The 56,137-nt window shown below is 62.4% G+C and carries 60 protein-coding genes (2 of these 60 running past the window's edge); 49 read left to right on the forward strand and 11 right to left on the reverse strand.

Annotation, left to right across the window (positions count from 1 at the left end; genetic code table 11):
• The 3 genes in view from FXN63_RS02615 to FXN63_RS02625 are tightly spaced (each overlapping or abutting the next) and all read right to left on the reverse strand, a layout consistent with a single transcriptional unit that may run on beyond the window.
• A protein-coding gene (locus tag FXN63_RS02615) for an ABC transporter ATP-binding protein (RefSeq protein WP_148812576.1) crosses the window boundary here: on the reverse strand, positions 1–447 show its 5' portion. 351 nt of this gene lie to the left of the window's left edge; only the first 447 of its 798 coding nucleotides appear in the window; it begins with the start codon at positions 445–447; its stop codon lies off the left edge, out of view.
• Entirely contained in the window at positions 441–1,463 is a 1,023-nt protein-coding gene (locus tag FXN63_RS02620; protein ID WP_148812578.1) for an ABC transporter permease, read from the reverse strand. Before FXN63_RS02620 ends, FXN63_RS02615 begins: the two co-directional genes overlap by 7 nt.
• A complete protein-coding gene (locus tag FXN63_RS02625; RefSeq protein WP_148812580.1) occupies positions 1,450–2,499 on the reverse strand; it encodes an ABC transporter substrate-binding protein in 1,050 nt (349 codons plus the stop codon). Before FXN63_RS02625 ends, FXN63_RS02620 begins: the two co-directional genes overlap by 14 nt.
• A gap of 299 nt (positions 2,500–2,798) precedes the next feature.
• On the opposite strand from FXN63_RS02625, the gene argB reads away from it, so the two are divergent.
• From argB to slmA, 3 genes are all read left to right on the forward strand, one after another.
• The gene (gene argB, locus FXN63_RS02630) at positions 2,799–3,725 is read left to right on the forward strand and encodes an acetylglutamate kinase (RefSeq protein WP_148812582.1); all 927 of its coding nucleotides are present in this window, start codon (positions 2,799–2,801) and stop codon (positions 3,723–3,725) included.
• A 2-nt stretch (positions 3,726–3,727) separates the two neighbouring features.
• Positions 3,728–4,606 (forward strand): pyrimidine 5'-nucleotidase, encoded by an 879-nt coding sequence (locus FXN63_RS02635; RefSeq protein ID WP_246165009.1) that lies wholly within the window; start codon positions 3,728–3,730, stop codon positions 4,604–4,606.
• Between the two features lie 61 nt (positions 4,607–4,667).
• Complete coding sequence (slmA, locus tag FXN63_RS02640) at positions 4,668–5,249, forward strand: nucleoid occlusion factor SlmA (RefSeq protein ID WP_148812585.1); 582 nt, start codon at positions 4,668–4,670, stop codon at positions 5,247–5,249.
• 53 nt (positions 5,250–5,302) lie between these two features.
• Here the strand turns inward: slmA and FXN63_RS02645 are convergent, their stop codons facing one another.
• The 4 genes from FXN63_RS02645 to gpmA all read right to left on the reverse strand — a co-directional run bounded on the left by FXN63_RS02645 (position 5,303) and on the right by gpmA (position 10,123).
• Entirely contained in the window at positions 5,303–6,088 is a 786-nt protein-coding gene (locus FXN63_RS02645; protein ID WP_148812587.1) for a HesA/MoeB/ThiF family protein, read from the reverse strand.
• 46 nt (positions 6,089–6,134) lie between these two features.
• Entirely contained in the window at positions 6,135–7,625 is a 1,491-nt protein-coding gene (locus tag FXN63_RS02650; RefSeq protein ID WP_148812589.1) for a S41 family peptidase, read from the reverse strand.
• Positions 7,626–7,724: 99 nt separating this feature from the next.
• The gene (locus tag FXN63_RS02655; protein WP_148812591.1) at positions 7,725–9,374 is read right to left on the reverse strand and encodes a murein hydrolase activator EnvC family protein; all 1,650 of its coding nucleotides are present in this window, start codon (positions 9,372–9,374) and stop codon (positions 7,725–7,727) included.
• Entirely contained in the window at positions 9,371–10,123 is a 753-nt protein-coding gene (gene gpmA / locus FXN63_RS02660) for a 2,3-diphosphoglycerate-dependent phosphoglycerate mutase (protein ID WP_148812593.1), read from the reverse strand. Before gpmA ends, FXN63_RS02655 begins: the two co-directional genes overlap by 4 nt.
• Positions 10,124–10,445: 322 nt before the next feature.
• Between gpmA and FXN63_RS02665 the strand changes: the two genes are divergently transcribed.
• The 5 genes from FXN63_RS02665 (at position 10,446) to FXN63_RS02685 (ending at position 13,502) form a co-directional block, all read left to right on the forward strand.
• Positions 10,446–10,847, forward strand: a complete 402-nt coding sequence (locus FXN63_RS02665; RefSeq protein ID WP_246165010.1) for a rhodanese-like domain-containing protein — start codon at positions 10,446–10,448, stop codon at positions 10,845–10,847.
• A 132-nt stretch (positions 10,848–10,979) separates the two neighbouring features.
• Positions 10,980–11,240, forward strand: a complete 261-nt coding sequence (gene grxC / locus FXN63_RS02670) for a glutaredoxin 3 (RefSeq protein WP_148812597.1) — start codon at positions 10,980–10,982, stop codon at positions 11,238–11,240.
• 76 nt (positions 11,241–11,316) lie between these two features.
• Positions 11,317–11,841, forward strand: coding sequence for a protein-export chaperone SecB (gene secB, locus FXN63_RS02675; RefSeq protein ID WP_148812599.1), 525 nt, complete (start codon positions 11,317–11,319; stop codon positions 11,839–11,841).
• Positions 11,842–11,854: 13 nt separating this feature from the next.
• Positions 11,855–12,886: an NAD(P)H-dependent glycerol-3-phosphate dehydrogenase gene (locus FXN63_RS02680; protein ID WP_148812601.1), complete on the forward strand. Its 1,032-nt coding sequence runs from the start codon at positions 11,855–11,857 to the stop codon at positions 12,884–12,886.
• Positions 12,887–12,899: 13 nt separating this feature from the next.
• Entirely contained in the window at positions 12,900–13,502 is a 603-nt protein-coding gene (locus FXN63_RS02685) for an LOG family protein (protein WP_148818854.1), read from the forward strand.
• A gap of 121 nt (positions 13,503–13,623) precedes the next feature.
• Here FXN63_RS02685 and FXN63_RS02690 read toward each other — a convergent pair whose 3' ends face one another.
• Positions 13,624–14,094: a tRNA (cytidine(34)-2'-O)-methyltransferase gene (locus tag FXN63_RS02690; RefSeq protein ID WP_148812603.1), complete on the reverse strand. Its 471-nt coding sequence runs from the start codon at positions 14,092–14,094 to the stop codon at positions 13,624–13,626.
• A gap of 49 nt (positions 14,095–14,143) precedes the next feature.
• Complete coding sequence (locus FXN63_RS02695) at positions 14,144–14,665, reverse strand: ComF family protein (protein WP_246165011.1); 522 nt, start codon at positions 14,663–14,665, stop codon at positions 14,144–14,146.
• A 348-nt stretch (positions 14,666–15,013) separates the two neighbouring features.
• On the opposite strand from FXN63_RS02695, the gene FXN63_RS02700 reads away from it, so the two are divergent.
• From FXN63_RS02700 to FXN63_RS02725, 7 genes are all read left to right on the forward strand, one after another.
• The gene (locus tag FXN63_RS02700; RefSeq protein WP_148812605.1) at positions 15,014–15,949 is read left to right on the forward strand and encodes a methyltransferase domain-containing protein; all 936 of its coding nucleotides are present in this window, start codon (positions 15,014–15,016) and stop codon (positions 15,947–15,949) included.
• A gap of 472 nt (positions 15,950–16,421) precedes the next feature.
• Entirely contained in the window at positions 16,422–17,579 is a 1,158-nt protein-coding gene (gene coxB, locus FXN63_RS02705; RefSeq protein ID WP_148812607.1) for a cytochrome c oxidase subunit II, read from the forward strand.
• A gap of 123 nt (positions 17,580–17,702) precedes the next feature.
• Entirely contained in the window at positions 17,703–19,304 is a 1,602-nt protein-coding gene (gene ctaD, locus FXN63_RS02710) for a cytochrome c oxidase subunit I (RefSeq protein WP_148812609.1), read from the forward strand.
• A gap of 12 nt (positions 19,305–19,316) precedes the next feature.
• Positions 19,317–19,424: a cytochrome oxidase small assembly protein gene (locus tag FXN63_RS26875; protein WP_222863992.1), complete on the forward strand. Its 108-nt coding sequence runs from the start codon at positions 19,317–19,319 to the stop codon at positions 19,422–19,424.
• Positions 19,425–19,445: 21 nt separating this feature from the next.
• Positions 19,446–20,057 (forward strand): cytochrome c oxidase assembly protein, encoded by a 612-nt coding sequence (locus FXN63_RS02715; protein WP_246165012.1) that lies wholly within the window; start codon positions 19,446–19,448, stop codon positions 20,055–20,057.
• Positions 20,054–20,281, forward strand: coding sequence for a DUF2970 domain-containing protein (locus tag FXN63_RS02720; protein ID WP_148812611.1), 228 nt, complete (start codon positions 20,054–20,056; stop codon positions 20,279–20,281). The genes FXN63_RS02715 and FXN63_RS02720 overlap by 4 nt, the downstream gene beginning before the upstream one ends.
• Positions 20,282–20,386: 105 nt before the next feature.
• A complete protein-coding gene (locus FXN63_RS02725; RefSeq protein WP_148812613.1) occupies positions 20,387–21,262 on the forward strand; it encodes a cytochrome c oxidase subunit 3 in 876 nt (291 codons plus the stop codon).
• A 162-nt stretch (positions 21,263–21,424) separates the two neighbouring features.
• On the opposite strand, the gene FXN63_RS02730 is transcribed toward FXN63_RS02725, so the two are convergent.
• Positions 21,425–21,625 (reverse strand): twin transmembrane helix small protein, encoded by a 201-nt coding sequence (locus tag FXN63_RS02730; protein ID WP_148812615.1) that lies wholly within the window; start codon positions 21,623–21,625, stop codon positions 21,425–21,427.
• Between FXN63_RS02730 and FXN63_RS26670 the strand changes: the two genes are divergently transcribed.
• The 6 genes from FXN63_RS26670 (at position 21,624) to FXN63_RS02755 (ending at position 28,177) form a co-directional block, all read left to right on the forward strand.
• Positions 21,624–21,773, forward strand: coding sequence for a hypothetical protein (locus FXN63_RS26670; protein WP_187395080.1), 150 nt, complete (start codon positions 21,624–21,626; stop codon positions 21,771–21,773). The two genes, FXN63_RS02730 and FXN63_RS26670, sit on opposite strands and share 2 nt — an antisense overlap.
• The gene (locus tag FXN63_RS02735) at positions 21,770–22,588 is read left to right on the forward strand and encodes an SURF1 family protein (protein WP_187395081.1); all 819 of its coding nucleotides are present in this window, start codon (positions 21,770–21,772) and stop codon (positions 22,586–22,588) included. Before FXN63_RS26670 ends, FXN63_RS02735 begins: the two co-directional genes overlap by 4 nt.
• Positions 22,589–22,610: 22 nt before the next feature.
• On the forward strand, positions 22,611–23,258 hold the full coding sequence (locus FXN63_RS02740; RefSeq protein ID WP_246165013.1) for an SCO family protein: 648 nt from the start codon (positions 22,611–22,613) through the stop codon (positions 23,256–23,258).
• Between the two features lie 4 nt (positions 23,259–23,262).
• Positions 23,263–24,402 (forward strand): COX15/CtaA family protein, encoded by a 1,140-nt coding sequence (locus FXN63_RS02745; RefSeq protein ID WP_148812617.1) that lies wholly within the window; start codon positions 23,263–23,265, stop codon positions 24,400–24,402.
• Between the two features lie 78 nt (positions 24,403–24,480).
• On the forward strand, positions 24,481–25,359 hold the full coding sequence (gene cyoE / locus FXN63_RS02750) for a heme o synthase (protein WP_246165014.1): 879 nt from the start codon (positions 24,481–24,483) through the stop codon (positions 25,357–25,359).
• A 649-nt stretch (positions 25,360–26,008) separates the two neighbouring features.
• Positions 26,009–28,177, forward strand: a complete 2,169-nt coding sequence (locus FXN63_RS02755; protein WP_148812621.1) for a TonB-dependent receptor — start codon at positions 26,009–26,011, stop codon at positions 28,175–28,177.
• A gap of 198 nt (positions 28,178–28,375) precedes the next feature.
• On the opposite strand, the gene rpoH is transcribed toward FXN63_RS02755, so the two are convergent.
• On the reverse strand, positions 28,376–29,278 hold the full coding sequence (gene rpoH / locus FXN63_RS02760; protein ID WP_148812623.1) for an RNA polymerase sigma factor RpoH: 903 nt from the start codon (positions 29,276–29,278) through the stop codon (positions 28,376–28,378).
• A gap of 244 nt (positions 29,279–29,522) precedes the next feature.
• On the opposite strand from rpoH, the gene FXN63_RS02765 reads away from it, so the two are divergent.
• From FXN63_RS02765 to FXN63_RS02895, 28 genes are all read left to right on the forward strand, one after another.
• Positions 29,523–30,197, forward strand: a complete 675-nt coding sequence (locus FXN63_RS02765) for a hypothetical protein (RefSeq protein ID WP_148812624.1) — start codon at positions 29,523–29,525, stop codon at positions 30,195–30,197.
• Between the two features lie 236 nt (positions 30,198–30,433).
• Positions 30,434–35,206: a glutamate synthase-related protein gene (locus FXN63_RS02770; protein ID WP_148812627.1), complete on the forward strand. Its 4,773-nt coding sequence runs from the start codon at positions 30,434–30,436 to the stop codon at positions 35,204–35,206.
• Positions 35,207–35,327: 121 nt separating this feature from the next.
• Positions 35,328–36,800 (forward strand): glutamate synthase subunit beta, encoded by a 1,473-nt coding sequence (locus FXN63_RS02775; RefSeq protein ID WP_148812629.1) that lies wholly within the window; start codon positions 35,328–35,330, stop codon positions 36,798–36,800.
• A gap of 117 nt (positions 36,801–36,917) precedes the next feature.
• Positions 36,918–37,754 (forward strand): ABC transporter ATP-binding protein, encoded by an 837-nt coding sequence (locus FXN63_RS02780; RefSeq protein WP_148812631.1) that lies wholly within the window; start codon positions 36,918–36,920, stop codon positions 37,752–37,754.
• Positions 37,751–38,539 carry a lipid asymmetry maintenance ABC transporter permease subunit MlaE gene (gene mlaE / locus FXN63_RS02785; RefSeq protein ID WP_148812633.1) on the forward strand — a complete coding sequence of 263 codons (789 nt, stop codon included), beginning with the start codon at positions 37,751–37,753 and terminating at the stop codon, positions 38,537–38,539. Before FXN63_RS02780 ends, mlaE begins: the two co-directional genes overlap by 4 nt.
• A 36-nt stretch (positions 38,540–38,575) precedes the next feature.
• A complete protein-coding gene (mlaD, locus tag FXN63_RS02790) occupies positions 38,576–39,100 on the forward strand; it encodes an outer membrane lipid asymmetry maintenance protein MlaD (RefSeq protein ID WP_148812635.1) in 525 nt (174 codons plus the stop codon).
• A gap of 39 nt (positions 39,101–39,139) precedes the next feature.
• The gene (locus FXN63_RS02795) at positions 39,140–39,937 is read left to right on the forward strand and encodes an MlaA family lipoprotein (protein ID WP_148812637.1); all 798 of its coding nucleotides are present in this window, start codon (positions 39,140–39,142) and stop codon (positions 39,935–39,937) included.
• A gap of 85 nt (positions 39,938–40,022) precedes the next feature.
• Complete coding sequence (locus FXN63_RS02800; protein WP_246165015.1) at positions 40,023–40,700, forward strand: MlaC/ttg2D family ABC transporter substrate-binding protein; 678 nt, start codon at positions 40,023–40,025, stop codon at positions 40,698–40,700.
• Positions 40,701–40,929: 229 nt separating this feature from the next.
• The gene (locus FXN63_RS02805) at positions 40,930–41,919 is read left to right on the forward strand and encodes an ABC transporter ATP-binding protein (protein ID WP_148812639.1); all 990 of its coding nucleotides are present in this window, start codon (positions 40,930–40,932) and stop codon (positions 41,917–41,919) included.
• Between the two features lie 71 nt (positions 41,920–41,990).
• Entirely contained in the window at positions 41,991–42,770 is a 780-nt protein-coding gene (locus FXN63_RS02810) for an ABC transporter permease (RefSeq protein WP_148818866.1), read from the forward strand.
• 51 nt (positions 42,771–42,821) lie between these two features.
• A complete protein-coding gene (locus tag FXN63_RS02815) occupies positions 42,822–43,073 on the forward strand; it encodes a BolA family protein (RefSeq protein ID WP_148812641.1) in 252 nt (83 codons plus the stop codon).
• Positions 43,073–43,249, forward strand: coding sequence for a hypothetical protein (locus tag FXN63_RS26675; protein WP_187395082.1), 177 nt, complete (start codon positions 43,073–43,075; stop codon positions 43,247–43,249). Before FXN63_RS02815 ends, FXN63_RS26675 begins: the two co-directional genes overlap by 1 nt.
• Positions 43,246–43,935, forward strand: a complete 690-nt coding sequence (gene hisG / locus FXN63_RS02820; RefSeq protein WP_148812643.1) for an ATP phosphoribosyltransferase — start codon at positions 43,246–43,248, stop codon at positions 43,933–43,935. Before FXN63_RS26675 ends, hisG begins: the two co-directional genes overlap by 4 nt.
• Before the next feature lie 100 nt (positions 43,936–44,035).
• A complete protein-coding gene (gene hisD, locus FXN63_RS02825) occupies positions 44,036–45,394 on the forward strand; it encodes a histidinol dehydrogenase (RefSeq protein WP_148812645.1) in 1,359 nt (452 codons plus the stop codon).
• Positions 45,395–45,396: 2 nt separating this feature from the next.
• Complete coding sequence (hisB, locus tag FXN63_RS02830; RefSeq protein WP_148812647.1) at positions 45,397–45,984, forward strand: imidazoleglycerol-phosphate dehydratase HisB; 588 nt, start codon at positions 45,397–45,399, stop codon at positions 45,982–45,984.
• Positions 45,984–46,616, forward strand: a complete 633-nt coding sequence (hisH, locus tag FXN63_RS02835) for an imidazole glycerol phosphate synthase subunit HisH (protein WP_148812649.1) — start codon at positions 45,984–45,986, stop codon at positions 46,614–46,616. The genes hisB and hisH overlap by 1 nt, the downstream gene beginning before the upstream one ends.
• A 43-nt stretch (positions 46,617–46,659) precedes the next feature.
• Positions 46,660–47,403, forward strand: a complete 744-nt coding sequence (gene hisA / locus FXN63_RS02840; protein ID WP_148812652.1) for a 1-(5-phosphoribosyl)-5-[(5-phosphoribosylamino)methylideneamino]imidazole-4-carboxamide isomerase — start codon at positions 46,660–46,662, stop codon at positions 47,401–47,403.
• Positions 47,400–48,224: an imidazole glycerol phosphate synthase subunit HisF gene (gene hisF, locus FXN63_RS02845; RefSeq protein ID WP_148812654.1), complete on the forward strand. Its 825-nt coding sequence runs from the start codon at positions 47,400–47,402 to the stop codon at positions 48,222–48,224. Before hisA ends, hisF begins: the two co-directional genes overlap by 4 nt.
• A complete protein-coding gene (hisI, locus tag FXN63_RS02850) occupies positions 48,224–48,643 on the forward strand; it encodes a phosphoribosyl-AMP cyclohydrolase (protein WP_148812656.1) in 420 nt (139 codons plus the stop codon). The genes hisF and hisI overlap by 1 nt, the downstream gene beginning before the upstream one ends.
• On the forward strand, positions 48,640–49,011 hold the full coding sequence (locus FXN63_RS02855; protein ID WP_148812658.1) for a phosphoribosyl-ATP diphosphatase: 372 nt from the start codon (positions 48,640–48,642) through the stop codon (positions 49,009–49,011). Before hisI ends, FXN63_RS02855 begins: the two co-directional genes overlap by 4 nt.
• Positions 49,011–49,364 carry a histidine triad nucleotide-binding protein gene (locus tag FXN63_RS02860; protein ID WP_148812660.1) on the forward strand — a complete coding sequence of 118 codons (354 nt, stop codon included), beginning with the start codon at positions 49,011–49,013 and terminating at the stop codon, positions 49,362–49,364. The genes FXN63_RS02855 and FXN63_RS02860 overlap by 1 nt, the downstream gene beginning before the upstream one ends.
• A gap of 66 nt (positions 49,365–49,430) precedes the next feature.
• Complete coding sequence (gene tatA / locus FXN63_RS02865) at positions 49,431–49,664, forward strand: Sec-independent protein translocase subunit TatA (RefSeq protein ID WP_148812662.1); 234 nt, start codon at positions 49,431–49,433, stop codon at positions 49,662–49,664.
• Between the two features lie 99 nt (positions 49,665–49,763).
• Positions 49,764–50,324 (forward strand): Sec-independent protein translocase protein TatB, encoded by a 561-nt coding sequence (gene tatB, locus FXN63_RS02870; protein ID WP_148812664.1) that lies wholly within the window; start codon positions 49,764–49,766, stop codon positions 50,322–50,324.
• Positions 50,325–50,421: 97 nt separating this feature from the next.
• The gene (gene tatC / locus FXN63_RS02875) at positions 50,422–51,180 is read left to right on the forward strand and encodes a twin-arginine translocase subunit TatC (RefSeq protein ID WP_148812666.1); all 759 of its coding nucleotides are present in this window, start codon (positions 50,422–50,424) and stop codon (positions 51,178–51,180) included.
• A 136-nt stretch (positions 51,181–51,316) separates the two neighbouring features.
• Positions 51,317–52,462 (forward strand): ABC transporter substrate-binding protein, encoded by a 1,146-nt coding sequence (locus FXN63_RS02880; protein WP_148812668.1) that lies wholly within the window; start codon positions 51,317–51,319, stop codon positions 52,460–52,462.
• A gap of 163 nt (positions 52,463–52,625) precedes the next feature.
• A complete protein-coding gene (locus FXN63_RS02885) occupies positions 52,626–53,660 on the forward strand; it encodes a branched-chain amino acid ABC transporter permease (protein ID WP_148812670.1) in 1,035 nt (344 codons plus the stop codon).
• On the forward strand, positions 53,657–55,477 hold the full coding sequence (locus FXN63_RS02890) for a branched-chain amino acid ABC transporter ATP-binding protein/permease (RefSeq protein WP_222863993.1): 1,821 nt from the start codon (positions 53,657–53,659) through the stop codon (positions 55,475–55,477). Before FXN63_RS02885 ends, FXN63_RS02890 begins: the two co-directional genes overlap by 4 nt.
• Positions 55,474–56,137: the 5' portion of an ABC transporter ATP-binding protein gene (locus tag FXN63_RS02895; protein WP_148812672.1), read on the forward strand. The gene runs 119 nt beyond the window's last position; the window shows 664 of its 783 coding nt (coding positions 1–664); it begins with the start codon at positions 55,474–55,476; its stop codon lies off the right edge, out of view. Before FXN63_RS02890 ends, FXN63_RS02895 begins: the two co-directional genes overlap by 4 nt.

The raw sequence follows: 56,137 nt of genomic DNA on the forward strand, positions 1-56,137 counted from the left end.
CAACTGGTGCGGGAAGGCCTTGGCAAACTCATTCAGGCCAACCAGCCGCAATGCATCGTCAACCCGATGGCGCTGGGTTTTCAGCAGCCCGCGCGCCTGCAAGCCCAGGGCCACGTTGTCCCACACCGTGCGCCAGGGATACAGCGTCGGGTCCTGGAACACCACGATGCGTGACGGGTCTGGCCGGGTGATGGGCTGTCCATCGTGACTGAGCGTGCCGGCGGTCGGCGGTTCCAGCCCGGCCACCAGTCGCAGCAAGGTGGATTTGCCGCAGCCGCTGGGGCCAAGCAAGGCAACAAATTCACCGGGTTCGGCTTGCAGGCTGACATCGTCCAGCACTTGCAAGGGGCCATCTGCCAAGTCGAACTGGTGGCTGACGCGATCGATATCGATGCGCCCGCCACGGACTGCCGGTTGCGCGGCCAGGGCGTCGGGAACGGCTACCATTTGACGACTCCTTTCTGCCAGGCCAGCAGGTGATCGCGCACCTTGAACAAGGCGGTGATCAATCCCGAGAAGGTCAGCGCCATGACAAACAGCGCGGCGAACATATTGGAATACGCGGCCCAGCCCTGCGCCCACTGCAGGTAGTAGCCAAGCCCGGCCTTCACGCCCATCATCTCGGCGGCAACCAGCACCGAGAACGATGCGCCCAGCCCCATGAACACGCCCACGAACACGCTGGGCAGCGCCGCCGGGATGGCCACGCGCAGGATCAGGAACCATTCACTGGCCCCCAGCGTGCGGGCCACGTCGTAGAACGCGCGGTTGACGCCCGCCACGCCGGACCAGGTCAGCACTGTCACCGGGAACCAGGTGGCCAGTGCGATCAGGAACACCGCGGCCGACCAGCTCGACGGGAAGAAAAAGAACGCCATCGGCAGCAATGCTGTTGATGGAATCGGTCCCAGGAAACGCAGGATCGGGTGTACCCAATATCCCAGCGAGCGTGACCACCCGATCGACACTCCTGTCAGAAAGCCTGCAATCGCACCAATGAAAAAGCCATTGCCCAGCAGCCACAACGAGTGCCACAGGCTGTCGAACAGGCGCTTCCAGTCGTCTTTGTAGACCTCGATCAATGTCTGCGGCGGGGCAAAGAAGGGCACCGGCAGCAAGCCCAGCTTGGCGGTTGCAACTTCCCAGATGCCGATGAAGATGGCCAGCGCAGCCAGCCACGGCCCGGCGCGCCGCAAATGCGTGGCGACTGGCCCCAGCCTGCGGCCGGTGATCGCCACCACCGCCAGGAACACGCCGATGACGATGGCACCCACCCCGAATTCGTAGGTGAAGGCCCATTCGTTGAAGCCCACCTGCCGATCCGGCCACTGGATGGTCAGGATGCCCAGCGCTGCCCACAGCAGCGCAGCAAACAGGCCGGTGCGCCAGATCGTGGTGCCCCGTTCAGTGGTGGTGTCGACCGCGATCGGTGCGCGGGAAATTGCCGGATCAAATGAGGACATCTGGGGCCACCACATTGGCAAATTTGACCGCATCGGTCGTTGGTTTGATGACCTTGATGGTTTTCAGGTCAGTCGTGAAACGCGCCACTTCGCTGCGCAGTTGTGCGCCGGTGGAGGCGTGGCCGTGTGTATGGCTGCGCAACATGGCGGACAGCACATCGGCCGACACCTTGGCCGGCACGTGCGGCGCGAAGATCCGGGCGCTTTCGTCGGGGTTCTCGGCCGTCCACTTCTGCGCGGCTACCACGGCGCGTACCAGCTTGGCGGCGACATCGGGTTCGTTGCGCACCAGCGCGCCGCGCAGCCCCAGCACGCAGCAGGTGCGATCGGCGTTGTCGCCATCCAGGTTGGTGGCGATCTGCGTCAGTTTGTCGCGTTCCCGAATCAGGTACAGATGCGGGTCGTCGCCGGCCAGGGCCTGGACCTCGCCCTTGCGCAGCGCTTCACCGAACAAGTCTTGCGGGTACTGACGCCAGTTGATTTCGTCCGGATCGATGCCCAGATTGGCCGCCTGGATCGCAAAGAAATTCTTCACCGGGCTGGCCTGATCGGTGACTGCCACCGATTTTCCGCGCAAGTCCTGAATGCTCTTGATGTTGGCATCGGCGGTCAGCAATCGCATACAACCGCCGTGCGTGCCGACGGCGAGTTTCACATCGAAGCCCTGTTCCAGCGGCTTGAGCCAGCGCAGCGCCATGCCGATGCCACCATCTGCATGACCGGTGGCGATGGCTTCCAGCAGTTGGTCGGTCGAGCCACCGAAGCTCAGGTTTTCGACGGCCAGCCCTTGCTGGGTGAAGTAGCCGCGTTCCAGCGCAACCGACACAGGCGAATGGCAGACGGCGGTGGGGCTCCACGCAATCTTGATCGGGCGGGCTGCCCCGGTCTGGGCGGCCACCCGCGCACCCAGCAGACCAAGCGGTGCCACCAGGCCGGCAATGCTGGCCGCGCGAAGCAGGCCACGGCGGCTGACCTGCGTGGCCAACAGTCGGCGTGTAGAAGAGGCGGATGCGAGCGTGCGGTCGGGCTGGGTCATGGTCTTTCCTTGCTGGCGGATGGATGGCGGGCAGCGGATAGCCGCGAGTCGTCCATTAAAAGCCTGCATGCCGGTCCGACGGAAAGACTTGGTTTCGATAAGAATATGGACCTCAGTCCGTAGGCGGAAAGTCACGGCTGGCGCGGGTTTCCGGTGATTTGCCACCTAAGCAGCACACGCTATATCCAGCCTGATGACAGTTATATGTCGTTGGCATTCGTACACCTTCCGTGTGGCAGGTGGGTAGCGTGGCTACAATCGGGATCGCTTCCCCTTTTCTAGCAGGTGAGTCACCAACCATGTCCGATCACGACACCGACACCGCTTCTCCCGGCCAAGGGCCGCTCGCTACGCTCACGCCGCGCATCAAGGCCGGCGTGCTGGCCGAGGCGCTGCCGTATATCCGCCGATTCCATGGCCGCACCATCGTGGTCAAGTACGGCGGCAATGCGATGACTGAAGAGCGCCTGCAACGCAGCTTTGCGCACGACGTGGTGCTGCTGAAGCTGGTGGGTCTGAACCCGGTGGTGGTGCACGGCGGTGGCCCGCAGATCGATGCGGCCCTGCGCCGGATCGGCAAGCAAGGCACCTTCGTGCAGGGCATGCGCGTGACCGACGCCGAGACCATGGAAGTGGTCGAGTGGGTGTTGGGCGGCCAGGTTCAGCAAGACATCGTGATGATGATCAACGAGTACGGCGGCAAGGCTGTCGGCCTGACCGGCAAGGACGGCGCGATGATTTCCGCGCGCAAGCTGCTGATGCCGGACAAGAACAATCCGGGTGCCAGCCTGGACCTGGGCTACGTGGGCGAAATCGCTTCCATCGACCCGGCTGTGGTGAAAGCCTTGCAGGACGACCAGTTCATTCCGGTGATCTCGTCCATCGGCTACGGTGAAGACGGCCTGGCCTACAACATCAACGCCGACGTGGTTGCCGGCAAGATGGCCGAAGTGCTGCACGCAGAAAAGCTGATTCTGATGACCAACACGCCGGGCGTGCTGGACAAGAACGGCAACCTGCTGACCGGCCTGACCGCCAAGCGCATTGACGAACTGTTCGAAGACGGCACGATTTCGGGCGGCATGCTGCCCAAGATTTCGTCGGCACTGGAAGCCGCCAAGAGCGGCGTGAAGACGGTGCACATCGTCGACGGTCGCGTCGAACACTGCCTGTTGCTGGAAATCCTGACCGACCAAGGCGTTGGCACGATGATCAAGTCGCACTGAGCATGACGGAGTCGTCGGCGGGGGTGTCGGGTACGCCTGTGCAAGCGGGCGGAATGGATTCGGTGCAGGTGTTGGAGGAAGTGCTGGAAACGGTTCTCGAACCGCTTCTGGATGCTGTCCCCACCCCGGCCGCGACGCATGCCCGGCAGGTCCGCCTGCCGCGATTCCGGGTGCGTGCCACCCGGAATCCGGCCCCCGACCGACAGACACCGGTCTGGTTGTTCGATCTGGACAACACTTTGCACGACGCATCCCATGCGATCTTCGGGCGCATGGACATCTCGATGACGGCCGCCGTTGTCGATACGCTTCAGCTCAGCGAAGAAGAGGCGCACGTCCTGCGCAAGAAGTATTGGCAGCGCTACGGGGCCACCATGATCGGCATGGTGCGTCACCACGGTGTCTCTGCCGCCGAATTCCTGCACCGCAGCCACGATTTTGATATCGCCCCCCTGCTGCGGGCTGAAAAAGGGCTGGCCAACGCCTTGGCCCGCCTGCCTGGCCGCAAGGTTTTGCTGACCAACGCGCCGCTTGCCTACGCCACCACCATTCTTCGTCTGCTGGGCATCCTGCATTGCTTCAGCAGTTTGTGGGCGGTTGAACACATGCGCATCCATGGCACTTTCCGCGTCAAACCGTCCCCGGCGTTGATGCGTCATGTGCTGGCGCGAGAAGGGGTTCAAGCCAGTCGGGCCGTACTGGTGGAAGACACCTTGCCCAATTTGCGTGGAGCCAGACAGGTTGGAATACGCACTGTTTTTGTGCGTCATCCGGGTACGCCGTTCTCCTCTGGACAACGCGGACGCCCTACGTACGTCGACCTTCAAGTAAACTCTATCCGTCACTTATTGTTACAGCGTCGCGTTCTTCGGCGTCCGTAGCGGCCTGTCTTGCGTATAAGCGTAGGGCAGGGGTTCCTTAACGCTTTGTTGCAGACACGTAATGGCTTCGACCAAAACTGGCGAACGAAAAACTCAGATCCTCCAGATGTTGGCGCTGTTGCTCGAGCATCCGCGCGGCGAACGCATCACGACGGCAGCCTTGGCGGCCCGTCTGCAAGTCTCCGAGGCAGCGCTGTATCGACACTTCGCCAGCAAGGCGCAGATGTTCGAGGGCCTGATCGACTTCATCGAAAACACGGTGTTCACGCTGGTGAACCAGATTGCCGATGGTGAAGAAAGCGGGACTGCCCAGGTTCGCAAGATCGTGTTGATGCTGCTGGCATTTGCCGAGCGCAATCCCGGCATGACGCGGGTGCTGATCGGCGATGCGCTGGTGTCGGAAGACGAACGCCTGCAGGAACGCATGAATCAGTTCGCAGATCGCATCGAGGCCTCGCTGCGCCAAAGCCTGCGCCAGGCGGTTACCCGCAACGAACTGCCGTCGTCGGAAGACGTGTCGGCCCGCGCCAGCCTGATCATGCACTTCGTGCTGGGTCGCTGGCAGCGTTACGCCAAGAGCGGCTGGAAGAAGACGCCCAGCGAGCATCTGGACGTGCAGTTGGGGTTGTTGCTGGCGGCTTGATTGCACCAGGACCGGAACGGGGTGACAGGCTACGTAGCCCTGTCTCTGCCCGATCAGGTCTGGTTCACATCCATCACGGGCGGGGTCGCCACCGGCGTCCCGCACACCGCGCAATGCGGGTCACGTTTCACCCGCACGCTGTGCCACTGCATGCTGCGCGCATCCAGCATCAGCAGGCGGCCAGACAGGCTCTTGCCCACACCGGCGATCAGCTTCAGCGCTTCGGCTGCCTGCATGGCACCGATGATGCCCACCAGCGGGGCAAATACCCCCATGGTGGCGCAGCGCATCTCTTCCACGTCGGCTTCGTCCGGGAACAGGCAGTGGTAGCAGGGGGCTTGCGCATCCCGCAGATCGAACACGCTTACCTGACCATCAAAACGAATCGCCGCGCCTGACACCAGCGGCTTGCCGTGCTGCACGCACGCCGCGTTGATGGCGTGGCGGGTGGCAAAGTTGTCGCAGCAGTCCAGCACCACATCTGCTGCCGCCACCTGTTCGGACAGCACGTCGCCTGTCAGCCGAAGCGGCAGGGTGTCTATGCGAATGTCTGGGTTGATGGCGTGCAGGGCCGTGCGACCAGACGCCACTTTGGGCTGGCCGATACGGTCGGTGGTGTGCAGGATCTGGCGTTGCAGATTGGTCAGGTCGACGTCGTCGTCGTCGGCCAGCACCAGGTGGCCTACCCCGGCAGAGGCAAGGTACAAGGCGGCAGGTGAACCCAGCCCGCCTGCGCCTACGATGAGAACCCTTGCCGCCAGAAGGCGTTCCTGCCCATCGACATCGATGTCGTCGAGCAGGATGTGGCGCGAATAACGCAGTAGTTGATCGTCGTTCACTGCTCTGCTACCGCGCCACGTTCGCGCCACATCGGTCGTGCATTGCTTACTTCACCTTGTTGGCAGGTGCCGTCGGGCTGGATGCCGGGGGCGGCGTTGCGGTGCCCGAACCTGCGGGTTCAGCGGGCCGTTCAGCGCCTTCGACCGGCTTGGCATCTTCTGCCTTGGCGATTTGCACCGGCTTGCCGTTCAGGTGATTCAGCGCTTGCTTGAGTTGGAAGTCGTCGGCGCTGCCGAATTCGACCGGCTTCGGCGGGGTGCGCTGGGCCAGTTCACCGGCACGGCTCGGGTCCGAGTAGGCAGACTTGCGTTCGCCGGTCGGGTCCTTGTCGTTGCTCAGGTGCTTGGCCAGGTCAGCTTCACGCGGACGCTCGTACACGTCGCCTTCGGCGTTGTCGGCCACGATCATGTCGGGCTCGATACCCTTGGCCTGGATCGAACGGCCATTGGGCGTGTAGTAGCGCGAGGTGGTCAGCTTGATGGCCGAGTCACGCGAGATCGGCAGGATCACCTGGACCGAGCCCTTGCCGAAGGTACGCGTACCCAGGACCTTGGCGCGGTTGTGATCTTGCAGTGCACCGGCAACGATTTCCGATGCGGATGCCGAGCCGGCGTTGACCAGCACCACCAGCGGCACGGTCTTCACCCAGGCCGGCACACGCTTCAGGTAGTCGTCGCTGCCACGCAGGTAGTCGTCGGCCACGGTTTCGTAACGGCGGCGGGAGTCCGGTGCACGGCCGTCGGTCGACACGACCAGTTGCTTGCCCGGCAGGAACACGCCCGACACGCCGATGGCTGCATGCAGCAGGCCGCCCGGATCGTTACGCAGGTCGAGCACCAGCGCGCGCGGCGTGGCGGTCTTGGCCAGGCGTTCCAGGTGGTCGACGAGGTCTGCACCCGTCTTTTCCTGGAACTGGGCGATACGGACATAACCCACGCCGGATTCGAGGTCCTTGCTGCGGACGCTGCGGACCTTGATGATGTCACGCACGATGGTCAGCACCACGGGCTGCGGCGTGTCCTTGCGCATGATGGTCAGCACGATCGGCGTCTTGGGCTTGCCACGCATCATCTTGACTGCGTCGTTCAGCAGCAGGCCCTTGGTCGGCTTGTCGTCGATCTTGATGACCAGGTCGCCCGCCATCACGCCAGCGCGTGCGGCCGGGGTGTCTTCAATGGGCGAGATGACCTTGACGTAGCCGTCTTCGGTACCGACTTCGATACCCAGACCGCCGAATTCGCCCTGCGTCTGCGTCTGCATTTCCCGGAACGCCTCGGCGTCGAGATACGCAGAATGCGGGTCCAGATCGGAGAGCATGCCCGCGATGGCACCGTCGATGAGCTTTTTGTCTTCGACCGGTTCGACGTAGTTATTCTTGATCGCCGCAAACACGCTTGAGAACTGACGGATGTCCTCGAGCGGAATCGGCGCGCGCGCTTCGCGCTGCGCAACGGCGGTGACGCCTACGCTGACAAGAATGCCTGCGACCAGACCAAGGCCAACCAGGCCAAGACTACGAAACTTGCGTTTGCCCATGTGCAGCACCTCCGGGGCGTGCGTCCGCGTATCCGAGCGAAGAAACGCGTACGAGGCATGGACGCGCCGTCCGGATGCGGACGACGTGCCGATCTGCAGTTACTGCAGTGACACCCATTGCAGGGGATCCATCGGCTTGCCACGATGCCTGAGTTCAAAGTATAGGCCTGATTCTGTCTGGCCTCCGGTCGCGCCGACGCCTGCAACGACGTCGCCCGCTTTTATTTGGTCTCCGACCTGTTTAAAGAGGGTCTGATTGTTGCCATAGATAGACAGATACTCACCGCCGTGGTCGACGATGATCAGGTTTCCAAATCCACGCAGCCAGTTGGCAAACACCACCTCGCCGGGTGCGACAGCCCGCACCTGTGATCCTTCGCTGCTTCGCAGGAATACCCCGCGCCATACACCGCCTTCACCGCGCGCCGTGCCGAACCGGCCCACGACCTCGCCCTTGACCGGCAGCCGCAATCTTCCGCGCAAGCGCTCGAAGTTGCCGGACAACGAGGCGTCCGGCACGGCGTTGTTGCGCGCCACGGCGCGTTCGGGCGGCGCTTCCGGCACGGGCGGGCGCGGTGGCAACACCTGAGCGGGCGGGGCAGGGGGCTCGGGCGGCGGTGACGGCTGCGACGGTGTAGCAGGTACCACCAGCGCCGTAGACGTTTCCGGTACCGGCGCTTCGGGCACCAGCGGGGCGCTGGGTGCCGTCACGGTCGGTATCGGCGCACTGCGTTCCACCGTGCGTTGTTCTATCCGCTGCTCTGTCCGTTCGTTCAGCCTTGCCGTGGCCGCGCGCTCTGCTGCCAAGCGTTCTGCCGCACGTTCCGCAGCCACCTTTTGTGCCGCGCGTTCAGCCGCTGCCCGTTCAGCGGCTCTTTCCGCTGAACGTTCTGCTGCTCGTTGGGCTGCTTCGCGGGCAATTCGTTCCGCACGTTCGGCGGCTTCTTTTCTGGCTCGTTCGGCGCGTTGTGCCTCTTCGGCCTGTCGCGCCAGCACTTTGGTCAATTCATCGACCAGGGCGCTCATGCGCGCTTCGTCGCGCGCAGTGGCGTCGGCCTGCCGCTTCTGAGTCTGGATGCCCGAGGCGATGGAATCCAGAATGCGCTTGCGTTCACGCGACTGCGTTTGAAGCGCGTCACGTTCGGTCTTTTCTTCCGCAGCCAGCTCGTCGATCTGTTTACGGCGGGCGGCGGCATCGGTCTGCAAGGTGGTCAGCTGGGCGATTTCTTCGCGCACCGTGTTGACCGCATTGGCCCGTGCCTGCGAGATATAGCCCAGATAAGCCAGGTTGCGGCCCATCTCGTGCGGGTCGTCGCCGGACAGCAGGGCGCTCCAGGGGCTCAGCGAGCCACCGGCGTATTGCTGGCGCAGCAGCGCCCCCAGTTCTTTCTGTCGGGTGTTCAGTCGTGCTTGTTCGGTATTGATCCGTCGATCGAGCTGCTGCAGCTCGGTCTGAACCTGTTTCTGCGATACGCCGATTTCCGTCAGGCGTCGCGTCGAGCGGGAAATCTCTTCTTCCGAAGCCTGAAGCGCATCAGCAGCCTCGGCCCGTTCGCCTTCGCGGCTGGCAATGTCTTTGCGCAAGACGTCAAGACGCTTGCGCAGTGCTTCACGCTCGCGCGCAGCTGCTTCCTTCTCGGCCGGCGTGGCCGGGGCAGCAGGGACGGGGGCACGCTGGGCCAGCGCGGCCCCAGAGGTGCCCGCGCCAGCCAGCATCACCGCCAGAACGACGGCGAAGAAGGGTTTCACGCCTGTTTGGCCTTGCCCTGTGCAGCAACGGCAGCCATGGCTGCCTGGATTTCGTCAGCATTGCCCAGGTAATAGTGACGAATCGGGCGCAGGTCGTCGTCGAGTTCGTAGACGAGCGGCTGTGCCGTCGGGATGTTCAGGCCGACGATTTCCTCATCCGATACGCCATCCAGGAACTTGATCAGCGCGCGCAGGCTGTTGCCGTGCGCAGCGATGATGGTGCGTTTGCCTGCGCGCAGCGACGGGGCGATGGTGTCGTTCCAGAACGGTACGACGCGATCGACGGTGTCCTTCAGGCACTCGGTGGCCGGCAGTTCGCTGGGCGACAGGCTGGCGTAGCGCGGGTCGAAACGCGGGTGACGCGGATCGTCGATATCCAGCGGGTTCGGCGCAATCGCGTAGGCACGACGCCAGACCAGCACCTGTTCGTCGCCGTATTTGGCGGCGGTTTCAGACTTGTTCAGGCCTTGCAGGGCACCGTAGTGGCGCTCGTTCAGGTGCCAGTCGTTGATCACCGGCACGTACATCGCGTCGAGTTCGTCCAGGGTGAGCCAGAGCGTACGGATGGCGCGCTTGAGCACCGAGGTGTAGGCGATATCGAACTCGAAGCCTTCCTGTTTGAGCAAGGCACCGGCACGGCGTGCCTCTTCGCGGCCCTTTTCGGTCAGGTCGACATCGGTCCAGCCGGTGAAGCGGTTATCGAGATTCCACTGGCTTTCGCCGTGTCGCATCAGAACAAGTTTGTGCATGGAAGCAGGCGGCTAATGCCGCAAAGGATAGAAAAACGGGGCCGGATGGGCGTAAAACCAGGCTCGATCCAAGCTGAAATGGGGGGAAAGTCCGGAGTTTTGTGCGCCAGCGGCAGATCTTTCCTACTGTAGTCGCTACTTGAAAAACCGTACTCGTCCCCGACATTTTATAATCCGGCGGCGGTTCGATACGCATCGCCCTGATCGCCTTTGGTATCAGGGCATGACACGAGCTGCCACGCGACGTCATTTTCGTCGTTGTGCACCCGTTTGTGTGTCCCGATTTCTGTCGTCGGCGCCGACCCAACCCAAGGCCCAGTCCGTGAATTTTCTGATCGATAACATCCTCGTGGTCGCCGTTGCCGTACTGTCGGGCGCTGCGCTGCTGATTACTTCCCTGCGCGGCCGCGCAGGCGCTGGCGTCACGCCGGCCGAAGCCACCCGCCTGGTCAACCAGCGCCACGCCGTGCTGATCGACGTGCGTGCCCCCGAGGATTTCGCCAAGGGCCACATCCCCCAGGCACGCAACATTCAGCCTGCCGACCTGGAACAAAAGACCACCAGCATCTCCAAGGACAAGCCCCTGGTCGTGATCTGCGGCTCCGGCCGTGACGCAGCCAAGGCTGCGCTGACCTTGCGCGCCAAGGGCTTCAACGAGGTCGTGGTGCTGGCAGGTGGCATGGGTGGCTGGCATCAGGCCGGCCTGCCGGTTGCCAAGAACTGAGCTGCTGATCTGGGTTGCTGACCTGAACTGCGGTGGGTCAGGCGCTGAATTTGCAGGCTGCATTCACGCGCTGGCCTCAGCAACCGCCCCAGCAACCGACTCCATAACCCAATTCACTCCCGAGGAATCGCGATGAGCAAGGTATTGATGTATTCGACCGGCGTCTGTCCGTATTGCACCCGCGCCGAAATGTTGCTCAAGCAGCGCGGCGTGACCGAGATCGAAAAGGTTCGCATCGACATCGAACCGGCCCGCCGCGAAGAAATGATGACGCGCACCGGTCGCCGCACCGTGCCGCAGATCTACATCGGCGAGACCCATGTTGGTGGCTTCGACGACCTGGCCGCACTCGACCGTGCAGGTGGCTTGCAGCCCCTGCTGGATGCCGCCTGATATATTGGCGGCCGGTCCTGCTCAGCGCCAGACCTTCCTAATCAAGCGTTCAATCAAGCGTTATTAAGCGAATCCTATGTCCGACACCCAAGAGCAAGCCAGCCCCGTTTTCAACGTTCAGCGCGTCTATCTGAAGGATTTGTCGCTTGAACTGCCGAACGCGCCCCAGATTTTCCTGGAAAGCGAAGCACCGCAAGTTGAAGTCGCCATCGACGTCGGCGCGACCATGCTGGCCGAAACCGTGTTCGAAGTGGTGGTTACCGCCACCGTGACCACCAAGGTCAACGACAAGGTCCTGTACCTGGTCGAAGGCAAGCAAGCCGGCATCTTCGAACTGGCCAACATCCCGACCGAACAACTGGACCCGATCCTCGGCATCATGTGCCCGGGCATCCTGTACCCCTACCTGCGTGCCAACATCGCCGACGCCATCACGCGTTCGTCGCTGCCGGCCCTGCACCTGGCGGAAGTCAATTTCCAGTCGTTCTACGAGCAGCGTCTGGCGCAAGTCAACGAGCAGCAGCAAGCCGAAGTCCAAGCTGACGCCGCCAATGGCGCCGACAGCGGCCTGATCCTGCCGCCCGGCGTGAACAAGCACTAAGTCGCACGCGGACATGCGCATCGCCGTGATTGGCGCGGGCAGTTGGGGCACGGCGCTGGCCGCTGCCGCCAGCGCCCGTCACGAGACCTTGCTGCTTGCCCGCAGCGCCGACGCCGCGACGGCGATGGCGCAGGCGCGCGAGAACACCCGCTACATGCCGGGTGTTCCGCTGCCCGAGGCACTGCGCATCAGCGCGTCTTACGACGAGATGCTGGCGCATGCCTTCGGTGGCGACGAGGCACCGTTGTTCATCCTCGGTGTCCCGATGGCTGGTCTGGCTCACGCTTGCCGGCAACTGGCGCAAGCCGTTGACCGCATCGGCCGTCCTGCAAGCATGGTCTGGACCTGCAAAGGCATGGATGCCGACACTGGCCGCCTGCCGCACGAAATCGCTGCTGAAGAACTTGGGGCATCTCACGCATGGCTGGAAGCCGGCGTGCTGTCCGGGCCTTCGTTTGCGCGTGAAGTGGCCCTTGGCCTGCCGGTGGCCTTGACGGTCGCCAGCGCGTCGTCCCGAGTCTGTGAGCAGGCAACCGCCGCGCTGCATGGCGGGGCGATCCGTGTCTACGCCAGCGACGATGTCGTAGGCGTGGAAGTGGGCGGCGCATTGAAGAACATCATGGCAATTGCCTGCGGCATTGCCGACGGTCTGGGCCTGGGGACCAATGCACGTGCGGCATTGATCACACGGGGACTGGCCGAGATGACCCGCCTTGGCGTGGCACTGGGTGCCAGAGCCGATACGTTTTCCGGCCTGACCGGGCTGGGTGACCTGATTCTTACCGCCACTGGTGACCTGTCGCGCAATCGCCGGGTAGGCCTGGAAATCGGTCGCGGGCGTGCCCTGGCCGATATTCTTGCCGATACGCCGCACGTGGCCGAAGGCGCGCGCTGTGCGCCAGCGGTGCGCCGCATGGCCCTGGCGCGTGGCGTGGATTTACCGATTACCGACGCTGTGTGCGCGGTCCTTTTCGAAGGCGTGTCGCCGGCCGATGCCGTGGCGCGCCTGCTTTCGCGTGACCCCCGTGCCGAGAGCGCGGACTGAAACCATGAACCATATCCATACTGTCTGCCTGTACTGCGGTTCCAGCGCCGGGACCGATCCGGTCTACGCCGATGCGGCCGCCGCCTTTGGTCGCACGCTTGTCGAGCGTGGCCATCACCTTGTCTATGGCGGCGGCAGCGTCGGCCTGATGGGGGTGGCTGCCGATGCCGTGCTGGATGCGGGCGGCCAGGTGATCGGCATCATTCCCGAACGGCTGTGGGGCAAGGAAGTCGGTCACCGTGGCCTGAGCGCACTGGAAATCGTGCCCGACATGCATACCCGCAAGGCACGCATGGTGGCCCTGGCCGATGCGTTCGTGGCGATGCCGGGTGGGTTCGGTACCCTGGACGAGCTGTTCGAGGTGCTGACCTGGCAGCAGATCGGCTATCACGAGAAGCCGGTTGGCTTGCTGAACGTGAATGGTTATTTCGACGGACTGGTAGCCTTTGCGCGCCACGCCTTCGAGCAGGGCTTCCTGCGCGAAGCGCATCTGGATGCGCTGGTGATCGACAGCGACCCGGGTCGTCTGTTGGACCGCATGGCAAATGTGTCGCTGGAACACGTGGCCAAGTGGGCACCCAAGCCGCCGGTTCCGCCCGGCCCGGCTGCGGTCTGAGCGTTGGAGATGAACTGCGTTCTGTCAGTCTGGGAATAAGCGCCGGAACCCCAGCCATCGACCGGAACTGCCGGATGCCGCCAAAGATCGCCAAAAACCGCCCACACCAGGGCGGTTTTTTTTACGCCCCGTCGGCGTAACCCTGTTGCCGCCAGGCTTCGAACACCACCACCGCCACGGTATTCGACAGGTTCAGGCTGCGCTGCCCGGCGCGCATCGGCAGGCGCAGGCGTTCGCTCAGCGCGAATTTCTCTCGCACGGCTTCCGACAGACCGGCTGTTTCGCTGCCGAATACAAACACATCACCGGGCGCAAAGGCGACTTCTCCGAAGGGCCGCGATCCCCGCGTGGTGAATGCAAAGATGCGGTCGGGCGCAGCGCCGATGGCGGCGATGGCCGCATCGAAGTCGTCATGCACCTGCATCGGTGCCCACTCGTGATAATCCAGGCCCGCGCGTCGCAGCTTGGTGTCGTCCAGGTCGAAGCCCAGCGGGCGCACCAGGTGCAGCTGCGCCCCGGTATTGGCGCACAGCCGGATCACGTTACCGGTGTTGGGCGGGATTTCGGGCGAAACGAGAATGACGTGGAACACCGGGAAGACCTTGGCTTGAACGAATCAACAGGCGGGATTGTGCCATTGCTCATTCGACCGCGTGCCACGCGGGGAAGGGCGTGCGCGCCACGGCCAGCGCGGTCACGCTGGCGGCACCCGCACCCAGCAAGGCGCGACTGACGGCATCCAGTGTGGCCCCGGTGGTCATCACGTCGTCCACCACCGCCAGGTGCCAGCCGTCAATTGCGCCGGTTGTGCGGAACAAGGCCTGCGCATTGCGCGATCGCGCTTGCCTGCCAAGTGAATGCTGGGCGGGAGCTTCGCGCGTGCGTGTCAGCAGCCCTCGGGCGACCGGCAGGCCCAATTCACGCCCCAGCGCACGGGCGATTTCGTTGGCCGGATTGAAGCCACGTCTGGCCAGCGAGGCCGTGCTGGCCGGCACCGGCACCAGCCGGGTGTCCGCCGGCAAGCCGCCCTGGTGCCTGATGGATTCGGCAAGCAAGCGTGCCAGCAGCCCGGCACGCGCATATTGACCGCGTTGTTTCAGCTGCAGAATCAGCAGATCGGCGGGTTCTGCGTAATCGAACGCGATCATGGCCTGCGTGAACACGGGTGGCGTCGTCGCGCAATCCGGGCAAGCGATAGCCGTCTGCGGAAGACGTAACGCGCAGCACGCACAGCGAGGAAAAGTCGCCAGGCGCGTCGACCACACGACATCGGCTTCGCAGGGCTGACAAAGCGCGCCGCCCGACGTTTTCGTGCCACATAGTGGGCACTCACCCGGCAGCTTTAGCAAGCTGGTTCGCAGCTGAGCGAAGGCGCGGCTGAATGGATGTGAAAGTGAGGTTGGCCAGGGCATTCGGTACGCCGGGTGAGTGCGTCGCAGGGGCTTTGCGGGTGGCGGAGCCGCTAAGTGTAAAAATAGACACCGTTCCCCGTCTTTATGTTGTGCACCGAAATGTCCAGCCCGTCTTCCCGTCTGCCCGCGCTCCCGCTCAATCCCGATGATGTCGTCCGGCAGTTTTCCAGGCGGGGCGATTTGAGCAACGCGCAGTTTCTGTATGCCGAAATCGGGGCGCGCATGAACGAGCGGCTCGACTATATCCGTCTGCAACCCACCGCCTTGCTCGATGCCGGCTGCGGTGCAGGCACAGCATTGCCCGGATTGCGCGCACGGTATCCCGATGCCCGATATACCGGCATCGATTCCTGTGAACCCTTGCTGGTTCACGCCCGTCGCAATCATCGGCCTGCTGCGGCTGTGCGCCTGCGTCAATCGGTTCTGGGCCTGGTGGGTCGGGGTGCCGAGGCAGACAGTTTTGTGCGCGCCGATCTGGCTGCCACGGGTTTGTCACCGGAATCGGTGGAACTGGTCTGGTCAAACCTGGCGCTGCACTGGCACGCCGAGCCGCACAGCGTATTGGCCGAATGGCGTCGTGTGCTGAAGGTCGGCGGGTTGGCGATGTTCAGCTGTCTGGGGCCGGGCACCTTGCGCGAATTGCGTGCGGCGCTGGTGACAGCAGGCCTGGATACCCGCACGCCAGCCTTTGTGGATATGCACGATTTTGGCGATCTGCTGGTGGAAAACGGATTTGCCGACCCGGTCATGGACCAGGAAACCCTGACCCTGACCTATCAGGACCCGACGCGTTTGCTGGCCGATGTGCGTGCCCTGGGCGGCAATCCAGCGCGTGGTCGCCGGGCAGGTTTGGTGGGACGCAGCTGGCGGGATCGACTCTGTGCCGCGCTGGATGCGCAGCGCGACAGCGAGGGGCTGATTCGACTGAGTCTGGAGGTTGCCTACGGTCATGCATGGCGTGCCGCAAGCCACCGGGTGGCAGACGGAGAAACCCGTTTATCGGTCAGCGCAATAGGGAAAAGCGGCCGTATCTGAGACGTGCATGAGACAAGCCCTAAGGGGGGAAGCTTGCTGGCGTTCCCAAGCGACCCGTATAATCCGCCAGCCTTCCCGTTAAACCCTGACTTAATTAAAACGTGCACTTAACGACCAACTTCGGGCGCATTTGACCGATATTGGTGGGAGATCAGGGTAAATATGTAGGGACTGCCCAAGGTGATTAAGGTATGCGCGAGAGTATGAGTTGCGGGTAAAAGTTAAGTTCCCGTATTAATACTGAGTTCACCCCCGCATTATCAAAATTGGGCAGTGGTTGTGCGTAATAAGACTCAATATCAATAAGAATTATCAGTACGCAATATGGGTAAAGGCCGCTTCAGTCGGCCGCGTGCACAGCAGCGCCGTCGGGTCGCTCCAGACCGTCGGTCGTCCGGCACGCTAACAACCAGGTCGTCGCAAGCAGGTTGTGCGACGGTGCTGAAGTACAACGGTATTCTTCGAGGTCGACATGAAGAAGTGGTGGTTGGGTGGATGGTTCGGCGTGGCGATCGCGTCGGCCAGCAATGTGGCGCAGGCTGTCAGCGACAGCCCGGGCGGCCCGAAAGTGAATCAGCTCAACCTGCACGAGCCGGTGACCCGTATTGCGGCCGACATCCAGTGGCTGCACTGGATGATGCTGGCAATCTGTCTGATCATCTTCATCGCCGTGTTCGGCGTGATGTTCTATTCGCTCTGGGCGCACCGGAAATCGCGTGGTGCCAAGCCCGCGACCTTCCACGAAAGCATCGGCGTGGAAATCGCGTGGACCATCATTCCCTTCCTGATTGTGATCGGCATGGCGCTTCCGGCGACCAAGACCGTGGTCGCGATGAAGGACACCTCCAATGCCGACCTGACCATCAAGGCCATCGGATACCAGTGGAAGTGGGGCTACGACTACCTGTCGGGTGAAGGCGAGGGCATCTCCTTCATGTCCACCCTGGCGACCCCGCGCGAGCAGATCGACAATCTGGCGCCCAAGGGTGTGAACTACCTGATGGAAGTCGACAACCCGGTCGTGGTGCCGGTCGACAAGAAGATCCGCGTGGTCACCACCGCCAACGACGTGATCCATTCCTGGATGATCCCGGCCTTCGGCGTCAAGCAAGATGCCATCCCCGGCTTCGTGCGCGACACCTGGTTCCGTGCCGAAAAAATCGGTGAATACCGTGGCCAGTGCGCCGAGCTCTGTGGCAAGGATCACGCCTTCATGCCCATCGTGGTGAAGGTCGTGAGCCAGCAGGACTACACCGCCTGGGTCGACGAGCAGAAGAAGCTCCTTGCTGCCGCTGCCGACGACCCGACCAAGGTCTGGACTGCCGACGAACTGAAGGTTCGTGGCGAGAAGGTCTATGCCGCCAACTGTGTGGCCTGTCACCAGGCGACTGGCAAGGGCGTTCCGGGCAGCTTCCCGGCGCTCGATGGCGACAAGGTCGTGCTCGGTCCCAAGGCAGACCAGATCAAGGTCTTGTTGAATGGCAAGCCGGGCACCGCCATGGCCTCCTTCAAACACCTGTCCGATACGGAAATCGCTGCCGTGATCACCTACACCCGCAATGCCTGGAGCAATGCAGGCAAGGGAACCGATCCGGTGGTTCAGCCCGCCGACATTACCGCCTCACGTTGATTCCCCCGGCCGCCTGTCGGCGGCCGCTGGAAGCCACGCGAGTCCGAGTCTTAACTTGTTGAGTTGATGCCGACGCCGGTCAGCCGACGCGGCGGCAGCAGTACCGAGCAGCCAGGAGCCACTATGAGCAGCACCGCGATCGATCACGTCCACGGACACGATCATGGGCACGACCACGCGCACGAGCATCCGCACGGATGGCGTCGCTGGCTGTTCGCGATCAACCACAAAGACATCGGGACGATGTACCTGATCTTCTCGTTCGTGATGCTGCTGGAAGGCGGGTTGCTGGCGCTGCTGTTGCGCACCGAGCTGTTCTCGCCCGGCCTGCAGTTCTTCCGCCCGGAACTGTTCAACCAGTTCACCACCATGCACGGCCTGATCATGGTGTTCGGTGCGATCATGCCGGCCTTCGTGGGCTTTGCGAACTGGATGATCCCGCTGCAGATCGGCGCATCCGACATGGCTTTCGCCCGGATGAACAACTTCAGCTTCTGGCTGCTGCCGGTGGCCGCCATTCTGTTGACCGGTTCCTTCTTTGTACCTGGCGGCGCAACCGCCGCAGGCTGGACGCTGTATGCACCGCTGTCGGTGCAGATGGGCCCCGGCATGGACATGGCCATTCTGGCCGTGCACATCATGGGCGCATCGTCGATCATGGGTGCCATCAACATCGTCGTCACCATCCTGAACATGCGCGCGCCCGGCATGACCTTGATGAAAATGCCGATGTTCTGCTGGACCTGGCTGATCACTGCCTACCTGCTGATCGCCGTGATGCCCGTGCTGGCCGGTGCCATCACCATGGTGCTGACCGATCGCCACTTCGGTACCTCGTTCTTCAATGCGGCCGGCGGCGGCGATCCGGTGATGTACCAGCACATCTTCTGGTTCTTCGGTCACCCCGAGGTCTACATCATGATCTTGCCGGCCTTCGGGATCGTGTCGCAGATCGTGCCGACCTTTGCCCGCAAGCGCCTGTTCGGTTATGCCTCGATGGTGTACGCCACCTCGTCGATCGCCATCCTGTCCTTCATCGTGTGGGCCCACCACATGTTCACCACTGGCATGCCGGTGACCGGACAGCTGTTCTTCATGTACGCCACCATGCTGATCGCCGTGCCCACGGGCGTGAAGATCTTCAACTGGCTGGCAACCATGTGGCGCGGTTCGATGACCTTCGAGACGCCGATGCTGTTCTCGGTGGGCTTCATCTTCGTGTTCACGCTGGGCGGCTTCACTGGTCTGATCCTGGCCGTGGCCCCGATCGACATCCAGCTGCAGGACACCTATTACGTGGTGGCCCACTTCCACTACGTGCTGGTGGCCGGTTCGCTGTTCGCCTTGTTCGCCGGTGCCTACTACTGGCTGCCGAAGTGGACCGGCTTCATGTATTCGGAAAAGATCGGTCGTCTGCACTTCTGGTCCTCGCTGATTTCGTTCAACGTGACCTTCTTCCCGATGCACTTCCTGGGCCTGGCCGGCATGCCGCGTCGTTACGCTGACTACGCCGCGCAGTTCACCGACTTCCACAAGATCGCCACCGTGGGTGCGTTCTGGTTCGGTCTGTCGCAACTGATCTTCCTGTACGCCGTGCTGCGTGCCTACGCCGGCAAGGGCGAGAAAGCGCCTGCCAACCCGTGGGAATCCGAAGACGGTCTGGAGTGGACCGTACCGTCGCCGGCTCCGCACCACACCTTCGAAACCCCGCCGGTTGTGAAATAAGTGGCGACCAGCATGCTTTCTGACGAACAACGCCGCCGCAATCGTCGCACCGGGCTGATCCTGGGCCTGCTTGCTGCGTCGTTCTTCCTGGCCGTTTTCATCAAGCGCACGTGGTTTTGACCTGACCCGGACTTTGTCATCATGACTGAGCGCGATCCTGCTTCTACCGACATGCCGTCCGCTGCTTCCCAAGGTGCCCGCAATACGCGGATGCTGAAGAAGCTGGCGGTGGTGACCGTGATGATGTTCGGGTTCGGTTATGCGCTGATCCCGCTCTATGACGTGTTCTGTGAAATCACCGGGATCAATTTCCTGACCCAGGCGGATGGCAAGGCGGAAGACTTCGCCCGCAACACGCAAGTCGACAGCAGTCGCAGCGTGAAAGTGGTGTTCGACGCGAACATCAAGGGTCCGTGGCGCTTTCACCCGACCATGTCGAGTGTGACGGTGCACCCGGGCGAGCTGACTACTGTCGTCTACGAGATCGCCAATCAGCAAGACAAACAGATGGTGGGGCAGGCCATCCCGAGCTACATGCCGATGGCCGCCGCCCAGCATTTCAAGAAGCTGGAGTGCTTCTGCTTTGCGCAGCAAGACCTGAAACCCCACGAGGCGCGAAGCTTCCCGGTGGTTTTTGTGGTGGATCCCAAGCTGCCCAAGGACGTGACCGAAATCACCTTGTCGTACACCTTCTTCGAGATCCCTGGCCGTGTGGCAGGTGTTGAGGCAACGCGGGTGACAGGTGGGTCATGAGCGATGACCTCAAGGAAGTCAGTCGGCGCAAGCTGAATTTCTTCCAGACCATGAGCGCCGTGTTGTGGTCGTTCGTTGGCCTGCGCCGGGGTGCGGATTACCGCAAGGACGCCGAGCGGCTCAACCCGGTGCATGTGGTGATTGCCGGATTGATTGCGGCAGTGGTGTTTGTACTGGTGTTGCTGTTGATTGTGCGTGCAGTCGTGAGCTCGGCAGTGAGCTGACCGGACAGGTGTCCGGCGGCGGGCAAGTAGCAGTTTTCGGCTGTGCGCAGCGTGCGACGGCTTCCATGAAATGCAAGTGACGCAGAGTCTGTAGAGGAGAAGAAAATGGGTGCAAGCCACTCGGTGAAGGGCAAGGAGGCACCGTATTACTTTGTGCCGTCGCCCTCCATGCATCCGGTCCTGGCCGCCATCACGCTGCTCGCATTCGCGATTGGCGCGGTGCTGTGGGTCAACGCATCGGCGCTCGGCCCGTGGCTGTTTGCCGCTGGTGTAGCCGGCCTGATAGCAGTGCTGTATTTCTGGTTCGGTGATGCGATTGCGGAATCGGAAGGTGGCCTCTACAGCAAGCGGGTAGACGTGTCTTTCCGCTGGAGCATGAGCTGGTTCATCTTCTCGGAAGTGATGTTCTTCGCGGCATTCTTTGGCGCGTTGTTCTATGCACGCGCCATCACCACGCCTTGGCTGGGCGACTTCGACCATCGCTTTGCGCTGTGGCCCGACTTCCTGTCGTCCTGGCCCAACCTTGGGCCGGCCGGCATCGTTGAACAGTTCGCCACCGTAGGCCCGTTCTGGCTGCCCACCATCAACACGGCGCTGCTGCTGACTTCCGGCGTGACCTTGACCATTGCCCACCACGCAATTCGTGAAGATCACCGCACCAAGACCGCGATCTGGCTGGCAGCCACCGTGATTCTGGGCGCGATCTTCATCGTGGTTCAGGCCTACGAATATCACCACGCTTACACCGATCTCAACCTGAAGCTGACCTCGGGCGTCTACGGCTCGACCTTCTTCCTGTTGACCGGTTTCCACGGCCTGCATGTGACCATCGGCGCGATCATGCTGTTGGTGGTGCTAATCCGCTTGTTGAAGGGGCACTTCACCAAGGACAACCACTTTGCCTTCGAAGGGGCTGCCTGGTATTGGCACTTCGTGGACGTGGTGTGGCTGGGCCTGTATGTCTTTGTGTATTGGGTCTGAACCGTATTGAGTCTGAATCCAGTGGGCGGGCTTACCCCGTCTGCCAGCAGGCTATATTCAGTGGGCTGAAGCAAGCGGACTGAAAGCGGACCGAATACAAAAGGCCGCGCGATCGACGCGTTCGATCGCGCGGCCTTTTTTGATTGGGCCCCGTTAATCAGGTCAGCGCAGCCCGCCGCTTTGTATCCACCCCATCCAGTGCGCGAACAGGACAAACAGGAACAGGGTGACCGACAAGCCGATACGCACCGTCAGTGCGTTCACGGTGCGGTTGCTCTTCCCCTTGTCGCGCATCAGATAGAACAGGGCAGAGCCCAGGCTCATGAATATGCCGATGAAGGCCAGTGCCACGATGAAACGCATGAATACTCTCCTGCAGACCGCCGATTATCGCAGTCTACGGGCGGTCCAATCGCAGCTTGCCGGCCAGCAGGTAGAAACCCCGAGCGATCCTGGCGTAAGGGTTGAACCCGGCGCGGGCGGTATTTCTTTCCGTCGTGTGTCTGCATGAGCGCACCTGGCCGCACGCGGCTGCTGGTCGGCGTGATCGGTTTGCTGCTGATCATTGCCGTCACCGTCAGTGCCGGTCGTTGGCAACTGGCGCGTGCCGACGAAAAGCGTGCCTTGGTGGCACGTGTCGAACTCGGGCGGACCTTGCCGCCGCTGGTCCTGTTGCCGGCTTTGCCGGCTGCCGACATGACCGAATGGCGACATGCCCGGGCACGGGGAAAATGGCTGCCGGACTTCACGGTGTTGGTCGAAAACCGCAACCATCAGGGGCAACCGGGCTTCTGGGTGGTCAGCCCGCTACAATTCGATCCGCCGACGGCTTCGGGTGGAAGCGCAGGTGCAAGTTCCAGTGCAAGCCCAGGTTCAGGCGAGGTAGTCGCCGTCCTGCGTGGCTGGACACCCCGGGCGCTGGGCGCGATGCCTGGCGTGGCACCGGTTGTCGTACGCTCGCCCTCGGGCGTGCAGGACATTCAAGGCGAACTGATTGCCCAGGTGCCGCGTCTATTGGAACTGAGCAGCCTGTCTGGTGCCGCACCGGCGTCCCTGGCCAGCCGTTTTGGTGCGGCTGACGGCCCGCCCAGGTTGCAGAATTTCGACGTCGCGACCTATGCTGCCGCCACCGGTTTGAAAGTTCTGCCGATGGTGCTGCAACAGACCGGCGAGGCCGACGACGGCCTGATCCGTGACTGGGCACCGCCGCCGAACAATATCGACACGCATCTCGGTTACGCGATGCAGTGGTTTTCGTTTGCCGCAATCGCCGTGATTGCATTGGGAGTGCTGCTTGTCCGACGATTCCGTTCGCCCCGCCGCTGACTCTGCCAGGGTCCCGACTGCCGTGACTGCATCTTCTGCCGCAACAGCCGGTCAGGGACAGCGCGCTGTGCCGCCCAAGCGTTCCCTGCTGTCTCTGTACGCGGTGCTATTGGTCTGTCTCGCGCCCATTCTTGGCGCGGTGTATGCCTACTTCGCTGAATGGCGGCCGGACGGCATCAATAATTACGGCACCTTGGTCGACCCGCAGCGCCCAGTGCCTGCCGCTGACGCGCTGACGCTTACGCAGCTGGACGGCACGCCGTTCGATCTGCGCAGCATGGCCGGCAAGTGGGTAATGCTCACGGTCGATGGCGGTGCGTGCCCGGAAGAATGCGCCAAGAAGCTGTTCATCATGCGCCAGACCCACGCCAGCACGGGCAAAGCGGTGGATCGCATTGAGCGCATCTGGCTGATTTCTGATCGTGAACCCCTGCACACCGAGGTGATCCGCGCCTACGACGGCATGCACATGCTGCGCGCCGACCCTGCGCAACTGGCCCGTTTCCTGGCGCTGCCGGCTGACAGCGGTGATCCCTTGCAGGCTGTCGAGCAACACATCTGGCTGATCGACCCGATCGGCAATCAAATGATGCGTTTCCCGGAAAACCCAGACCCCGCACGACTGCGCAAGGATCTTGGCAAACTGCTGCACGCATCCCGGATCGGTTGAACTCATGATCGCTTCATCCACGGCGAAATCGGCCGTTTCTACTTCTGCTGTCACCGCTGATCCTGCTGCCATCGAGCGTGCAAGCCGTATCCGTGCCCGTTATCGCAAGCTGATCGCCATCACGCTGTTCCTGACTTTCGACCTGATCATGTTCGGGGCTTTCGTGCGCCTGACCGACTCGGGCCTGGGTTGCCCCGACTGGCCGGGTTGCTACGCCAAGTTGTCGCCCATCGGCGCGATGCAGGATATTCGTGCGGCGGCGGAAGCCATGCCGCATGGCCCGGTCACGGTGCCCAAGGCCTGGATCGAGATGATTCACCGCTACGTGGGCACGCTGCTTGGCATCTTGATCATCGGCATCATGATCCAGGCCTGGCGTCATCGCCGGGTGCTGGAGCAGTCGCCCTGGCTGGCCACGATCATCTTGCCGGCGGTCAGTCTGCAAGGGGCTTTCGGGGCCTGGACCGTGACCCACAAGCTGATGCCTGCCATCGTGACCGCACATTTGCTGGGCGGCATGGGTTTGCTGGCCTTGCTGACCTGGTTGTCGGCCCGGCAGGGTGGGGGCACCGCGCAGCTGCCACCGGTACCCACCAAGGTTCGCCGCTGGCGCTGGGCTGCGGCCCTTGGGGTGTTCCTGCTCTTCACGCAGATTGCACTGGGTGGCTGGGTAAGCACTAACTACGCGGCCTTGGCATGCATGGATTTCCCGACTTGCCACGGTGAAGTGATCCCGGAAATGGATTTCCACGGCGGATTCTCCATCGTGCGCGGTTTGGGCGAGCTGCCCTCGGGTGAGCTGATTTCCCAGGCGGCGCTGACCGCCATCCACTGGACACACCGCAACTTTGCGTTCGTGGTGCTGATCTATCTGGGATGGCTGGCCTGGCGACTGCGTGGCGTACCCGCCTTGGCCAAGCCTGCCCGTGGCCTGAAGCTGATGCTGGCGGTGCAAGTGCTCACCGGCCTGACCAGCATTTTCCTGCAATGGCCGCTGGTGATCGCCGTCTTGCACAATGGCGGCGCGGCAGTGCTGGTGATGCTGTGCATTACCTTGTGGGTGCGGCTGGCCGACCGGGATGCCCGGCTCGAACCGGTGCGCCTTGGTCTGGCTGCGCGCGACGCGGCGGCCGTAGGCAGATAAAATGCCGCTTTGTTTCTCAGTCGTGCGGCGTTTTCCGCGTAACTCCTGGAATTCCTGATCCGCATGGCAACCTTGACGATGTCCTCCGCCTCCCTGCGACTGCGCCAATACGCGGCGCTTACCAAGCCGCGCGTGACGCAGTTGGCTGTGTTCTGCGCGGTGATCGGGATGTTTCTCGCATCGCCCGACCTGCCCGATTGGCAGGTCGTGATCTCGGCCACCATTGGCATCTGGTTGCTGGCCGGTGCGGCGTTCGCCATCAACAGCCTGATCGAACAGCATATCGACGCCCGCATGGCGCGCACCGCCCATCGCCCGATGGCGCGCGGTGCCATCGGTGTCACGCAGGCGCTTGGTTTTTCTGGGGTGATCGGCGGAATCGGCATGGTGATTCTGTATCGCTGGGTCAATCCGCTAACCATGTGGCTGACCTTCGCCACCTTTGTGGGCTACGCGGTCATCTACACCATCATCCTGAAGCCGCGCACGCCGCAGAACATCGTGATCGGTGGCCTGTCGGGTGCCATGCCGCCTGCATTGGGCTGGGCCGCAGTGGCCAATGCCGTGCCTGCCGAGGCCTGGCTGCTGGTGATGATCATCTTCGTGTGGACGCCGCCGCACTTCTGGGCGCTGGCCTTGTATCGCACTGCGGACTATGAAAAGTCCGGCTTGCCGATGCTGCCGGTGACGCACGGCCGCCACATCACGCTGCTGCACATGCTGCTCTATAGCATCGCGTTGCTGGCCACGACTGTGCTGCCTTACGTGATCCGCATGAGCGGCGAGCTGTACCTGGTCAGCGCGCTGATCCTGGGCGCGATATTCCTGGGGTATTCGATTGGGCTGTATCGGAACTACAGCGACGCACTGGCGCGCAAGATGTTCAAGTTCTCGATCCTGTACCTGTCCTTGCTGTTCCTGGCCTTGCTGCTGGATCACTGGCTGATCGTCACCTGATTGTGACCTGCTCGTGACCTGTTCGCCGTGCAGGCTCACGCCTGCAGACAATGCAAAAGCGACAGGCAAAAAAACGGGGCACCCTTGGGTGCCCCTTATCAATCCGTCTCGCAGGATTGGGGGAGGAGAAAAAATCGAGACGGTGTCGCGCATTGGATCGACCTAGGGCCGGACGCAACCGGCAGGCGGGGGAGCAAGCCGGTCGCCACACAAAACGCTCTCTCAGGTTTTGCGCGCCAATACAAGTTTGAGCACCCGCAGCGGTGGAAGTTTCAGCAAACTGACAACAAACCCCAAGCCAAAAAGTAACAAAAAGATTCAGCGCATGATCAGCATAAGGCTGGCAGGGGAAAGGTCTGCACATGCATGCAGCCGCTCATCCGAGTGCCAAAAACCGCCACGCATAGGCCAATCGGGATAGTACAAGTCATGCGCAAAGCAGGCTTTTGGCGTCGTCGCGTGTACCAAATTCCACCGTGTTCCACCCGTCTGCCTGGGTGACAGATATCGGGATGGTGCGAGTAAGATTCGTTTTCATTCTGATTCTTTCCTGACGAATCGTAGTCTTCTGATGGCTTCGTCAGCGACGCTGCACTTTTTTCTTTCAGTAGGTGCCTGACCTCGTCAGGCCTTTGTTCAAGGTTCCTTCATGCAATCCCGATTCGGCCGCCATGTTCTGCCTGAGTCCCGCTTCGCGCTTACCTCACTCACTTCCTTGATCCGCCAGTGTCTGGGCGCGGGTCTCGCGGTTGTCGCCGTGGGCGCAACGGCGCAGACGACGCCGCCGAAGGCGCTGGGAGAAGTCGAGGTCAGCGGCCAATCCGAAGCGATTGGCGGATTGCAGAAGACCTACTCGGGCGGCCAATTCGCGCGCGGTGGCGACCTGGGCATCCTGGGCCGTACCGACTTGATGGACGTGCCCTTCAGCACCACCAACTACACCTCGGAACTGATCAACAACCAGCAAGGCCGCACGATTGCTGATGTGGTCATGAACGACGCGTCGGTGCGCACCTTGCAGGCGCGTGGCGGATACGGCGACGACTTCCAGATTCGTGGCTTCACGGTGGGCTCGCGCGACACCAGCATCAACGGCCTGTATGGTCTGTCGCCGGCCACGCGCGTGCCGCTGGAAATCATCGAACGTGTGGAAGTGCTGAAAGGCCCCGGTTCCTTGACCAACGGTGTCGGCCCCAGCCAGAGCATTGGCGGTGCGATCAATGTGGTGACCAAGCGCGCAGACGATGCGCCGCTGAACCGCGTGACCGCTACCTACATGGGCGAAAGGCAATTCGGTACCGCCGTGGACATCGGCCGTCGCTTCGGTCAGGACAACCAATGGGGTGTGCGCGCCAACGCGGCATATCGCAATGGCGAAGGCAACATCGACAACGGCCGTGAGCGCGTAAGCCTGGGGTCGCTTGGCGTTGACTACGCGGGTGCGCGCCTGCGTTGGTCGGGTGACTTGTTCTACGTCGATAACAAGACCACCAATTTCCGTCCGCAGAGCGCCTTCCTGGCCGGCATCACGCAGTTGCCCGCCGTGCCGGACAGCCGTTCGACCTTCTACCCGGGTGCCGTGCTGTCGGATGAGTCCAAGACCGCCATCACCCGCGCGGAATATGACATTACCGACAGCACCACTGTGTACGGTGCCTTGGGTTACACCGACGGTTCCAGCGACCAGAATTTCCCGACCGCAGTCAGCCGGATCAACTCGCAGGGCCTGTTCACGGTTCGCAACGGCTACTACGACGAATACAACAAGACCACGTCGGGTGATCTCGGCGTGCGCACCAAGTTCAAGACCGGCGACATCGGCCACACCGTGGTGCTGGGTGCCAACCTGATGCAGCGCGAAACCGGCTTCTTCTATCAGCTGACGACGCCTGCGACTGGCATTCCGTCGAGCATCTACAACCCGTCGCCGCTGCCGGCCATCAACTTCCAGCGTGGCTCGCCCAGCAAGACTGCCGAACTTGAGCAGTACAGCGTTGCGCTGGCTGACACAATGAGCTTCTTCGATGATCGCTTCCTGGTTACCGCAGGCCTGCGCGACCAGACCATCAACCAGAAAAGCGTGAATGGCTCGGTGGGTTACAAGGACAGCGCGGTCACTCCGCTGCTGGGCCTGGTCTTCAAGCCGATTCGCGATACCTCGGTGTACTACAACTACACCGCCGGCCTGCAGGCAGGTGGCATTGCTGGCCCCAGCACGGCCAATGCTGGTCAGGTCTTTGCGCCGCAAAAGTCCAAGCAGCATGAAGTGGGCTTGAAGCGCGACTGGGGTTCACTGATCACCCAAGTGGCTTACTACGAGATCGAACGCCCCACCTCGACGACGGAAAACAACGTCTACAGCTTCGGCGGCAAGCAGCGCAATCGTGGTCTGGAATTGTCGGCTTACGGCGAAGTGACGCGCGGTTTGCGTGCCATGGCTAGCGCCTCGTTCAACGATGCCACGCTGGTGCGCACGGCCAACGGCCTGAACCAGGGCAACGACGCCAACGGCGTGCCGGAACGTACCTTCAATGTCGGCCTGGATTGGGATATCCCGGGCGTCGAAGGCCTGAGCGTCAACGGCCGTGTCATCAATACTTCGGCCATGTGGTACGACGCCGCAAATCGTCTGCGCATGCCGTCGTGGACCCGCGTGGACATCGGCGCGCGTTACGCAACCAAGGTTGCCGGCAAGTCGGTGGTGTTCCGTGCCAACCTGGAAAACGTGGCTGATCGCGCGTACTGGGTGACTGCATCGGGCTACGCCACTGTGGGTGCACCGCGCACGCTGATGCTGTCGGCGCAGATGGACTTCTGATCCCAGGGCGGGCCTGTATTCAAGGCCCGCACTCAGGGACAGCGTCCCACCCAGCTTTGCTGGCAGACGAAAAAACGCCCCGGAAATCAGGACAAATGTCCGATTTCCGGGGCGTTTTCTTTTGGGCGCACAATCTTGGGGGCGTCCAGTCTTCAGGTGCGCAACACGAGCAGCAGCGCTGCCCGCGTTGTTTCAAGCTCAGGCGTATTCAGCCAGTGCCGTACGCATCTTGCCCATGGCGCGTGCCTCGATCTGGCGAATGCGCTCGGCCGATACGCCGAATTCATCAGCCAATTCCTGCAGCGTCGAGCCGCCATCATCCTGCAGCCAGCGCGCTTCAATGATGCGACGCGAGCGGGCATCCAGCGTGTCGATGGCACCCAGCAAGCCCTGGCCTTGCAACTTGTCGCGCTCACGGCTTTCCAGCACGCGGGTCGGCTCTTGCTGACCTTCGTCCGACAGGTAGGCAATCGGAGCGAACTCCGATTCGCCGTCGTCGTTGCGGCCTTCGAGCGCCATGTCCTGACCCGACAGACGAACTTCCATCTCGGACACGTCTTCCGGGCGAACATTCAGCTTGGTCGCAATGTCGGCAACCTGGTCGCCGGTCAATGCGTTGGCATCGCGCTTCATGCTGCGCAGGTTGAAGAACAGCTTGCGCTGAGCCTTGGTCGTCGCAACCTTGACCAGACGCCAGTTCTTCAAGATGTACTCATGAATCTCGGCCTTGACCCAGTGGATCGCGAACGACACCAGGCGCACGCCACGATCAGGATCGAAGCGCTTGACCGCCTTCATCAGACCGACGTTACCTTCCTGAACCAGGTCGGCGTGGGGCAGGCCGTAGCCCAGGTACTGGCGCGCGATCGACACGACCAGACGCAGGTGCGACAGGATCAGTTCGCGCGCAGCCGACAGGTCTTCGTCGTCGCGGAACTTGCGCGCCAGACGGCCTTCTTCTTCCACAGTCAGCATCGGCAGACGATTGACGGCGGAAATATACGCATCGATGGTGCCGAGCGCGCCCGGGTTGGCGATTGCCAAGGCAAGCGCATTGGCCGAATGGGGAGCCGGAACTGCAAACGAAGCGGTGGAATTCATATAACGATACCTCCTGATGGAGATGATGTTAGCACTCGGTATAGTGGAGTGCTAATCAAGCATCACGATCGGCGCGATAGCCAAAACATATATTGGTGCAGCGCACAGATAAGTAGAAGACTGCCTTGGCAGCAAATGGTTCACAAAGCCCGTTTGCAACTCGTAGCCATACGTTTCCGTGTGCGGATCGGGTGCCATGCCTTTAGTTCTTTGTCGTGGTCAACCTTAAGGATCCTTCCCCTGCATGGCTCGCCTAGCTCGCTTATACGCGCCCGATATTCCCCAATTGTTGCAAGCACGCTTTGTGCCCGAAACGCCCGGGGCAGCGCGCAGCCTGGAGCGTGTGGCGCACTGGATGGCCGAGGAATTGCGCGGCAAATCGATCGCCGTCCATGCCTGGGTAGTCCTGCCAGATCAGTGGATTGCCTTGGCCACGCCGGGCGGGCCACGTGATCTGCCGCGTCTGGTACAGGGTATGGGCCGTCGGCTGACGGGCGATTGGGGCGGCGCGGTCTTTGCCGGCCGCTATCACTCCGCGCTGGTGGAGCCGGGCAACTGGGTGCTTCGCGCCATGCTGTGGCTGGAGAGCCAGCCTGTATTGCAGGGCCTTGTGTCCGAGGCAGAGCAGTGGCGGCTTGGGTCAACCAGTGTGCATACCGGGGCGGGCAGCAGCCCGCTGGTGGTCGATCACCCTGATTACTGGGCGTCGGGCAACACCCCATTCGATCGCCAGGCACGGTATCGCGAAGCCTTGCAGGCCGGCCTGGGGTCAGAGGCGCGCAAGGCCATCGAGCGGGCGCTGCATGGTCAGTGGGCCTTGGGGGATGCGAATTTTGTGGCGGGGCTCGAAACCGGGGAGCGTCGCGCGGCACCGGCAAAACGGGGGCGTCCAAGAAAGGACTCGCTCGACCAGGGGTAAGCCACTGTTTAACAAGGGTTTACCCTTTATTTTATGATCCGTCCCTAATTTAAATTCCCACATTTGGTGCGTGGAGTATAAATGGGGACGTACCATTGAATTATTTCTTGCATGGGCTGGTGCAGCGCAGTATCTTTCGTATCCGCTGCGCGATATCCCTATGGGGGAATTGCCCCTGTCGCCGCGAACTATTTCCCTTACGGCGTCTTCTGGACGCCGGTGCTCCGGAGTACGCCATGTCCCCCTTAGACCAGGTTTCACCGTCGGCCGGTGTGTCCATTCCCGTGTCGACCATCGATGCCACGCGCATCGGCCTGCCCGCCGCTCAGGGCATGTACGACCCGGCCAATGAGCATGACGCCTGTGGTGTGGGCTTCGTTGCCCATATCAAAGGTCAGAAAAGCCATGCCATCGTCCAGCAAGGTCTGAAGATCCTTGAAAACCTGGATCACCGGGGTGCCGTGGGTGCCGATCCCCTGATGGGCGACGGTGCCGGTATCCTGATCCAGATCCCGGACGCCTTCTATCGCGAAGAACTCAGCGCGCGTGGCATTACGCTGCCGCCGCCGGGCGAATATGGCGTGGCCATGGTCTTCCTGCCCAAGGAAACCGGTTCGCGTCTGGCCTGTGAGCAGGAACTCGAGCGCGCCGTGCGCGCCGAGGGTCAGGTTGTACTGGGCTGGCGCGACGTGCCCACAGACATCAAGATGCCGATGTCGCCCAACGTGCGTTCGGTTGAACCCGTTATCCGCCAACTGTTCATCGGTCGCGGCATGGACGTGATGGTTCCCGACGCGCTGGAACGCAAGCTGTACGTCATCCGCAAGGTGGCCAGCCACGCGATCCAGAAAATGGGTCTGAAGCACGGCCAGGAATATTTCGTGCCGTCGATCTCGACCCGCACAGTGGTCTACAAGGGCCTGCTGCTGGCCGATCAGGTCGGTCGTTATTACCTGGACTTGGCTGATCCGCGCACCGTGTCGGCCCTGGCCCTGGTTCACCAGCGTTTCTCGACCAACACCTTCCCGGCGTGGCCGCTGGCTCACCCGTATCGCCTGATCGCCCACAACGGCGAAATCAACACGGTGAAGGGCAACTTCAACTGGTTGCGCGCGCGTGAAGGCGTGATGAAGTCCGCCGTGCTGGGCGACGACCTGAAGAAGCTGTACCCGATCGTCTACGAAGGCCAGTCGGACACCGCTACCTTCGACAACTGTCTGGAACTGCTGGTGATGTCGGGCTACCCGATTGCCCAGGCCGTCATGATGATGATCCCGGAAGCTTGGGAACAGCATACCCAGATGGACGAGCATCGCCGCGCGTTCTACGAATACCACGCTGCAATGATGGAACCGTGGGACGGCCCGGCCGCGATTGCGTTCACCGATGGCCGCCAGATCGGTGCCACACTGGACCGTAATGGCCTGCGCCCGGCACGCTTCATTGTGACCGACGACGATATCGTCATTTTGGCGTCTGAAGCCGGTGTGTTGCCGGTTGCTCAGAACAAGATCGTGAAAAAGTGGCGTCTGCAGCCCGGCAAAATGTTCCTGATCGACCTGGAACAAGGCCGCATCATCGACGACAAGGAAATCAAGAACCAGTTTGCCAACAGCAAACCCTATCGTCAGTGGATCGAGCGCATCCAGATCAAGCTCGATACCTTGCCCGCACCGGTTGCCCAACCGACCACGCCCACCACGGGTGCCAGCCTGCTGGATCGCCAGCAAGCCTTCGGCTGGACGCAGGAAGACTACAAGTTCGTGTTGCAGCCCATGGCTGCCGCCGGCGAAGAAGCTATCGGTTCGATGGGCAACGACGCGCCCATGGCCGTGCTGTCCGATCGCAACAAGCCGCTGTACAACTATTTCCGCCAGTTGTTCGCCCAGGTGACCAACCCGCCGATCGACTCGATCCGTGAAGCGATGGTGATGTCGCTGGTGTCCTTCATTGGTCCCAAGCCAAACCTGCTGGACATCAATAACGTCAACCCGCCGCTGCGTCTGGAAGTGGCCCAGCCGGTGCTGGACACAGCCGCCATGGCGCAGATCCGCCACATCGAGCGTGTGACGGCTGGCAAGTTCAAGAGCTTCGAACTCGACATCACCTACCCGATCGAATGGGGCAAGGACGGTATCGAGGCGCGTATTGCTGCCCTGTGCGCCAAGGCAGTCGATGCAGTGCAAAGCGGCTTCAACATCCTGATCGTGTCCGACCGTCTGGTGGATTCGAAGCGCGTGCCGATTCCGGCACTGCTGGCAACGTCTGCTGTGCACCAACACCTGATCCGTGCCGGTCTGCGTACCAGCGCAGGCCTGGTGGTGGAAACCGGCTCGGCACGTGAAGTGCACCACTTTGCGTTGCTGGCAGGGTATGGCGCGGAAGCCATTCACCCCTACCTGTCGATGGAGTCGATTGCGGTCGCGCACGCCCAGGACAGCAAGATTCCGTCGGACAAGGCGGTCAAGAACTACGTCAAGGCCATCGGCAAGGGCTTGCACAAGGTCATGTCCAAGATGGGCATCTCGACCTACATGTCCTACACCGGCTCGCAGATTTTCGAAGCCGTGGGCCTGAACAGCGATCTGATCGAAAAGTATTTCCGCGGCACGCCCAGCAACATCCAGGGTATCGGTATCTTTGAAGTCGCCGAAGAAGCCCTGCGCACGCACAAGGCAGCCTTCGGCAACGACCCGGTGCTGCTGCACGACCTGGACGCAGGCGGCGAGTACGCCTTCCGCGTGCGCGGCGAAGACCACATGTGGACGCCGGACGCGATCGCCAAGCTGCAACACTCGGCGCGCGCCAACAACTACCGTACCTATAAAGAGTACGCACAGCTCATCAACGACCAGAGCAAGCGCCACCTGACGCTGCGAGGCCTGTTCGAATTCCGTGTCGACCCGGCTGCTGCCGTGTCGCTGGACGAAGTCGAACCCGCCAAGGAAATCGTCAAGCGCTTTGCCACCGGTGCCATGTCGCTGGGCTCGATCTCGACCGAAGCCCACGCCGTGCTGGCCGTGGCGATGAACCGCATCGGCGGCAAGTCGAACACGGGTGAGGGCGGTGAAGATCCGCTGCGTTATCGCAAGGAAATGCGCGAAGGCTCGGCCGGCATCACGGCCAAGGATTCGCTCGCTTCGCTGCTGGGCAAGGACGTGATCGAAGTCGACGTGCCGCTGAAAGATGGCGACTCGCTGCGTTCGAAGATCAAGCAGGTGGCGTCAGGGCGTTTCGGCGTGTCGGCCGAATACCTGTCCAGCGCAGACCAGATCCAGATCAAGATGGCGCAAGGTGCCAAGCCCGGTGAGGGTGGTCAGCTGCCCGGTCACAAGGTGTCGGAATACATTGCCAAGCTGCGGGTGTCGGTTCCGGGCGTGGGTCTGATCTCGCCGCCGCCGCACCATGACATCTACTCGATCGAAGATTTGGCACAGCTGATTCACGATCTGAAGAACGTCAATCCGAATGCCGGTATCTCGGTCAAGCTGGTGTCGGAAGTCGGCGTGGGCACGATTGCTGCCGGTGTTGCCAAGGCCAAGGCAGATCACGTGGTGATCGCCGGTCACGACGGCGGCACGGGTGCTTCGCCTATCTCGTCGATCAAGCACGCTGGTACGCCCTGGGAACTCGGCCTGGCCGAAACCCAGCAGACCCTGGTGCTGAACCGCCTGCGTAACCGCATTCGCGTGCAGGCCGACGGCCAGATGAAGACCGGCCGCGACGTCGTCATCGGCGCACTGCTGGGTGCAGAGGAATTCGGCTTTGCGACCGCACCGCTGGTGGTCGAGGGCTGCATCATGATGCGCAAGTGCCACCTGAACACCTGCCCGGTGGGCGTGGCCACGCAAGACCCGGTGCTGCGTGCGAAATTCGCCGGCAAGCCCGAACACGTCGTGAACTTCTTCTTCTTCATCGCCGAAGAAGTGCGCGAATTGATGGCCCAGCTGGGCATTCGCAAGTTCGACGACCTGGTTGGCCGTGCCGACCTGCTGGATACCCGCAAGGGCGTCGAACACTGGAAGGCGCGCGGTCTGGACTTCACCCGCGTGTTCCACCAGCCCGATGTGCCGGCCGATGTGCCGCGTCGCCAGAACGAAATCCAGGACCACGGTCTGGCCAAGGCGCTGGATCTGCAATTGATCGAACGCAGCCGTCCGGCCATCGAACGCGCCGAGAAGGTGTCGTTCATCACCCCGGTGCGCAACGTCAACCGCACCATCGGTGCCATGCTGTCGGGTGAAGTGTCCCGTCGTTACGGCAACGATGGTCTGGCCGACGACACGATCCACATCCAGTGCAACGGCACGGCGGGTCAAAGCTTCGGCGCGTTCCTGGTCCAAGGCATCACGCTGGACCTGGTTGGCGAAGCCAATGACTACGTGGGCAAGGGCTTGTCCGGTGGCCGCATCATTGTGCGTTCGCCCAACGACTTCCGTGGTTACGGCCCGGACCACATCATTGCCGGCAACACCGTGCTGTACGGTGCAACCGAGGGCGAGGCCTACTTCAACGGCGTGGCAGGCGAACGCTTTGCGGTGCGCAATTCCGGTGCCACGGCAGTGGTGGAAGGCACGGGCGACCACGGTTGCGAATACATGACCGGTGGCACGGTGGTGGTGCTGGGTGAAACCGGCCGCAACTTCGCCGCCGGCATGTCGGGTGGCGTGGCCTACGTGTACGACCCGGATGGCCAGTTCAAGAATCGTGTGAACACCAGCATGGTCGATCTGGATACCGTCCAGACCCAGGCCGAGCAGGAAGCCGCCAACGCTCGCGACGGCTGGCACAGCGTGATCCGCAATGGCGAACGGGAAACCGATGAAGCGATTCTGCGTCGCCTGATGGAAAACCACTTCCGCCTGACCGGCAGCTTTGCTGCGCGCGACATCCTCGACAAGTGGAAGACTGCGCGTACCAGCTTCGTCAAGGTCATGCCGCACGAGTATCGCCGTGCGCTGGGCGAAATGTGGCGTGCCAAAAATCCGAAGGCAGCCCTGGCCGCCTGATCGCAACGCGATCTGAACCTTGCACCGGGCCGCCCCAGCGGCGGCCCGACTATCTATCAGACTTTGACGGACGCGCGTCGCCAATGCGGCGCGTCCGACACCGGATCATCAGGACACAATCATGGGTAAGGTCACCGGATTTCTGGAATTCCAGCGCCTGCAGGAAGCTGCCGAAGCACCTGCAAACCGCCTCAAGCACTATAAAGAGTTCGTCCTTCACCTGACCGACGACCAGGCGCGTCAGCAAGGCGCGCGTTGCATGGACTGCGGCATTCCGTTCTGCAACACCGCTTGCCCGGTCAATAACATCATTCCGGACTGGAACGATCTGGTGTATCGCCAGGACTGGTCGCGCGCACTCGATGTGCTGCATTCGACCAACAATTTCCCGGAATTCACTGGCCGCGTGTGCCCGGCACCGTGCGAGGCCGCCTGCACGCTGAACATCAATGACGCACCCGTCGGCATCAAGTCGATCGAGCACGCGATCATCGACAAGGGTTGGCAAGAAGGCTGGGTCAAGCCGCAAGTGCCGCGTATCAAGACCGGCAAGAGCGTGGCCGTGGTCGGTTCCGGCCCGTCGGGTCTGGCCTGTGCGCAGCAGTTGGCGCGCGCCGGCCATGCCGTGACCGTGTTCGAGAAAAGCGATCGCATCGGCGGCCTGCTGCGTTACGGCATTCCCGACTTCAAGATGGAAAAGTCGCACATCGACCGTCGTGTCAGCCAGATGGAACTGGAAGGCGTGGCCTTCCGCACCTCCACCTTTGTTGGCTCGGCAGAAGATGCGGCTTTGTTCGGCCAGGGCTTGTCCACCGTGACACCCGCACAGCTCGAAGCCGAATTCGATGCGGTGGTGATCGCTGGTGGCTCGGAAGCTCCGCGTGACCTGAACATTCCGGGTCGTGAGCTGCAAGGCGTGCACTTCGCCATGGACTTCCTGCGTCAGCAGAACAAGGTCGTGGCCGGTGACAAGCTGCCGGGTCAGACCACGGCGGCTGGCAAGAAAGTGGTGGTGATCGGCGGTGGCGATACTGGATCGGACTGCGTCGGTACCAGCAACCGTCAGGGTGCCAAGTCGGTGGTGCAGTTCGAACTGATGCCGCAACCGCCCGAAGTCGAAAACCGCGAATTGACCTGGCCGTACTGGCCCGCGCGTCTGCGCACGTCGTCGTCGCACGAAGAAGGTTGTGATCGTGACTGGGGTGTCACGACCAAGTCCTTCAAGGGCAAGAACGGCAAGCTCACTGCGCTGGAGTGCGCCCGCGTCGAGTGGGTGCGTGACGAGGCTACCGGCCAGATGAAGATGAACGAGATCGAAGGCTCGGTGTTCGACGTGCCGGCCGATCTGGTCTTCTTCGCGATGGGCTTTGTGTCGCCGGTGCAGAAAGTGCTGGATGCGTTCGGCGTGGAACGCGACGGCCGTGGCAATGCGCGCGCCAATACCGACGACTACCGCACCAACCGCGACAAGGTGTTTGCTGCGGGCGACATGCGCCGTGGCCAGTCGCTGGTCGTGTGGGCAATTCGTGAAGGTCGCCAGTGCGCCGCCTCGGTCGATGCATGGTTGATGGGATCGACGACGTTGCCGCGATAAGCCATAAGATCCATGTGGTGTTAAGGATTACTTAACAGCGCAACTGGTAGAATCGCAATTCAATCCCCTGGCGGGCGTGGTCTTTCCCACGCCCGCCCTGTTTTTGCGACGTCCAATATGGCTTCTGCCCCGTCTTCCACCGCTGACGCCGCCCTTCGTTTTGAAGGCGTGGCCGTAGGCTACGGTGATCGCACCCTGTTGTCGGGGGTGGATCTGCACGTCGGACGTGGCAAGGTCATCGCAATCATGGGGGGCTCCGGCTCTGGCAAGACCACCTTGCTGCGGGCTGCGACGGGTCAACTTCGCCCAACGTCGGGCAAAGTGTCGGTTCTTGGCCAGGATTTGAGCGCCGGTGGGGATGCCGCGCTGTTTGCTCTGCGCAAGCGCATGGGCGTGCTGTTCCAGCAAGGTGCCTTGTTCACCGACCTGGATGTATTCGAAAACGTGGCGTTCCCGCTGCGTGAACACACCAAAATGTCTGAAACCGAGATCCGTGAACGGGTGCTCGGCAAGCTGGAAGGGGTAGGGCTGCGCGCGGCTGCCCACTTGAAGACTGCCCAGCTGTCCGGTGGCATGGCCCGGCGTGTGGCGCTTGCCCGCGCAGTGGTCATGAATCCCGAATTGGTCTTGTATGACGAGCCATTTGCCGGTCTGGACCCGATCTCTCTGGGCGTGACCGCCCAATTGATCCGCAAGATGGCAGACGATCTGGGCTGTGCATCGGTCTTGATCACCCACGATGTCGACGAATCCTTTGCGATTGCCGACTACGTGTACTTGGTAGGGCGTGGCGGTGTGGTGGCTGAAGGCGTGCCGGCGGCGCTGTCGGCGTCTGAAGACCCCTACGTCAAACAATTTTTGCGTGGCGAGCCCGACGGTCCGGTGGCCTTCCAGTACCCGGAAACCCCCGATTACCTCGCCTGGCTTGCGCGTCAGCAAGGAGGCCGGCAATGAGCGGCATCGTGCGCGCAGTGGGTGCAATCGGGCGCAACGTCCGCGAAAGCATTGGCACGCTGGGCTTTTTCTTCCGTTTCCTGCTGGCCTTGCTGGCGCGCAGCGGTGCTGCCCTGCGTCGTCCTCGCCTGGTATTCCAGCAAATCCACTTCATCGGCAATTATTCGCTGGTGATCATTGCCGTATCCGGCATGTTTGTGGGCTTCGTGCTGGGTTTGCAGGGTTATTACACGCTTAACCGCTACGGTGCCGAAGAGGCCCTTGGCTTGCTGGTGGCCTTGTCGCTGGTTCGTGAATTGGGCCCGGTTGTGACCGCCTTGCTGTTCGCAGGTCGCGCTGGCACCTCGCTTACCGCCGAAATCGGTTTGATGCGCGCCGGCGAGCAACTGGCGGCCATGGAAGTCATGGCGGTCGACCCGCTGCGCCGGGTGCTGGTTCCCCGCCTGTGGGGCGGCATCATTGCCATGCCGCTGTTGGCAGCCGTGTTCTCGGCGGTCGGCGTGCTGGGCGGGTGGGCCGTTGGCGTCGGCATGATCGGCATCGATCCTGGCGCGTTCTGGTCGCAGATGCAGGGCGGCGTCGATGTCTGGGCCGATGTGGCCAACGGCGTAATTAAAAGTGTGGTGTTCGGCGTGGCCGTCACCTTGATTTCCCTGTTCGAAGGCTATCGGGCCTCGCCCACGCCGGAAGGCGTGTCGCGCGCCACCACGCGTACCGTGGTGGCCGGATCGCTGGCCGTTCTCGGCCTCGATTTCCTGATGACCGCAATCATGTTTGGTGGCTGAGCCCAGGCGCGCTCGGTATCCCTAGGAGCAGTACAAATGTCGCGAGACAAAGTCGATGTATGGGTGGGCATGTTCGTGCTCCTGGGCGCTGCCGCGCTGGTTTTCCTGGCCTTGCAGGCCGGTAATCTGGGCAGCATGCGACTGGGTCAGAGCACCTACGACATCAAAGCCAATTTCGAGAATATCGGTGGTTTGAAAATGCGTGCGGCGGTCAAAAGCGCAGGCGTGGTCATCGGCCGTGTGGTTGCCATCGATTTCGATGACAAGCGTTTCCAGGCTGTGGCAACCTTACAACTCGATTCGCGTTATCGCTTCCCCGACGATTCTTCCGTCAAGATTCTTACGTCTGGTTTGCTTGGCGAGCAGTACATTGGTATTGAAGCGGGTGGCTCGGACGACCTGTTCAAAGCAGGCAGCACGGCCAAATACACCCAGAGCGCGATCGTTCTCGAAAATCTGATCAGTCAATTCCTGTACGGCAAGGCAGCCGAAGGGCCGCCGGCTACGCCTGCGCCCGCCGCAGCTGCGCCTGCCGCGCCAGAACCCGCGGCCAAGCCGTAAGGCACACCGCAGTCAGCACGAACTAGGTAACCCACCGACATGAACAAGACCCTACTTGGCCTGAGCATCGCCCTGGCCCTGACCGGCTGTGCGACCGTTGATCGCAACGACCCGCGTGATCCCCTGGAAGGGTTGAACCGCGGCGTCTACAGCTTCAACACCACTGTTGACGATGCTGTGCTCAAGCCCGTGGCGCAGGGCTACGTGGCCGTGGTGCCGCGCCCGGCACGCCAGTGCGTGGCCAACGTCTTCGGCAACCTGACCGATGTGTGGTCCTCGTTCAACAGCTTCATCCAGGGTCGTGGCCACGAAGCCATCAACAGCGCCGGCCGTGTGATCCTGAATTCCACCGTGGGCGTGTTCGGTTGCTTCGACCTGGCAACCGGCCAGGGCGTGCCGCGCGTGCGCAACGACTTCGGCCAGACCCTCGGCGTCTGGGGCCTGGGTTCCGGTCCGTATGTGGTCCTGCCGCTGCTGGGCCCCAGCACCGTGCGTGACACGGGCGGACTGGTGGTGGATTCGCTCGCCAACCCGGTCGCCATCGGCCAGTTGGACAATGTTCGCCTGCGCAATACCTTGTTCGGCGTGTACATCATCAGCACCCGTGCGGGCTTGCTCGACGTTGGCAATCTGGTCAACGACGTTGCCATCGACCCGTATTCGTTCACGCGGGACGCGTATCTGCAGCGCCGCGAAGCGCAGATCCGTCGTTATGGTCCGGGTGTTACCCCGGGCGCAAACGACAACTACGCGCCGCTGCCGAACTACAACGACGATGAGGCCGCGCCCGCAGCCCCGGCCGCCCCCGTCGCGCCGCAAGTTGGCGCACCGCGCTGACACAAATTCACATTGATCCTCAGACCCGACTGAACTGACACGTTACAGTCGGGGTCTGATAGAAAAATCCTGAAGGTTTGCGTCCATGAAATATTCTGACTATCGCGCGGCAGCCGCTCCGGCTGCCAAGCGTCCTGCCGCCCGCGGCTGGATGTTCCTGTTCACCTTGATGGCTGGTCTGGCAATTTCGCTGTCAGCCATGCAGGCTCACGCTCAGCAAGCCCCCGATGCGCTGGTCAAGCAGACCGTCGACGGCCTGCTGACCGCGATCAAGGCCGATGCCGACATCCAGAACGGCAATGCGCCCAAGCTCTTGCAGCTGGTCGACAAGCAGATTCTGCCGAACGTCAATTTCGAGAAGACCACGCAATTGGCGGCCGGCCGTCACTGGCGTGATGCCACGGCCGAACAGAAGCAAGCGCTGATCAAGGAATTCCGCGCAACGCTGGTTCGTACGTACAGCGGTGCCGTCTCGGCCGTTCGTCCGCAGACCACCGTGACGATGCTGCCCTTCCGTGCCCAGCCGGCTGACACCGACGTGGTGGTTCGTACCACCATCAATCAGCCCAACGGCGAGCCGATCCAGGTTGATTACCGTCTGGAGAAGATGCAGAACAACGCCTGGAAGATTTACGACGTGAACGTGTTGGGTGTCTGGTTGATCCAGAATTACCGTAACCAGTTCTCGCAGGAAATCTCGCAAAAGGGCTTCGACGGTCTGATCAAGACGCTGGCCGATCGCAATCGCCAGTCGGGTCTGTAATCAGAACCTTCAGGCCAGCAGTCTTAGGTCGAAAGTCTTAAGCCTGATAGTCTGAATCGACGCCGGCCCTGCGCTGGCGTCGCAGGCGGCCCACGCTGCCACCCCTCATTCCCGGCCCGATCTACCTTTCACAAGGTAGATCGGGCCGCGGCGCTTATAATCGTCAATCCTCCGCTCCCCCACCGATTCGTCGTTCCGCCTTTTTGTTGCGGTCAGGCGTCGGCCCCCCATGCAAGCTGCTGTCTGTATCGAGCACGTCTCCAAGGTCTATACCTCGCGTCCGTCCCTGTGGTCGCGGCTGAGACAAAGTACCCCGGCTCCCGGTTTTCAGGCTCTCGATGATGTCAGCCTGACCATCCAGCCCGGCGAATTCTTCGGTCTGCTCGGGCCAAACGGGGCGGGAAAGACCTCGCTTATCTCTATTCTTGCCGGCCTGGCGCGTCCGACGGCCGGGCGTGTGCGCATCTGCGGTCACGACGTGGTCGACGGTTTTCGCGACGCCCGCCGCGCCCTGGGCGTGGTGCCACAGGAACTGGTGTTCGATCCGTTCTTCACGGTGCGTGAAACGCTGCGTATCCAGTCTGGTTACTTCGGCCTGCACAAGAACGACGATTGGATCGACGAAATCCTGGTGAACCTGGACTTGCAGGACAAGGCCAACGTGAACACCCGCGCCTTGTCGGGCGGCATGAAGCGTCGTGTGCTGGTGGCGCAGGCGCTGGTGCATCGCCCGCCGGTCATCGTGCTGGACGAGCCCACGGCGGGCGTCGACGTCGATCTGCGCCGTACTTTGTGGCAATTCATTTCGCGTCTGAACAAGCAAGGTCACACGATCTTGCTGACCACGCACTATCTGGAAGAAGCCGAAGCCCTGTGCGGGCGTATTGCGATGCTCAAGCGTGGCAAGATCGTGGCGCTCGACACCACGGCGGCCTTGCTTGCCAATGTAGGCGGTGCGCGCATGACGCTGCGGCTGGCACATGGCTGGCCGGCTGGCCGCAATGCCGCGCTGGATGCCCGAGTGCTGGAACACGACGGTTCGCGTACCAGCTTGCGCCTGGACTCCGTGGACGAGCTTGAAATCCTGCTGGCCCAGGTGCGGGCGGCGGGCGGCATCATTGAAGATATCGAGGTCCAACGTGCCGACCTTGAAGAAGCATTCGTAGGAATCATGAACAACGTCACGCCGTCTGCCGCGCGCTTCCCGGAGTGTGCGTAATGGCTACTTCTTCCAACCCGACTTCAAGCAAACCCACTTCCCTGCAATCGGCCGATGCCGGTTCCGCACCCATGATCGCCAGCCCGAACGCGGGCGGCTCGGGTTTCCGCACGCTGTTCTACAAGGAAATGCTGCGCTTCTGGAAGGTGGGTTTCCAGACGGTGACTGCACCGGTCATCACGGCCTTGCTGTACCTGCTGATCTTCGCGCACGTGCTGGAAGGCCGTGTCACCGTCTACGGTGAAATCGGCTACACCGCCTTCCTGGTGCCCGGGCTGGTGATGATGAGCCTGTTGCAGAACGCGTTCTCCAATGCCTCGTCTTCGCTGATCCAGAGCCGCATCACCGGCAATCTGGTGTTCATGCTGCTGCCGCCGATCACCCACTGGCAGATGTTCAGCGCCTATGTGCTGGCGTCCGTGGCACGTGGCCTGGCGGTGGGGCTGGGCGTGTTCCTGGTGACGCTGTTCTTTGTGCGCATCAACATCCAGGCACCGCTGTGGATCATCGTGTTTGCGGTGCTGGGCAGTGCCTTGTTGGGCACGCTGGGCCTGATCGCCGGCATCTGGGCTGAAAAGTTCGATCAGCTGGCCGCATTCCAGAACTTCCTGATCATGCCGGCAACCTTCCTGTCCGGTGTGTTCTACTCCATTCATTCCCTGCCGACGTTCTGGCAGCAGGTCTCGCACTGGAACCCGTTCTTCTACACGATCGACGGTTTCCGCTACGGTTTCTTCGGTACCGCAGACGTTTCTCCCTGGCACAGCCTCGCGGTGGTGCTGGGCAGCTTCCTGCTGCTGGCAGTGATCGCGCTGCGTCTGCTCGCCTCCGGCTACAAGCTTCGTCACTGAACTCCTGTCACTGACTTTCTCGTCACTGCAACTGCTGTCACTGAAACTGCCATGAGCACGCCATATCCCACGCCTGACCAGGTCAGGCAATACATCGCCGACGGCCTGTCCTGTGAACACCTCGACGTCGACGGCGATGGCCAGCATTTCCAGGCCACCATCGTCAGCAGCGCCTTCGAAGGCAAGCGCCTGATCCAGCGCCATCAACTGGTCTACGCCGCGCTGGGTGACCGCATGCGCGCTGAAATCCATGCGCTGTCGATGCGCACCCTGACCCCGGCCGAGTTCCAGGCGAAAGCCTGATGGCAACCGGCTTGCGCGCTTTGGCCGGCCCGGTCAACGTCGGCCTTGCGGTCGATGACATGACCTCGGTGAAGCGCATTTCTCTTCTTGATCGTGGGTACGAACGCACGAATGCCCCGCGCTTGCAGGCAGGCGCAGGCATCTGCCGTGTTACCCAGACCGGAGCCCCGGCATGAGCAGTCCCCTGAATAGCGCCGTCAGCGGCGCACCGATCACGCTGGCCCTGTCCAAGGGCCGGATCTTCGACGAAACCCTGCCGCTGCTCGACGCAGCCGGCATCACGGTGACCGAAAGCCCGGAAACCTCGCGCAAGCTGATTCTGCCGACCAGCGATCCTGGCCTGCGCATCATCATTGTTCGCGCGTCCGACGTCCCCACCTATGTTCAGTACGGCGCGGCCGATCTGGGCGTGGCCGGCAAAGACGTGCTGGACGAACACGTGATCGAGCACCCTGGTGGCCTGTATCAGCCGATCGACCTGAACATCGGCAAGTGCCGCCTGTGCGTGGCTGCGCCGGTGGGCTTCGATTACGAAAACGCCGTGCGCCGTGGCGCGCGCCTGCGCATCGCCACCAAGTACGTGGAAGCAGCACGCCAGCACTTTGCCGCCAAGGGCGTGCACGTGGACTTGATCAAGCTGTATGGCTCGATGGAGCTGGCACCGCTGGTCGGACTGGCCGATGCGATTGTCGATCTGGTGTCGACAGGCGGTACCCTGCGTGCGAATAATCTGACGGTGGTCGAAGACATCGTGGATATCTCCTCGCGCCTGGTGGTCAATCAGGCGGCGCTCAAGACGCGGCGACACCAATTGCAGCCTTTGCTCGACGCGTTTTCGCGCGCCAGCCAGGCCAGCGCCTGAGTGTGCGCCCCAGCCTGAACTTGAGTCTGAACTTGAGGCTAAATATCCGGGCGCAGCCCAGTGGCTGCGCCGCCTGCACCCCATTTCGTCAAGGCCGATCATGTCTCTGATCAATCGACTGGACACCCGCAGTCCTGAATTCCGGGCGCAATTGACCGCATTGCTGGCCTTCGAAGCCGGCGAAGACGCCGCCATCGAGCGTACCGTTGCCGACATCCTGACCGACGTGCGCACCCGCGGTGACGCCGCCGTGCTGGAATACACGCGCCGTTTCGACCGTCACCAGCCCGCCGACATCACCGCGCTGGAAATTCCGCGCAGCGAATGGCTGGCGGCACTGGATGCCTTGCCCGCCGCCCAGCGCGACGCGCTGGAAGCCGCCGCCGCGCGCATCCGCAGCTATCACGAACACCAGCGCGCCGAGACCTGGACCTACACCGAGGCCGACGGCACGGTGCTGGGCCAGAAGGTCACGCCGCTGGACCGCGTGGGCCTGTATGTGCCCGGTGGCAAGGCTGCTTATCCGTCGTCGCTGCTGATGAACGCGATCCCGGCCAAGGTGGCGGGTGTGCAGGAAATCGTCATGGTCACGCCCACGCCCGATGGCACGCGTAACCAGATGGTGTTGGCTGCTGCCGCCATTGCGGGCGTCGACCGTGCCATCGCTATTGGCGGCGCACAAGGCGTGGCGGCACTGGCCTACGGCACCGCCACTATCCCGGCCGTCGATAAGATCGTCGGCCCCGGCAATGCGTTTGTGGCGGCCGCCAAGCGCCGCGTGTACGGCACGGTCGGCATCGACATGATCGCCGGCCCCAGCGAAATCCTGGTGATCTGTGACGGCCACACGCCGGCCGACTGGATCGCCATGGACTTGTTCTCGCAGGCCGAGCACGACGAATTGGCCCAAGCCATTCTGCTGTGCCCGGACGCCGACTACCTGGCCGAGGTCGAGTCCTCGATTGCACGTCTGCTGCCGACCATGCCGCGCGCCGACATCATCCGTACCAGCCTGGCCAATCGCGGCGCGCTGATTCAGGTGCGTGACCTGGATGAAGCTTGCGAGATCGCCAACAACATCGCGGCCGAGCACCTGGAAATTTCCACCCGCGAACCCGAGCGCTGGGCTGACAAGATCCGCCATGCCGGCGCGATTTTCATGGGTCGCTACAGCTCGGAATCGCTGGGCGACTACTGTGCAGGCCCGAATCACGTGCTGCCGACTTCGCGCACCGCACGGTTCTCGTCGCCGCTGGGCGTCTATGATTTCCAGAAGCGTTCCAGCCTGATCCAGGTGTCCGCCCAGGGTGCCCAGACGCTGGGCAAACTGGCTGCCGAACTGGCTTACGGCGAGGGCCTGGCTGCCCATGCTCGCAGCGCCGAATACCGGCTCGATACCGGTGCTGACGCCACCACCACCGATTCCACCGCTGTTTCTACCGACACTTCCCGGACCTGACGATGCGTACTGCCGAGATCACCCGCAATACCAACGAGACCAAGATCCGCGTCGCGATCAATCTCGATGGCACCGGCCGCCAGACCCTGGCCACCGGTGTGCCTTTCCTCGACCACATGCTTGACCAGATCGCCCGTCACGGCATGATCGACCTCGACATCCATGCGGACGGCGATCTCCACATCGACTCGCACCACACGGTGGAAGATGTCGGCATCACGCTGGGCATGGCGTTTGCCAAAGCGGTTGGCGACAAGGCCGGTCTGCGTCGTTACGGCCACGCCTATGTGCCGCTGGACGAAGCGCTGTCGCGCGTCGTGGTCGATTTCTCGGGCCGTCCGGGTCTGGAATTCCACGTGCCCTTCACTCGCGCCATGATCGGCCAGTTCGACGTCGATCTGACGCAGGAATTCTTCCGTGGCTTCGTGAATCACGCGCAGGTCACCCTGCACATCGATAACCTGCGCGGCGTGAATGCCCACCACCAGTGCGAAACCGTGTTCAAGGCCTTCGGCCGCGCGCTTCGCATGGCGGTGGAAGTCGATCCGCGTGCCGGCAACACCATTCCCTCGACCAAGGGAGTTCTGTAATGACCGTTGTTGCCATCGTCGATTACGGCATGGGCAATCTGCGCTCGGTGGCGCGTGCCATCGAGCACGTGGCGCCGGAAGCGCGTGTACAGATCACGGGCAACGTGGCCGACTTGGCCGCCGCCGATCGAATCGTGTTCCCGGGGCAGGGTGCCATGCGCGACTGCATGCGCCACCTGGACGAATCCGGACTGCGCGAAGCGGTCATGACGGCTGCGCGCAACAAGCCCTTGCTGGGCGTGTGCGTCGGGGAACAGATGCTGTTTGATCGCAGTGAAGAAGGCCCGACCGATGGTCTGGGTATTTTCCCCGGTGAAGTGCGCCGTTTCGCTGGCGAATCCTTCGAAGGCACCGAGCGCCTGAAAGTCCCGCAGATGGGATGGAACCGCGTGCGTCAGACGCAGTCCCACCCCTTGTGGGCCGGCGTGCCGGACAATGCCTACTTCTATTTCGTGCACAGTTATTACGCCGCACCGACCGATCCGGCCCTGACCGCCGGAGAAACCGATTACGGCCTTGCCTTTACCTGCGCGGTAGCCAGGGATAACATCTTCGCGACCCAGTTCCATCCTGAGAAGAGTGCCGCACTGGGTCTTCAGATCTACCGCAACTTCGTGCACTGGAACCCCTGACCGGTTTTCGGCCAGGGTCCCCAACCGTTTTCACTGATTCACCATGCTCCTCATTCCCGCGATTGATCTCAAGGACGGCCGCTGCGTGCGTTTGCGCCAGGGCGATCTCGACGACGCTACCGTTTTCTCGGAAGACCCCGCTGCCATGGCAGAACTGTGGCTGTCGCGCGGTGCGCGCCGGCTTCATCTGGTCGATCTGAATGGTGCGGTTGCAGGCAAGCCGCTGAACCAGGCCTCGATCAAGGCCATCGTGGCCGCGGTCGGCGACGACATCCCGGTGCAGATCGGCGGCGGTATCCGTGACCTGGACACCATCGAGCGTTATCTGGACGGCGGTATCTCCTACGTCATCATCGGCACCGCTGCAGTGAAGAACCCCGGTTTCCTGCATGACGCCTGCAGCGCCTTCCCCGGCCAGATCATCGTCGGCCTGGACGCCAAGGACGGCAAGGTTGCTACTGACGGCTGGAGCAAGCTCACCGGCCACGACGTGGTCGACCTGGGCAAGAAGTTCGAAGACTACGGCTGCAACGAGATCATCTACACCGACATCGGCCGTGACGGCATGCTCTCGGGCGTGAACATCGAAGCCACGGTTCGCCTGGCCCAGCACGTGCGTATCCCCGTGATCGCCTCGGGCGGCATTGCCGACCTGCGCGACATCGACAACCTGTGCGCCGTCGAAGACGAAGGCGTGTCGGGCGCGATTCTGGGCCGCAGCATCTACGAAGGCACGCTGGACTTCGTCGCCGCACAAGCGCGCGCCGACGAACTGAGGCCCGCATGACGGCTGTGGCAGACACGTCGGCCGCCAAGGCCGGCAATCGCGGCGGCCTGACCCGCCGCATCATCCCCTGCCTGGATGTGACCGCAGGCCGGGTGGTGAAGGGCGTCAACTTCGTCAACCTGATGGACGCAGGCGACCCGGTCGAAGTCGCTCGTCGTTACGACGCGCAAGGTGCCGATGAACTCACCTTCCTCGACATCACCGCCACCAGCGACCAGCGCGACATCATCCTGTCGGTGATCGAACAGGTGGCTTCGCAGGTCTTCATTCCGCTGACCGTGGGCGGTGGTGTGCGTCAGCTGGCAGACGTTCGTCGCCTGCTGAATGCCGGTGCCGACAAGATTTCAGTCAACACGTCTGCGGTGAACAACCCGGACCTGGTCGGCGAAATTTCGGGCTACTTCGGTTCGCAGTGCCTGGTCGTCGCCATCGACGCCAAGCGCGTGTCTGCCGATGGCGAAACCCCGCGCTGGGAAGTGTTCACGCACGGTGGCCGTAACCGCACCGGGCTGGATGCCATCGAATGGGCAGCCCGCATGGCCTCGCTCGGCGCAGGCGAAATCCTGCTGACCAGCATGGACCGCGACGGCACCAAGTCGGGCTTCGACCTGGCGCTGACGCGTGGCGTGTCCCAAGCCGTGCCGATTCCGGTGATCGCGTCCGGTGGCGTGGGTTCGCTCGACGATCTGGCCAATGGCGTGATCGACGGTCGTGCCGACGCCGTGCTGGCCGCCAGCATCTTCCACTACGGCCAACATACCGTGCAGGAAGCCAAGCGCCACATGGCGGCACGCGGCATTGCCGTGCGCCTGGACGACTGATGGATACCACCAGCAGCGCCGATACCGGCGAGTGGCTCGACAGCATTCTGTATGACGAGAATGGCTTGGTGCCCGCCATCGCCCAGGAAGTCCTGACCAACAAGGTGGTGATGTTCGCGTTCATGAATCGCGAATCGCTGGCCGAAACGCTGGCCACCGGCAACGCCACTTACTGGTCGCGTTCGCGCAAGCGCCTGTGGCGCAAGGGCGAAGAGTCGGGTCACGTGCAGAAAGTGCGCGAAGTCCGGCTCGATTGCGACGGTGACGTGGTCTTGCTGCGCATCGAACAGATTGGCGGCATTGCCTGTCATACGGGGCGCGAGCGCTGCTTCTACCGGAAGCTGCAGACCGTCGACGGCCAGACCACCTGGGTCACCACCGACCCGGTCCTCAAAGACCCCGAACACATCTACAAATGAGCCAATCCCCGCTTGACCTGGGCACCGTGCTGGCACGGGTTGCCGATACGCTTGAGTCGCGTCGTGGTGCCGATCCCAGCACGTCCTACGTGGCGAAGCTGCTGGCCAAGGCACCCGATTCGATCCTGAAGAAGATCGGTGAAGAAGCCACTGAAACGGTCATGGCCGCCAAAGACGGCGAGACCGACAAAATCGTGTCGGAAACCGCCGACCTGTGGTTTCACTGTCTCGTCATGCTGACCCATTATGGTCTGCGTCCCGAACAGGTTCTGGAAGAATTGGCACGCCGCGAAGGTTTGTCGGGCCTGACTGAAAAAGCTGCGCGCGGTCCTGATGGAGCGCGTGCTCAACCGGCACAAGGAGTGTGATGAGTCACGCGGATTGCATTTTCTGCAAGATCATCGAGGGCAAGATTCCCTCGAAGAAAGTCCATGAAGACGAGGAGTTCCTGGCCTTTCACGACATCAACCCCGCCGCCCCGGTGCATTTTCTGGTGATCCCCAAGCGTCACATCGAATCGATGCAGACGCTTGCGCCCGAGGATGGACCGCTGTTGGGTAGAATGATGTCGCTGATTCCGCGCCTGGCGTCGGAGCAGGGATGTCGCCCGGGGCCGGAAGGTGGCTTCCGGCTTATTGCCAATAGCGGCAAAGAAGGCGGCCAGGAAGTCGGACACCTGCATTTCCATGTGCTGGGCGGTCCGCGTCCCTGGAAGATCTGAACCAACATTTGCCGTCGGCGCAGCCGGCGGGACACACGTTTATCGCCGCAAGGCACGGAGTTTGAAATGGGTAGCTTCAGCATCTGGCACTGGCTCATCGTCCTTCTGGTCGTGGTCCTGATTTTCGGCACCAAGAAACTGAAGAATCTGGGTTCCGACCTGGGGGGCGCGGTCAAGGGCTTCAAGGACGGCGTGAAAGAAGGCGGCGATTCGGTTTCGCCCGCAGGTTCGACGGTCGACTCCAAGCGTGTCGCTGGCGAGACCATTGACGTCGAGGCCAAGGAAAAGACCCCGCGTTGATCGGGTTGGCGTGCCCGCATACGCGCGGCGCGCCTGCCTTTTGCCCGCCTGGGCACGATTCAGGTGTTTTTTCCGTTCTAGTCTTTATCGGCGCGCTGCATGTTTGATGTCGGATTTTCCGAGCTGATGGTGGTTGGTGTCGTGGCCCTGGTGGTCATCGGCCCTGAACGCCTGCCCAAAGTGGCGAAAACAGTGGGCCACCTGCTCGGCCGTGCGCAGCGTTACGTCAGCGACGTGAAGGGCGACATTCAGCGCGAATTCGAGCTGGATGAGTTGCGCAAGATGCGCACCGAGATGGAAGCCACCGCGCGTTCCTTCGAAACCAGCGTGGCGACCGGGGTCAATGATTTCCAGTCCAAGGTCGAAGACACGGCTCGCTCCATCGAGTCCTCGGTCAACGATCTGGGCAAGGATGGCACGGTCACGACCGATGCCAGTTCGATTGGTGAAGTGGTGCCGCGCCCCGAGCTGCATGAGCCGGCACCCACCATCCATTCGCCTGCAAGCGTATCTGCATCGCACGCATCGCCTGCCTCGCACAGCCTGCCACCCGTCGTCCCCGGCACTTCGCATGCCTTGCCCGCGCGCGCCAGTGCGGCCGACGTCATGGCACGCGCGCTGCGCGACCGCACTGCAATCGGCCCGGATCGCTTGTCCTGAGTTTGTCCTACGTTCGTCCTGATACCTACATCCCGATCCGTTTTTTCGATCTCGCCTTTTTCGATCTCGCTTCGCAACCCCTGACCCCTGGACGGCCGTGAGCCAAGAAGATAGTTTCATTTCGCATCTGGTCGAACTCCGGTCCCGCTTGATCAAAGCCGTGGGCGCGGTGGTTGCCGTATTCATCGTGCTCTTCATCTGGCCGGGCGCATCGTTCATCTACGACTTGCTGGCTGCCCCGATGCTGGCCACCTTGCCGCCAGGCACCCGCATGATCGCCACCGGGGTGATCACGCCGTTCATGGTGCCGGTCAAGGTGACCATGCTGGCCGCTTTCGTGATCTCACTGCCTGTGGTGCTGTATCAGGCCTGGGCCTTTGTGGCCCCCGGCCTGTATCTGCATGAAAAGCGCCTGGCGATGCCGCTGATCATCTCCAGCACGCTGCTGTTCATCGCAGGCATGGGCTTTTGCTACTTCTTCGTATTCAAGACGGTTTTCCACTTCATTTCTGAATTCGCGCCACAGTCGATCACGCCGGCACCGGACATCGAGGCCTATCTGGGCTTCGTAATGACCATGTTCCTGGCGTTCGGCATCACTTTCGAGGTGCCGGTGGCCGTGGTGTTGCTGCTGAAAACCGGTCTGGTGACGCTGGAAAAACTGCGCGCTGCGCGGGGCTACGTCATCGTGGGTGCCTTCATCATTGCCGCGGTCGTTACCCCGCCCGACATCGTCAGCCAGTTCATGCTGGCCGTGCCGCTGGTGCTGCTGTACGAGCTGGGTCTGTTGATCGGCCGCTTCATCGAGCCGCGAGACAGGGAAAGCGACAGTACCGACATCTCGAAAGAAGGCTGATAAGTCTGATATCGTCGCCCACCGCAGCGCCTGATCGATGACAGGCGCTGCCAGTACGTACTACGCACACGACACAAACCCGATCAGCACACGATAAAAGCGCGACAAGACGCGCGCGCCTCAACAGGAGAGCCTCATGTACCACCTACCCAAGCTGGCCGTCGGGCTTGCGCTCGTCGCCACCGCCTTTGCCGCACACGCTGACATCAAGGTCGGCGTGGTCCTGTCGGCAACCGGCCCGGCCGCGTCGCTCGGCATCCCCGAGAAGAATGTATTCGCGCTGCTGCCCACCACCATCGGTGGCGAGAAAGTCGAATACATCATTCTCGACGACGCGACCGACACCACCACGGCCGTCAAGAACATCCGCAAGCTGACCAGCGAAGACAAGGTTGACGTGGTGATCGGTTCGACCGTCACGCCCAGCTCGCTGGCCATGACCGACGTGGCTGCCGAAACCGGCACGCCGCTGATCTCGATGGCTGCATCGGCTGTCATCGTGCAGCCCGCCGAAGGCAACAAGCGCTGGGCCTTCAAGACCCCGCAAAATGATGCGCAGATGGCCAGCGCGATTGTCGAACACATGAAGGCCGGCGGCGTGAAGACCGTTGGTTTCATCGGCTTTGCCGACGCCTACGGCGAAGGCTGGTACAACGAATTCGTGAAGGCTGCTGAAGCCGCCGGCATCAAGACGGTGTCGAACGAGCGCTACAACCGTACCGACACCTCGGTGACCGGCCAAGTGCTGAAGATCATGTCGGGCAAGCCCGACGCGGTGCTGGTGGGCGCAGCCGGTACGCCGGCCGCACTGCCGCAGCGCACGCTGAAAGAGCGCGGCTACGCCGGCAAGTACTACCAGACCCACGGCGTGGCCAACAACGACTTCCTGCGCGTAGGCGGCAAGGACGTCGAAGGCACCTTCCTGCCGGCTGGCCCGGTGCTGGTTGCCGACCAACTGCCTGACAGCAACCCGGTGAAGAAGTCGGCGCTGGAATACGTGCAGAAGTATGAAGCCGCACACGGCAAGGGCGTCTCCACCTTCGGCGGTCACGCCTGGGACGCCGGCAAGCTGATCCAGGCTGCCATCCCGGTGGCACTGAAGAAAGGCAAGCCGGGCACCCCGGAGTTCCGCGCCGCCCTGCGTGATGCGCTGGAAGCCAACAAGGATGTTGCCGGTGCCCACGGCATCTTCACCCTGTCGCCGACCGACCACGTCGGTCTGGACAATCGCTCGCGAGTGATGGTCACGATCGAAAACGGCACCTGGAAGCTGGTCAAGTAAGACCCGACACGCCGCACCCGGGCGAGTTGCCTGGGTGCGGCGTGTTTTCGTTTGGCCTGCAATAGTGGTGCCAAGACGGCCCAAAACGGCCTCGTAGACGGCCCCCAGACGGCCGGCATTCCCCATCCGGGACGCCGGCCGTTTGCGCAGAACCGGAAGAAACATGGACGTCCAGATAGCTTTGTTCCTTACGCAAGATGGTGTCACCAACGGTGCCATCTATGCGTTGCTTGCCCTGACCCTGGTCCTGGCTTTCACCGTCACGCGGGTGATCTTCATCCCGCAGGGCGAGTTTGTTGCCTGGGGCGCACTGACCTTGGCCGCGCTGCAGACCGGCAAGCTGCCAGGTACTGTGTGGCTGCTGCTGATCGGTGGGGTGGCGGTGACACTGGTCGAGGCAGTCACCTGTGCGCGCAATGCAGACTGGCGTCGTTTCCCGGCCACGCTCGGCTGGAACCTGCTGTATCCCGGGTTGGTCTACGCGGCCGCCCGCTATCTTCCGTGGGACACGCTGCCGCTGGTGGTGCAGATCGTGTTCGCCCTGCTGATGATCGTGCCGCTCGGCCCGATGGTGTGGCGTCTGGCTTTCCAGCCGCTGGCCGAAGCCTCGGTGCTGACGCTGCTGATTGTCTCGGTTGCCGTTCACCTGGCGCTGGTTGGTATCGGCCTGCTGTTCTTTGGTGCCGAAGGCTCGCGCACGCCGCCGTTCTCCGATGGCAGCATCACGCTGGGTGGCTTCACCATTAATGCCCAGACCTTGTGGGTGGTGGGTTGCTCGCTGGCGCTGATCGCCGCCTTGTATTTCTTCTTTGAACGTACCTTCTACGGCAAGGCGTTGCGCGCCACGGCCGTGAACCGTGCCGGTGCACGTCTGATGGGCATTCCCACCAGCATGGCCGGCCGCCTGAGTTTCCTGTTGTGCGCCTTGATCGGTGCCTTCTCCGGCATCCTGATCGCGCCGATCACCACCATCTACTACGACACCGGCTTCCTGATCGGTCTGAAGGGCTTTGTGGGGGCCATCATCGGTGGCCTCGGCAGCTACCCGATTGCTGCGGCCGGCGCACTGCTGGTGGGCTTGCTGGAATCCTTCTCCTCGTTCTGGGCCAGCGCCTACAAAGAAGTCATTGTGTTCACGCTGATCATTCCCGTGCTCGTCTGGCGTTCGCTCACCTCACGCCAGGTGGAGGAAGAATGATGCGCAAGGGTCTGATTCGTCCGGTCTGGCTGGTCAGTGCTGCGGTGGTAATGCTTGCCGCAGCACCATTCGTGTTGTCCGAATTCACCATCACGCTGCTGAACTACATCGGCCTGTATGCGCTGGTGGCACTCGGCCTGGTGCTGCTGACCGGGGTAGGGGGGCTGACCTCGTTCGGTCAGGCAGCCTTTGTCGGTCTGGGTGCTTACACCTCGGCCTGGCTGTCTACTTCCGCCGACTTGCCTACCTGGCTGGCCTGGGCAGGGGGTTCGCCGTGGATGGGTCTGTTGGCCGGTTTGCTGGTCACCGGCACCATCGCGGGTTTCCTGGGCGCAATCACCTTGCGTCTGTCGGGCCACTTCCTGCCGCTGGGCACCATCGCCTGGGGCCTGAGCCTGTATTTCCTGTTCGGCACGCTGGCGTTTTTGGGCGGCCACACCGGCCTGTCCGGCATTCCGGCAATCTCGGTATTCGGCCAAAGCCTGGCGGGCGGACGCCAGATCTATTTCCTGATCTGGCTGGTCTTGCTGCTGGCCGTCTGGTTGTTGAAGAACCTGCTGGATTCGCGTGAAGGTCGTGCCATCCGTGCGCTGAAAGGCGGCATGGTGATGGCGGAATCCATGGGTGTGGATACCGCCCGCCAGCGCATGGCGATCTTCGTGATCGCTGCCCTGATGGCCAGCATGTCTGGCTGGCTGTATGCGCACATGCAGCGCTTCGTGAATCCCACGCCCTTCAACCTGAACATCGGCATCGAATACCTGTTCATGGCGGTGATCGGCGGCGCATCCCACGTGTGGGGAGCCTTGCTGGGTGCGGGTGTGGTGACGCTGCTCAAGCAATACCTGCAAGACCTGTTGCCGCGCCTGTTTGGGGCGTCCGGCAACTTTGAAGTGATCGTGTTCGGGGTGCTGCTGGTGGTCATGCTGCAACGTGCACGCGACGGGCTGTGGCCCGCACTGGCCCGGCTGGTGCCGGTTCGTGCCGACCCGGTGGCGGTGGACACCTCGGCCGAGCCGCTTGCACAACGGGCAAAGCCCGAGCGCGGCAGCATCGTGCTGGAAGCCGAAGGCGTCACCAAGCAGTTCGGTGGCCTGGTTGCCAACAAGGACATGAGCCTGTCGGTACGCGCCGGTGAAGTGCTGGCGCTGATCGGCCCCAACGGTGCCGGCAAAAGCACCATGTTCAACCTGCTGTCGGGGGTGCTGGAACCGACCGCCGGCCGCGTGCGTTTCCTGGGTGAAGACGTGGTGGGCAAGGGCGCGCGTCGCATTGCCAGCCTGGGCCTGTCCCGCACCTTCCAGCATGTGCGCCTGTTGCCGACCATGAGCGTGCTCGACAACGTGGCGATCGGCGCGCACTTGCGCGAACGTCGCGGTCTGCTGGGTGGCCTGTTCGGCGGCGCGCTGCGCCTGGACCGCGCGCAAGAGCGTCGTCTGCTGGCCGAAGCCGCCCGCCAGCTTGAACGCGTAGGCCTGGGTGAACATCTGCACGACGCAGCGGGTTCCTTGCCGCTGGGCAAGCAACGTATTCTCGAAATCGCCCGTGCCCTGTGCGCCGACCCCTGCCTGATGCTGTTGGACGAACCCGCAGCCGGTCTGCGTTACTTCGAAAAACAGGAACTGGCCGCGACGCTGAAAAAGCTGCGCGCGGAAGGCCTGGCGATCCTGCTGGTGGAACACGACATGGACTTCGTGATGGGCCTGGCAGATCGCGTGGTGGTCATGGAATTCGGCGAACGCATTGCCGAAGGCTTGCCCGAGCAGATCCAGCGCGATCCGCGCGTGCTCGAAGCCTATTTGGGAGGACTGGAATGATGGCGCGTGCAACCCAGCCGGCTGCCGTTCCGGTAGGCGAGACCTTGCTTGAAGTGCGTGACCTGAGCGTGTCCTACGGCAAAGTCGAGGCCCTGCACCAAGTCAGCTTGACCGTGCCGGCAGGTTCGATCGTGACCGTGATCGGCCCCAACGGCGCGGGCAAGACCACGCTGCTGTCGGCCATCATGGGTGTGCTGCCCTCGCGCGGCAGCGTCACCTTCGCAGGCCAGGACGTGCCGCGCCCGGAAATCGAACAGATGGTCGCGATGGGCATGAACCTGGTGCCCGAAAAGCGCGAATTGTTCGGTGAGATGAGCGTCGAGGACAACCTGGTGCTGGGCGCTTTCCAGCGCTATCGCAGTGGCTTGCGCGACCATGCCGCATCAATGGAAGAAGTGTTTGCGCTGTTCCCGCGCCTGCGTGACCGCCGCAAGCAGATCGCGGGCACCTTGTCCGGTGGCGAACGCCAGATGCTGGCAGTCGGCCGCGCGCTGATGGCCAAGCCCCGCCTGCTGATGCTGGACGAGCCTTCGCTGGGTCTGGCACCACGCATCGTGAAGGAAATCTTCCAGATCATCGTTGAACTTCGCGCCCGGGGCGTGTCGATTCTGCTGGTGGAACAGAACGCCCGCGCGGCGCTGCACGTGGCCGATTACGCTT

Origin of the sequence: Pigmentiphaga aceris (genome assembly GCF_008119665.1) — a bacterium.
Classification (GTDB): domain Bacteria; phylum Pseudomonadota; class Gammaproteobacteria; order Burkholderiales; family Burkholderiaceae_B; genus Pigmentiphaga; species Pigmentiphaga aceris.

Bases quoted from the DNA above. Each gene is read 5' to 3' on its own strand.
- FXN63_RS02620 (WP_148812578.1), bottom strand. From the start codon at position 1,463: ATGTCCTCATTTGATCCGGCAATTTCCCGCGCACCGATCGCGGTCGAC.
- FXN63_RS02625 (WP_148812580.1), bottom strand. From the start codon at position 2,499: ATGACCCAGCCCGACCGCACGCTCGCATCCGCCTCTTCTACACGCCGA.
- argB (WP_148812582.1), top strand. From the start codon at position 2,799: ATGTCCGATCACGACACCGACACCGCTTCTCCCGGCCAAGGGCCGCTC.
- FXN63_RS02635 (WP_246165009.1), top strand. From the start codon at position 3,728: ATGACGGAGTCGTCGGCGGGGGTGTCGGGTACGCCTGTGCAAGCGGGC.
- slmA (WP_148812585.1), top strand. From the start codon at position 4,668: ATGGCTTCGACCAAAACTGGCGAACGAAAAACTCAGATCCTCCAGATG.
- FXN63_RS02650 (WP_148812589.1), bottom strand. From the start codon at position 7,625: ATGGGCAAACGCAAGTTTCGTAGTCTTGGCCTGGTTGGCCTTGGTCTG.
- gpmA (WP_148812593.1), bottom strand. From the start codon at position 10,123: ATGCACAAACTTGTTCTGATGCGACACGGCGAAAGCCAGTGGAATCTC.
- grxC (WP_148812597.1), top strand. From the start codon at position 10,980: ATGAGCAAGGTATTGATGTATTCGACCGGCGTCTGTCCGTATTGCACC.
- secB (WP_148812599.1), top strand. From the start codon at position 11,317: ATGTCCGACACCCAAGAGCAAGCCAGCCCCGTTTTCAACGTTCAGCGC.
- FXN63_RS02680 (WP_148812601.1), top strand. From the start codon at position 11,855: ATGCGCATCGCCGTGATTGGCGCGGGCAGTTGGGGCACGGCGCTGGCC.
- FXN63_RS02700 (WP_148812605.1), top strand. From the start codon at position 15,014: ATGTCCAGCCCGTCTTCCCGTCTGCCCGCGCTCCCGCTCAATCCCGAT.
- coxB (WP_148812607.1), top strand. From the start codon at position 16,422: ATGAAGAAGTGGTGGTTGGGTGGATGGTTCGGCGTGGCGATCGCGTCG.
- ctaD (WP_148812609.1), top strand. From the start codon at position 17,703: ATGAGCAGCACCGCGATCGATCACGTCCACGGACACGATCATGGGCAC.
- FXN63_RS26875 (WP_222863992.1), top strand. From the start codon at position 19,317: ATGCTTTCTGACGAACAACGCCGCCGCAATCGTCGCACCGGGCTGATC.
- FXN63_RS02715 (WP_246165012.1), top strand. From the start codon at position 19,446: ATGACTGAGCGCGATCCTGCTTCTACCGACATGCCGTCCGCTGCTTCC.
- FXN63_RS02720 (WP_148812611.1), top strand. From the start codon at position 20,054: ATGAGCGATGACCTCAAGGAAGTCAGTCGGCGCAAGCTGAATTTCTTC.
- FXN63_RS02725 (WP_148812613.1), top strand. From the start codon at position 20,387: ATGGGTGCAAGCCACTCGGTGAAGGGCAAGGAGGCACCGTATTACTTT.
- FXN63_RS26670 (WP_187395080.1), top strand. From the start codon at position 21,624: ATGAATACTCTCCTGCAGACCGCCGATTATCGCAGTCTACGGGCGGTC.
- FXN63_RS02730 (WP_148812615.1), bottom strand. From the start codon at position 21,625: ATGCGTTTCATCGTGGCACTGGCCTTCATCGGCATATTCATGAGCCTG.
- FXN63_RS02735 (WP_187395081.1), top strand. From the start codon at position 21,770: ATGAGCGCACCTGGCCGCACGCGGCTGCTGGTCGGCGTGATCGGTTTG.
- FXN63_RS02745 (WP_148812617.1), top strand. From the start codon at position 23,263: ATGATCGCTTCATCCACGGCGAAATCGGCCGTTTCTACTTCTGCTGTC.
- cyoE (WP_246165014.1), top strand. From the start codon at position 24,481: ATGTCCTCCGCCTCCCTGCGACTGCGCCAATACGCGGCGCTTACCAAG.
- FXN63_RS02755 (WP_148812621.1), top strand. From the start codon at position 26,009: ATGCAATCCCGATTCGGCCGCCATGTTCTGCCTGAGTCCCGCTTCGCG.
- rpoH (WP_148812623.1), bottom strand. From the start codon at position 29,278: ATGAATTCCACCGCTTCGTTTGCAGTTCCGGCTCCCCATTCGGCCAAT.
- FXN63_RS02765 (WP_148812624.1), top strand. From the start codon at position 29,523: ATGGCTCGCCTAGCTCGCTTATACGCGCCCGATATTCCCCAATTGTTG.
- FXN63_RS02770 (WP_148812627.1), top strand. From the start codon at position 30,434: ATGTCCCCCTTAGACCAGGTTTCACCGTCGGCCGGTGTGTCCATTCCC.
- FXN63_RS02775 (WP_148812629.1), top strand. From the start codon at position 35,328: ATGGGTAAGGTCACCGGATTTCTGGAATTCCAGCGCCTGCAGGAAGCT.
- FXN63_RS02780 (WP_148812631.1), top strand. From the start codon at position 36,918: ATGGCTTCTGCCCCGTCTTCCACCGCTGACGCCGCCCTTCGTTTTGAA.
- mlaE (WP_148812633.1), top strand. From the start codon at position 37,751: ATGAGCGGCATCGTGCGCGCAGTGGGTGCAATCGGGCGCAACGTCCGC.
- mlaD (WP_148812635.1), top strand. From the start codon at position 38,576: ATGTCGCGAGACAAAGTCGATGTATGGGTGGGCATGTTCGTGCTCCTG.
- FXN63_RS02795 (WP_148812637.1), top strand. From the start codon at position 39,140: ATGAACAAGACCCTACTTGGCCTGAGCATCGCCCTGGCCCTGACCGGC.
- FXN63_RS02800 (WP_246165015.1), top strand. From the start codon at position 40,023: ATGAAATATTCTGACTATCGCGCGGCAGCCGCTCCGGCTGCCAAGCGT.
- FXN63_RS02805 (WP_148812639.1), top strand. From the start codon at position 40,930: ATGCAAGCTGCTGTCTGTATCGAGCACGTCTCCAAGGTCTATACCTCG.
- FXN63_RS02810 (WP_148818866.1), top strand. From the start codon at position 41,991: ATGATCGCCAGCCCGAACGCGGGCGGCTCGGGTTTCCGCACGCTGTTC.
- FXN63_RS02815 (WP_148812641.1), top strand. From the start codon at position 42,822: ATGAGCACGCCATATCCCACGCCTGACCAGGTCAGGCAATACATCGCC.
- FXN63_RS26675 (WP_187395082.1), top strand. From the start codon at position 43,073: ATGGCAACCGGCTTGCGCGCTTTGGCCGGCCCGGTCAACGTCGGCCTT.
- hisG (WP_148812643.1), top strand. From the start codon at position 43,246: ATGAGCAGTCCCCTGAATAGCGCCGTCAGCGGCGCACCGATCACGCTG.
- hisD (WP_148812645.1), top strand. From the start codon at position 44,036: ATGTCTCTGATCAATCGACTGGACACCCGCAGTCCTGAATTCCGGGCG.
- hisB (WP_148812647.1), top strand. From the start codon at position 45,397: ATGCGTACTGCCGAGATCACCCGCAATACCAACGAGACCAAGATCCGC.
- hisH (WP_148812649.1), top strand. From the start codon at position 45,984: ATGACCGTTGTTGCCATCGTCGATTACGGCATGGGCAATCTGCGCTCG.
- hisA (WP_148812652.1), top strand. From the start codon at position 46,660: ATGCTCCTCATTCCCGCGATTGATCTCAAGGACGGCCGCTGCGTGCGT.
- hisF (WP_148812654.1), top strand. From the start codon at position 47,400: ATGACGGCTGTGGCAGACACGTCGGCCGCCAAGGCCGGCAATCGCGGC.
- hisI (WP_148812656.1), top strand. From the start codon at position 48,224: ATGGATACCACCAGCAGCGCCGATACCGGCGAGTGGCTCGACAGCATT.
- FXN63_RS02855 (WP_148812658.1), top strand. From the start codon at position 48,640: ATGAGCCAATCCCCGCTTGACCTGGGCACCGTGCTGGCACGGGTTGCC.
- FXN63_RS02860 (WP_148812660.1), top strand. From the start codon at position 49,011: ATGAGTCACGCGGATTGCATTTTCTGCAAGATCATCGAGGGCAAGATT.
- tatA (WP_148812662.1), top strand. From the start codon at position 49,431: ATGGGTAGCTTCAGCATCTGGCACTGGCTCATCGTCCTTCTGGTCGTG.
- tatB (WP_148812664.1), top strand. From the start codon at position 49,764: ATGTTTGATGTCGGATTTTCCGAGCTGATGGTGGTTGGTGTCGTGGCC.
- FXN63_RS02880 (WP_148812668.1), top strand. From the start codon at position 51,317: ATGTACCACCTACCCAAGCTGGCCGTCGGGCTTGCGCTCGTCGCCACC.
- FXN63_RS02885 (WP_148812670.1), top strand. From the start codon at position 52,626: ATGGACGTCCAGATAGCTTTGTTCCTTACGCAAGATGGTGTCACCAAC.
- FXN63_RS02890 (WP_222863993.1), top strand. From the start codon at position 53,657: ATGATGCGCAAGGGTCTGATTCGTCCGGTCTGGCTGGTCAGTGCTGCG.